At 47.7% G+C, this 57,671-nt stretch carries 54 protein-coding genes (1 of these 54 running past the window's edge); 26 read left to right on the forward strand and 28 right to left on the reverse strand.

Translation table 11 applies throughout. The features are described 5' to 3' along the window. Positions 1-68: 68 nt before the first annotated feature. The 5 genes from C3F13_15900 to C3F13_15920 form a co-directional block, all read right to left on the reverse strand. Positions 69-1,259 (reverse strand): 6-aminohexanoate hydrolase, encoded by a 1,191-nt coding sequence (locus tag C3F13_15900; GenBank protein PWB50616.1) that lies wholly within the window; start codon positions 1,257-1,259, stop codon positions 69-71. A 240-nt stretch (positions 1,260-1,499) separates the two neighbouring features. Further along, on the reverse strand, positions 1,500-1,715 hold the full coding sequence (locus C3F13_15905) for a hypothetical protein (protein PWB50436.1): 216 nt from the start codon (positions 1,713-1,715) through the stop codon (positions 1,500-1,502). After that, complete coding sequence (locus C3F13_15910) at positions 1,712-1,894, reverse strand: hypothetical protein (protein ID PWB50437.1); 183 nt, start codon at positions 1,892-1,894, stop codon at positions 1,712-1,714. The genes C3F13_15905 and C3F13_15910 overlap by 4 nt, the downstream gene beginning before the upstream one ends. Before the next feature lie 193 nt (positions 1,895-2,087). Beyond that, positions 2,088-2,861 (reverse strand): DUF4239 domain-containing protein, encoded by a 774-nt coding sequence (locus C3F13_15915; GenBank protein PWB50438.1) that lies wholly within the window; start codon positions 2,859-2,861, stop codon positions 2,088-2,090. Positions 2,862-3,175: 314 nt separating this feature from the next. Beyond that, positions 3,176-4,207, reverse strand: a complete 1,032-nt coding sequence (locus C3F13_15920; protein PWB50439.1) for a hypothetical protein — start codon at positions 4,205-4,207, stop codon at positions 3,176-3,178. 146 nt (positions 4,208-4,353) lie between these two features. Between C3F13_15920 and C3F13_15925 the strand changes: the two genes are divergently transcribed. The 7 genes from C3F13_15925 (at position 4,354) to C3F13_15955 (ending at position 11,969) form a co-directional block, all read left to right on the forward strand. After that, positions 4,354-4,698, forward strand: coding sequence for a hypothetical protein (locus tag C3F13_15925; protein ID PWB50440.1), 345 nt, complete (start codon positions 4,354-4,356; stop codon positions 4,696-4,698). 723 nt (positions 4,699-5,421) lie between these two features. Continuing rightward, the gene (locus C3F13_15930; GenBank protein ID PWB50441.1) at positions 5,422-5,805 is read left to right on the forward strand and encodes a cupin; all 384 of its coding nucleotides are present in this window, start codon (positions 5,422-5,424) and stop codon (positions 5,803-5,805) included. A gap of 964 nt (positions 5,806-6,769) precedes the next feature. Further along, positions 6,770-9,451: a helix-turn-helix transcriptional regulator gene (locus tag C3F13_15935; GenBank protein PWB50442.1), complete on the forward strand. Its 2,682-nt coding sequence runs from the start codon at positions 6,770-6,772 to the stop codon at positions 9,449-9,451. A gap of 187 nt (positions 9,452-9,638) precedes the next feature. Beyond that, on the forward strand, positions 9,639-9,896 hold the full coding sequence (locus tag C3F13_15940) for a hypothetical protein (GenBank protein ID PWB50617.1): 258 nt from the start codon (positions 9,639-9,641) through the stop codon (positions 9,894-9,896). Positions 9,897-9,901: 5 nt separating this feature from the next. Continuing rightward, on the forward strand, positions 9,902-10,903 hold the full coding sequence (locus C3F13_15945; GenBank protein PWB50443.1) for an NAD(P)-dependent alcohol dehydrogenase: 1,002 nt from the start codon (positions 9,902-9,904) through the stop codon (positions 10,901-10,903). Beyond that, positions 10,896-11,258, forward strand: coding sequence for a hypothetical protein (locus tag C3F13_15950; protein PWB50444.1), 363 nt, complete (start codon positions 10,896-10,898; stop codon positions 11,256-11,258). Before C3F13_15945 ends, C3F13_15950 begins: the two co-directional genes overlap by 8 nt. A 120-nt stretch (positions 11,259-11,378) precedes the next feature. Further along, positions 11,379-11,969, forward strand: a complete 591-nt coding sequence (locus C3F13_15955) for a hypothetical protein (protein ID PWB50618.1) — start codon at positions 11,379-11,381, stop codon at positions 11,967-11,969. 558 nt (positions 11,970-12,527) lie between these two features. On the opposite strand, the gene C3F13_15960 is transcribed toward C3F13_15955, so the two are convergent. The 3 genes from C3F13_15960 to C3F13_15970 all read right to left on the reverse strand — a co-directional run bounded on the left by C3F13_15960 (position 12,528) and on the right by C3F13_15970 (position 15,509). After that, a complete protein-coding gene (locus C3F13_15960) occupies positions 12,528-12,719 on the reverse strand; it encodes a hypothetical protein (GenBank protein ID PWB50445.1) in 192 nt (63 codons plus the stop codon). 124 nt (positions 12,720-12,843) lie between these two features. Continuing rightward, positions 12,844-13,143: a hypothetical protein gene (locus C3F13_15965; protein PWB50446.1), complete on the reverse strand. Its 300-nt coding sequence runs from the start codon at positions 13,141-13,143 to the stop codon at positions 12,844-12,846. 1,115 nt (positions 13,144-14,258) lie between these two features. Beyond that, a complete protein-coding gene (locus C3F13_15970; protein ID PWB50447.1) occupies positions 14,259-15,509 on the reverse strand; it encodes a hypothetical protein in 1,251 nt (416 codons plus the stop codon). 206 nt (positions 15,510-15,715) lie between these two features. Between C3F13_15970 and C3F13_15975 the strand changes: the two genes are divergently transcribed. Genes C3F13_15975 through C3F13_15985 form a run of 3 tightly spaced genes read left to right on the forward strand, consistent with a single transcriptional unit; the run spans position 15,716 to position 16,461 of the window. Next, positions 15,716-15,940, forward strand: coding sequence for a transcriptional regulator (locus C3F13_15975; protein PWB50448.1), 225 nt, complete (start codon positions 15,716-15,718; stop codon positions 15,938-15,940). Then, a complete protein-coding gene (locus C3F13_15980) occupies positions 15,930-16,157 on the forward strand; it encodes a hypothetical protein (GenBank protein PWB50449.1) in 228 nt (75 codons plus the stop codon). Before C3F13_15975 ends, C3F13_15980 begins: the two co-directional genes overlap by 11 nt. Before the next feature lie 55 nt (positions 16,158-16,212). Beyond that, positions 16,213-16,461 (forward strand): hypothetical protein, encoded by a 249-nt coding sequence (locus C3F13_15985; protein PWB50450.1) that lies wholly within the window; start codon positions 16,213-16,215, stop codon positions 16,459-16,461. An 853-nt stretch (positions 16,462-17,314) separates the two neighbouring features. Here the strand turns inward: C3F13_15985 and C3F13_15990 are convergent. From C3F13_15990 to C3F13_16055, 14 genes are all read right to left on the reverse strand, one after another. Continuing rightward, complete coding sequence (locus C3F13_15990; protein ID PWB50451.1) at positions 17,315-17,851, reverse strand: hypothetical protein; 537 nt, start codon at positions 17,849-17,851, stop codon at positions 17,315-17,317. Positions 17,852-18,048: 197 nt separating this feature from the next. Beyond that, positions 18,049-18,228: a hypothetical protein gene (locus C3F13_15995; GenBank protein ID PWB50452.1), complete on the reverse strand. Its 180-nt coding sequence runs from the start codon at positions 18,226-18,228 to the stop codon at positions 18,049-18,051. 1,663 nt (positions 18,229-19,891) lie between these two features. Further along, the gene (locus tag C3F13_16000; GenBank protein PWB50453.1) at positions 19,892-20,455 is read right to left on the reverse strand and encodes a hypothetical protein; all 564 of its coding nucleotides are present in this window, start codon (positions 20,453-20,455) and stop codon (positions 19,892-19,894) included. 60 nt (positions 20,456-20,515) lie between these two features. Continuing rightward, positions 20,516-20,731 (reverse strand): hypothetical protein, encoded by a 216-nt coding sequence (locus C3F13_16005; protein ID PWB50454.1) that lies wholly within the window; start codon positions 20,729-20,731, stop codon positions 20,516-20,518. A 616-nt stretch (positions 20,732-21,347) separates the two neighbouring features. Further along, positions 21,348-21,569: a hypothetical protein gene (locus tag C3F13_16010; protein PWB50455.1), complete on the reverse strand. Its 222-nt coding sequence runs from the start codon at positions 21,567-21,569 to the stop codon at positions 21,348-21,350. Further along, positions 21,566-21,799, reverse strand: coding sequence for a hypothetical protein (locus C3F13_16015; GenBank protein PWB50456.1), 234 nt, complete (start codon positions 21,797-21,799; stop codon positions 21,566-21,568). The genes C3F13_16010 and C3F13_16015 overlap by 4 nt, the downstream gene beginning before the upstream one ends. Positions 21,800-22,912: 1,113 nt before the next feature. Then, entirely contained in the window at positions 22,913-23,830 is a 918-nt protein-coding gene (locus C3F13_16020; GenBank protein PWB50457.1) for an aldo/keto reductase, read from the reverse strand. A gap of 2 nt (positions 23,831-23,832) precedes the next feature. Next, positions 23,833-25,077: a hypothetical protein gene (locus C3F13_16025; protein ID PWB50458.1), complete on the reverse strand. Its 1,245-nt coding sequence runs from the start codon at positions 25,075-25,077 to the stop codon at positions 23,833-23,835. A 52-nt stretch (positions 25,078-25,129) separates the two neighbouring features. Beyond that, positions 25,130-26,056, reverse strand: coding sequence for a hypothetical protein (locus tag C3F13_16030; protein PWB50459.1), 927 nt, complete (start codon positions 26,054-26,056; stop codon positions 25,130-25,132). Positions 26,057-26,078: 22 nt separating this feature from the next. Next, positions 26,079-27,095, reverse strand: coding sequence for a hypothetical protein (locus C3F13_16035; GenBank protein PWB50460.1), 1,017 nt, complete (start codon positions 27,093-27,095; stop codon positions 26,079-26,081). A 1-nt stretch (position 27,096) separates the two neighbouring features. Continuing rightward, the gene (locus C3F13_16040; protein PWB50461.1) at positions 27,097-28,461 is read right to left on the reverse strand and encodes a hypothetical protein; all 1,365 of its coding nucleotides are present in this window, start codon (positions 28,459-28,461) and stop codon (positions 27,097-27,099) included. Between the two features lie 12 nt (positions 28,462-28,473). Then, positions 28,474-29,289, reverse strand: a complete 816-nt coding sequence (locus C3F13_16045; protein PWB50619.1) for a sugar ABC transporter permease — start codon at positions 29,287-29,289, stop codon at positions 28,474-28,476. 102 nt (positions 29,290-29,391) lie between these two features. Further along, on the reverse strand, positions 29,392-30,285 hold the full coding sequence (locus C3F13_16050) for a sugar ABC transporter permease (protein PWB50462.1): 894 nt from the start codon (positions 30,283-30,285) through the stop codon (positions 29,392-29,394). A 113-nt stretch (positions 30,286-30,398) separates the two neighbouring features. Beyond that, complete coding sequence (locus C3F13_16055) at positions 30,399-31,862, reverse strand: hypothetical protein (protein PWB50463.1); 1,464 nt, start codon at positions 31,860-31,862, stop codon at positions 30,399-30,401. A gap of 416 nt (positions 31,863-32,278) precedes the next feature. Here C3F13_16055 and C3F13_16060 point away from each other — a divergent pair, with 416 nt between their 5' ends. The 4 genes from C3F13_16060 to C3F13_16075 all read left to right on the forward strand — a co-directional run bounded on the left by C3F13_16060 (position 32,279) and on the right by C3F13_16075 (position 34,342). Then, positions 32,279-33,016 carry a hypothetical protein gene (locus C3F13_16060; protein PWB50464.1) on the forward strand — a complete coding sequence of 246 codons (738 nt, stop codon included), beginning with the start codon at positions 32,279-32,281 and terminating at the stop codon, positions 33,014-33,016. A 194-nt stretch (positions 33,017-33,210) separates the two neighbouring features. Then, complete coding sequence (locus C3F13_16065) at positions 33,211-33,399, forward strand: hypothetical protein (protein PWB50465.1); 189 nt, start codon at positions 33,211-33,213, stop codon at positions 33,397-33,399. Positions 33,400-33,402: 3 nt separating this feature from the next. Continuing rightward, positions 33,403-33,564, forward strand: coding sequence for a hypothetical protein (locus tag C3F13_16070; protein ID PWB50466.1), 162 nt, complete (start codon positions 33,403-33,405; stop codon positions 33,562-33,564). 577 nt (positions 33,565-34,141) lie between these two features. Continuing rightward, entirely contained in the window at positions 34,142-34,342 is a 201-nt protein-coding gene (locus tag C3F13_16075) for a DNA-binding protein (GenBank protein ID PWB50467.1), read from the forward strand. Between the two features lie 76 nt (positions 34,343-34,418). Here the strand turns inward: C3F13_16075 and C3F13_16080 are convergent, their stop codons facing one another. Next, positions 34,419-35,960: a hypothetical protein gene (locus C3F13_16080; protein ID PWB50468.1), complete on the reverse strand. Its 1,542-nt coding sequence runs from the start codon at positions 35,958-35,960 to the stop codon at positions 34,419-34,421. 41 nt (positions 35,961-36,001) lie between these two features. After that, positions 36,002-37,495 (reverse strand): hypothetical protein, encoded by a 1,494-nt coding sequence (locus C3F13_16085; protein PWB50469.1) that lies wholly within the window; start codon positions 37,493-37,495, stop codon positions 36,002-36,004. A 258-nt stretch (positions 37,496-37,753) separates the two neighbouring features. On the opposite strand from C3F13_16085, the gene C3F13_16090 reads away from it, so the two are divergent. The 12 genes from C3F13_16090 (at position 37,754) to C3F13_16145 (ending at position 53,122) form a co-directional block, all read left to right on the forward strand. Further along, on the forward strand, positions 37,754-38,998 hold the full coding sequence (locus tag C3F13_16090) for a hypothetical protein (GenBank protein ID PWB50470.1): 1,245 nt from the start codon (positions 37,754-37,756) through the stop codon (positions 38,996-38,998). Continuing rightward, positions 38,995-39,633 carry a DNA-binding response regulator gene (locus tag C3F13_16095; GenBank protein PWB50471.1) on the forward strand — a complete coding sequence of 213 codons (639 nt, stop codon included), beginning with the start codon at positions 38,995-38,997 and terminating at the stop codon, positions 39,631-39,633. The genes C3F13_16090 and C3F13_16095 overlap by 4 nt, the downstream gene beginning before the upstream one ends. Before the next feature lie 379 nt (positions 39,634-40,012). Then, a complete protein-coding gene (locus tag C3F13_16100) occupies positions 40,013-41,731 on the forward strand; it encodes a hypothetical protein (GenBank protein ID PWB50472.1) in 1,719 nt (572 codons plus the stop codon). A gap of 210 nt (positions 41,732-41,941) precedes the next feature. Further along, entirely contained in the window at positions 41,942-42,862 is a 921-nt protein-coding gene (locus tag C3F13_16105) for an ABC transporter permease (GenBank protein ID PWB50473.1), read from the forward strand. Next, entirely contained in the window at positions 42,825-43,778 is a 954-nt protein-coding gene (locus tag C3F13_16110) for a peptide ABC transporter permease (protein ID PWB50474.1), read from the forward strand. The genes C3F13_16105 and C3F13_16110 overlap by 38 nt, the downstream gene beginning before the upstream one ends. A 14-nt stretch (positions 43,779-43,792) precedes the next feature. After that, positions 43,793-44,797, forward strand: a complete 1,005-nt coding sequence (locus C3F13_16115; GenBank protein PWB50475.1) for a peptide ABC transporter ATP-binding protein — start codon at positions 43,793-43,795, stop codon at positions 44,795-44,797. After that, positions 44,781-45,824, forward strand: coding sequence for a peptide ABC transporter substrate-binding protein (locus tag C3F13_16120; protein PWB50476.1), 1,044 nt, complete (start codon positions 44,781-44,783; stop codon positions 45,822-45,824). Before C3F13_16115 ends, C3F13_16120 begins: the two co-directional genes overlap by 17 nt. A 190-nt stretch (positions 45,825-46,014) precedes the next feature. After that, positions 46,015-47,292: a hypothetical protein gene (locus C3F13_16125; protein PWB50477.1), complete on the forward strand. Its 1,278-nt coding sequence runs from the start codon at positions 46,015-46,017 to the stop codon at positions 47,290-47,292. Between the two features lie 21 nt (positions 47,293-47,313). Then, positions 47,314-48,672, forward strand: coding sequence for a pyridine nucleotide-disulfide oxidoreductase (locus tag C3F13_16130; GenBank protein ID PWB50478.1), 1,359 nt, complete (start codon positions 47,314-47,316; stop codon positions 48,670-48,672). A gap of 64 nt (positions 48,673-48,736) precedes the next feature. Further along, a complete protein-coding gene (locus C3F13_16135; GenBank protein ID PWB50479.1) occupies positions 48,737-49,846 on the forward strand; it encodes an alanine--glyoxylate aminotransferase in 1,110 nt (369 codons plus the stop codon). A gap of 263 nt (positions 49,847-50,109) precedes the next feature. Further along, a complete protein-coding gene (locus C3F13_16140; protein PWB50480.1) occupies positions 50,110-52,422 on the forward strand; it encodes a hypothetical protein in 2,313 nt (770 codons plus the stop codon). A 40-nt stretch (positions 52,423-52,462) separates the two neighbouring features. Beyond that, the gene (locus tag C3F13_16145; protein PWB50481.1) at positions 52,463-53,122 is read left to right on the forward strand and encodes a DNA-binding response regulator; all 660 of its coding nucleotides are present in this window, start codon (positions 52,463-52,465) and stop codon (positions 53,120-53,122) included. A 100-nt stretch (positions 53,123-53,222) separates the two neighbouring features. Here the strand turns inward: C3F13_16145 and C3F13_16150 are convergent, their stop codons facing one another. From C3F13_16150 to C3F13_16165, 4 genes are all read right to left on the reverse strand, one after another. Beyond that, positions 53,223-54,809, reverse strand: a complete 1,587-nt coding sequence (locus C3F13_16150) for an AMP-dependent synthetase (GenBank protein PWB50482.1) — start codon at positions 54,807-54,809, stop codon at positions 53,223-53,225. Between the two features lie 4 nt (positions 54,810-54,813). Beyond that, positions 54,814-55,809, reverse strand: a complete 996-nt coding sequence (locus C3F13_16155) for an electron transfer flavoprotein subunit alpha (GenBank protein PWB50483.1) — start codon at positions 55,807-55,809, stop codon at positions 54,814-54,816. Continuing rightward, the gene (locus tag C3F13_16160) at positions 55,806-56,606 is read right to left on the reverse strand and encodes an electron transfer flavoprotein subunit beta (GenBank protein PWB50484.1); all 801 of its coding nucleotides are present in this window, start codon (positions 56,604-56,606) and stop codon (positions 55,806-55,808) included. The genes C3F13_16155 and C3F13_16160 overlap by 4 nt, the downstream gene beginning before the upstream one ends. Before the next feature lie 81 nt (positions 56,607-56,687). Further along, on the reverse strand, positions 56,688-57,671 hold the 3' portion of the coding sequence (locus tag C3F13_16165; GenBank protein PWB50485.1) for an acyl-CoA dehydrogenase. It continues 153 nt past the right edge of the window; only the last 984 of its 1,137 coding nucleotides appear in the window; its start codon lies off the right edge, out of view; its stop codon occupies positions 56,688-56,690.

The raw sequence follows: 57,671 nt of genomic DNA on the forward strand, positions 1-57,671 counted from the left end.
GGCCGCAATGGAGCGCAGCGGAATTGCCGTCCGGTGAAGCGCCATGTTCGCCCATGTTTATGGGCTTGTTACTTTTTTATCAAATACTCGGCCACAGCTTGATAGGCGGGTAACGAGGTTGGGTCAATCTGCGCATTCTTCGCCGTGGGAAAAGACGCAAAACGCACAATAACCATTTGCGCAGTGGGATCGACGTAAATGGTTTGTCCATGAACACCACGTGCAGCAAAAGCACCATGCGTATTATGGAACACCCACCACATGCTACGGTAACTTCCGCCCTTAATCGCATTGTAGCCGGCCTTGGCAAAGGCTTTCTTATCGCCACCGGCGCGGATGTTCTCAACAACCTCATTCGGGAATAATCGTTGCTCATTGATCTTGCCGCCGTCTAGCATTAGAAGCCCAAGGCGTCCCAAATCTCGCATGCCAGCACTTAGTCCGCCGCCCGCAAAAGGTGTTCCTTTGGCGTCCACGGTCATATATCCATCCTGCTCCGCGCCCATTTTGGTCCAGATACGTTCCGACAGCAGGTGCGCAAGATCCTTGCCTGTGACTCTCGATATAATCCAACCAAGTGCGTCCGTGTTTATGGTCCTGTACCCGAAGGCCTCACCGTGGACGCCGTCCTGCTTGACGGTTTGTAGATATTCAAAATAGCCGTTTGGGCCCTTATAGCCCTTTGGTTTCGGTAACGGGCTCGCGGCCTTTGAATAAACCCAGATATCTGCCTTTGAATCGGAGTAGTTCTCACTGTGGTTAAGCGCCGTGGTCATGTCCATGACTTGGCGCACTATTGCGCTGCCGAATGCGCTGTTCTTAAGTTCCGGGATGATTGAGGAGACTTTCGCTGTATCGTCAAGCAGCCCCTCAACAACGAGGATCTCCGCCAGAAGTCCCGTCAGGGACTTCGTCATCGACATCGCAGCGTGCTTGCCCTTCTCGTGGAGACAACCAAAGTACTTTTCGTAAACAACCCGACCCCTGTGAATGATGAGCATGCCATCGGTGTAGTTGGCCGAAAGCGACTCCTTCCATGTCATCGGTTTGTCACCACCAAGTGGCGTGAAGCGCACGGTATCAATGCCTTCATCGATTGCGTACACCAACGGTACCGGTGAGCCGATACCACGATTCACTTCCTTTGTGGGCATCAGTTCCCGAATGTGGCATACCGTCCAACGCAATTTCGGGAAGCTAAAAAAATCGGATTCCGGCTGCATGATCAGGTTTTCAGGAGGCGGGGGGAAGCCCGTCATCCAACCCATCTTCCCTGGGTCTGAATTCTCAGCGCTCAACGGGGTAGCCGATTGCGTTGCGGAATGCTTGTGACCGCCAAACAAGGCCAGCATACCTAAAAACGTTACGAGTGCACTGCGTACTGAGTCCGGCATGGCTATTCCTCCGTGCGGGCTATAGGAGTACCTAGTCGGCAAAGGGCAAACTAGAGCATAACACGCCATCTTGTGGGATATTAACTTATGCAAAGTACTATTATTTTATCTGATATTCGCCAGGATGGTATCCAGTATCTCATCATGGCAAGACTGCTCCAACCCCGGTGTCTTGAGTTCTTCGACCAATTCCCGGAGTATGTTTTGTTGAGTCAGTTCCAGCCCACTCATAGGTAATTTCTCAGAACCGGGATCCAGGGTTGCTATGCCCTGGTAATAATCCTGGCGGAGTAAGGGATCTGATACCTCAGCGCAAATCATCTCGTATCAAGATGCTCATGACCCAGGTAACGTTGTAGTGAAGACACTGGCATACCAGAAGCCAACATCTGGCTGGCAAAGGTGTGCCAGAGACGTTGGGCTGTCACGTGTTCACCACAATGGCGAGAATAATGTACAACCCGATTTATTGGGTCTTGTTTAAGGTGCTCTTGATATATACAATAGAACCGTCAAAATGCTGATTTTTTACCATGCTAGGCAGCCCTGGTTGCAAATGGTATGAAGGAGGAAGAGCAAATCCAACCCTGTCCTGGGGTGAACATTCATCCCTTATGTGGGTGATGGATCACCTTCATTCACATCCCCAGCCAATAGAATAAATTTCGTTCTTTGGTATGGTTTTTGGAGCCCTTATTTCATCATTTCTGCCAAATTGGCCAGCATCTGGTTCTCTCGAACGAGACGAACAAAGCCAGAACTTGGGTATTCCACGTCTAGAATCACGTAAATAGTAAGCACGGTGATGGCTGCAAAGGCAATCATGTAGATGTATCGTGGATGTTCGACGGCACTAGCACTATAGCCTGCAATCCCGGCACAAGTCAGTGCCAACACTGACAACACAACCCATATAATGACTGGCGGGTGCGTCTGTATGGCAATCGACCGTGTTGTTACAATATCGATCATTTCATTAAGTGCAGGTAGCAGTAACAAGCGTGCAGCCTGGTACTCAGCTTCCCTACTTCCAACAACTGCCTGGTTCCAGATCTCGTCTTGCAGCGCCATAGTCCGGGTGATCTCTTCAGTCGCAGCCGGGATATCCTTAATGACTTTGTTGAATGCCACACGAGAAGCTAGGTACTCCCGGAAACTCTCTCGCAGGCCTGGCTGAACTTCTGGCGGTAACAGGTCCAATCGAAGATAAGCCGTGCCGATGGCATTGGACTCCTGGACAATCAACTGGCGCCTTGCATCGAGCCGCGAGAAAGCTCCATTAAAGGTAAAAGCAAGCATAAGTCCCAGTAGGGCAAAGATTGCCCCGGTGAGAGCTCCACTCCCCTCTGTCGCCACACCCGTTTCAACAGATCGCCATCGACCTAGCCGGTAGGCAAGGTAGGCAACAAGCAACATACCAAGGAAGAGAACTACACATCCGATCACAGAAATGAGCGTATAATTCATCTGTGCAACCTCATTAAGTCAACAGCTTCTAGTGCAGTGGTAACGAATGCGTCGATGGGGCAACAATGTATACCAGGCATACTCGTGTCCGCTGTCCACTGGCCGAATATATGTCCTGGATTCCATGTTTCCATAATTTTACTCTCATTCCCTCCAATCAGATGATCTTGATTGACGAGACTTACTCAAGTATAGATAGATTTCATCATTTTCGATCATTGTTCAACGACCAATCTCACCAATCCGGTTGTATGAGATAGTTTTTCCCGATCCACTTAAATGCTAAATACGGCTGGAGCATGTGAAGATGCATTTTATCCAGACAAACTATGCTCATAGATCTCTCGATATGGATACCTTTCTGGGAGCTTCATCACCACGGTCCTCGCGGTTCTGATGATCTTCCCCGCCAGGAAGATGTACTTCAAACGGAAGGTCTTGATCTGCTGCCGGTATTCCACTGCCGTTATGCAGTCAAGCTTGAACAGCTCATGTTTACGAGCATAAAATTGAGCCGCCGGAAAGATAGCCAAGTCAGATGCAGAAATAACTTTTTGTTGTGGATTAAATACCGATTTTCCGGATTTGATCTGTTCGTAAAGGTGAAGGGTAGAGATAGACGGCTCAACTCCTAGCTCTTTTTGTAGACGAGAACAGCATATTTCGAATTGGGATAAGGCTTTGCTGCGCTGGTTGTTCAGTGCAAAAATACGCATCAGTTGTTGGTGAGCTTCTTCTTGCCATGGTTCGAGCTCAATTTGATGCTGAATGTAGGATATGGCTGCCTGGTAATCACCTTGCTCTTCGTAATGAGCAATTAGATAACGCAGACCATGCAACACCTGCTCATGGAACTGCCCCCGTTTTTGCAATATCCACTCCTCAAATAGCGAACTGCCAATATTGGGGAAGCCTTCTAGGAAAGGACCACGATATAGGCCGATAGCATATTCCAAGGATTGGATCAGAGAAGACGGGGATGAGTTTGATTTGAAAACGTCTGCCGACAATCTCTGGTTAAATTCCTCAATATCCAGCCAGTGATCGCATTGAACATTAAATTGAATCGTTTCTCGAGATATTTTTAGAAATGGAGGGTGGGCAGAATCATCTTGAATTGCCCTGCGTGAGCTGGAAAGGGCAGACCGCAGATTGGTTAGAGCAGAATCCTGCGAATACTCCGGCCATAATAATCCCGCCAAAGCGTCTCGGCTATGAGGGAAAAAAGCTTCGCACGCCAGGAATACCAGCAAGGCTTTCGCTTTATTCGTTGCAAAAGAAAGAACAATCCCATCCTTAAGATAGGCCTGAAACCCTCCTAACAGGAAAAGATTAAGGTCAGCCATCCCCCCTTTATCCTAGCACTTCCCTATATTTATTAGATTATAGCCAAATTTCTTCCAGCTTTACAATCCATTTAACGATATTTTCACGGTTTTTATACACCCGCTTGCTATAATAATTTTAAATAGTTCGCCATAGGAGGATAACAATGAAAAAATGGGTTGTCTTTATCATCGTTTTTGTATTGCTAGTAAGTGTTGTGACCAATGTCTCAGCGGATCCAGGAAACGGGACGAATGCCTATACCATGCCAGCCAAGTGCGGTGGCGGCGAGATAACAGTCCAAATCTTGAACGACAGTTCACAGGCAAGCTTTCGTGTAGGTATCAAGGGTAGCGTCGGCATATTGAAAGCGATCTACATCATGATTGGCCCAAATTGGATTCCTATCTACAGCGTTCCTGGTACCGGGGTGTATGAACGTACAACAACTTGTGTGTGGGAAGAGGGCGGTTACACGTTTAAATCCGAGGTGCTTATTCCACACGACTAAAGGAAACACACCCAAAATAGAGCTCACTCAGCAAGAGTTGCGTGAGCTCAGATAATTTTCTTTTTTCAACCTGATTATTTACTCTTTATTAGCCTTCTCTTTTATGAGGAGTGGGGCGGATTCGAATCCGGGTTTCCTTGCGGTAACACACCCCTTGCGGGTGCTTACGATGAGGTAACCGAAGCATCGTGTAGCAGAGAGGAACCCGTACCCCTGTGCCCGCCTGTACAATCTTGGAGCGGAAGCGATGGTATGGAGTCACCGTCACCTGCCTTTAAGCGGTGCTGCATGCGGTGGACTCGATTCCCTGTAACCTTGTTGTTCGATATGTGTTAATTTGTTAATTGCTAAATGTTGATAGCTCCTTTTCAGGAGAGAGGGTGGAGATGCACTCGGCAGCCGATAAGTCCCCATGATACTATTCACTGCACACATCACCGGACGTAATTAACCTTGTAATAGAACTCTAAAAATGCAGAAGCCGTGCAGCCATAAGGTTCTGTTCATCCATGCCAATCTTGCTTTTTACTAGCTTACCTATCGTTTTATTTGCTCATCTACTCTTGTTAAGATGTTTTGGGAAATGGGGAGGGTGACCTTGATTTCTGTCACTGTTTCTCCCCCATCTTCTTGCTGTCAAATACTCACATATATTTAGTAGACAATTAATATCCGGTTTATATAATTATCATATTATCAAAGGATATCCACGTTGGAGGTCAATTGGTGACAAACAAAAAAGTGCACGTATTTCGATCAGGCGAAGGAAACATAAATACCACCCAAACCGTCGGGATGCAACGAGAGGAGCTGATTAAGTCAACAAATTCATGGGTTGGCTTCGTGAAAACTGAACCAAAATTCACCTCAGGCTGGCATCATCATGGTAACTATGATACTTATGTATACGTTATTTCAGGTGAGCTTAAGCTGGAATTCGGTGAAGCTGGAGAGGAAAGCTGTGTGGCAAAAGCAGGGGAAGTGGCTCATATTCCCAAAGACACGATTCATCGTGAATCAAATCCAAGTAATGAGGAACAAGTTTTGTTCGGTGTACGCCTTGGTGAGGGCCTGCCTGTATTTAATGTCGATGGCCCAACCAGATAATTATATTGATGTAAGGCATATGTAATGGACAAGAGCGAAACGATAAAAGGTTGCATTAATAGGCATTACATCATCGGAGTTAGCCATACGATAGAACGTCGGCATCCACAATTCTCAAGGCCAATACCAGATAAAGCACTTTACAGATGAACATAGATCTAAGATTGCGGTCTTTCCCAAGCTGACTGGATATGAGTCAATTGTCAGCGACGGAGTGGAGCCTATCACTGAGTACCCTTTGAGTGGATGAGGTTCGAACTCAGGTCCCAATCTGAGATAACCACACACCTAGGTTCACGTTCTAGTTATTTAACGTTCAAACCTTCCAAGGGGAACTTTCTACCGCATTCAGCTGAGAGGGTGGGATCCCGCTCAGCGGAGCGTAAAGTCAAATAAACCTTCCGGCTCTCGATTTGGATAAGAACCAATTTCAAAGAAAAGTATCTCCCACTTGGTTGTAGTCCATGCCTAAAACTACTTATTAAAATATTTTGGGTTTTGACTTTAAGCCCCATCTTCATTTTCCGTACTCTTCTACTCTTGTCAAGATGTTGTGGGACGTCGGGAGGGCGATTTTGACTTCCGTCACTGTATGTCCCATATCTTCCCCTATGTCACAAGTGTTCATTTCTGTACCTAGTTCAATGATTCAATAGCACTGCCCGGCGTCAGCGCGCAATCCATCCAATAGCTTCAATAGAATAACAAAATATGGATTCACATTCATCCAGAGGATGCGTTTTGATCCTACATCACAGCCGGGCCAGCTGCCATGACTCGCATAACCCCGTCTTTATACCCGCCGGAAGCCAGGGTGGCCAATATCACCGCACCCACTTTTACCAAATCCTGGCGAATGATGTCCGGTGTAAAAGGGGGTTCGCCCGTCACACTGATGTTGATAATGAGGGATTTCGAGGCCATTTTTCTCAGTCAACTCCTTGGAATCGCCTATAATTGATCTATGTCCGCTCAGATCTTAGCCACCAAACTTTATATCCCCCCACCTCGGTCTAAAATTGTCCTGCGACCGCGCCTGATCGAGCGGCTGAACGAGGGCTTACAGTGCAAGCTGACCCTAATCTCTGCCCCTGCCGGCTTTGGTAAAACCACGCTAATCAGCGAATGGCTTGCCGGTAGCAAGCGACCAGTTGCCTGGCTATCGCTGGATGAGGGTGATAGCGATCCCACTCGTTTTTTAACGTACCTCGTGGCTGCGTTGCAGACGATTGCGGCGAATATTGGGAAAGGGGTGTTGGTAATTCTCCAGTCCCCTCAGCCACCATCAACCGAATCTATTCTGACGATCCTGCTCAACGAAATTACCACCATTTCTGACAATTTCATCCTAGTGCTGGATGATTACCATGTGATAGATTCCCAACAAGTAGATTTCGCCCTTGCCTTCCTGGTAGAGCATCTACCCCCACAGATGCACTTGGTCATTACCGGCCGTGAGGATCCACATCTCCCCCTGGCCCGGTTGCGCGCCCGAGGTCAATTGACGGAGCTGCGTGCCGCCGAATTGCGTTTTACCCCCTCTGAAGCCGCCGAATTTCTCAACCAGGTAATGGGTCTGAACCTCGCGGTGGAAGACATCGCTACGCTCGAAACTCGCACCGAGGGTTGGATCGCAGGTCTTCAGTTGGCCGCACTCTCCATCCAAGGACAGGGAGATTTGGATGCTGCAGATTTCATCAAATCGTTCACCGGCAGCAATCGTTTCGTACTGGATTATTTGATTGAAGAAGTCCTGGAACGGCAGCCCGAAAATATCCAAACATTCCTGCTGCACACGTCTATCCTAGACCGTATGTGCGGTCCGCTGTGTGACGCTGTTTTAATATCTTCCTCTGCTTCAGGGCAGGAAACCCTGGAATATCTCGAACGCACTAACCTGTTCATCGTGCCGCTGGATAGCGAGCGGCGCTGGTACCGCTATCACCATCTCTTTGGCGATTTGCTGCGCCAGCGCCTGGGAAAACCCAAAGAATTCGCCGAATTCCACCTGCGCGCCAGCCAGTGGCATGAAGAAAACGGCGACCTGGGCGCGGCGTTCTTCTATGCTATTGCAGCCGAGGATTATGGCCGGGCCGCGAGGTTGGCTGAAGCGGCTTGGCAGGGAATGGAGGAAAGTTTTCAGACGGCCGGTTGGCGAGGTTGGGTGAAGAAGCTGCCAGAAGAGATCATTCGCTCCCGACCTGTGCTGTGCGTCCAGCTTGGCTGGGCTTTTTCGCTTGCCGGGGAGCCGGAAACCAGCGAAATTCACCTGCAAAACGCCGAGCAGGCCCTGGCTGGCGCAGTGGACAAGGCGGAACTCAAGCCCTTCCTGGGCAGTATTGCCCTGGTCCGCGCGTATAACGCCCAAACGCAGGGTAATTTCACCACAGCGATGAAATATGCCGAACAGGCCATCCAATTGATTCCCGAGAATGATTCCTACCGCCGCTCCCAGGCAGCTATGGCGTTGGAGTGCTGCCACTGGGCCAGTGGCAACCTGGAGTCGGCCATCCGAGCGATTGTTGATTGGATGGAAAGCATGACCCAGCTGGGCAATCACCTTTTCGTGGTCGCTAGCGCCTTTGGTGTAGCCGACCTGCTGGTAAGCATGGGGCGCCTAAGCGAGGCTGAGCGCACCTATCTGGATGCTTTGCAGCTTGCCGCCCGACACGGCCCAGAGGCCGAGCAAATTACTGCCCACCATCATCTCGGCTTGTCCATGATCTACCATCAGCGGGAAGAAGACACTCTTGCTGCTCATCACTTGAAACGAGCCGCCGAATTGGGTTTGCATACCACCCTAGCGGATTGGCATTACCGCTGGGCTGTGGCCCAGGCTCAATTGAAAGATGCAGCAGGCGATCTGGAATCCGCCCTCGTCATGCTCGACGAGGCCAAACGGGTCTATATCCAAACTGTTGTGCCTGACCTACACCCCATTGCGGCCATGAAAGCGCGCATCTATCTCAAACAGGGACAGCACGATAAGGCCCGGGCGTGGGCAGCAGAACGCGGGCTTTCGCTGGCAGATGAAGTCAGCTACTTGCATGAGTTCGAGCACCTCACCCTGGCCCGGCTGGAAATCGCCAACCCACTGGTCAACTCCCTGCTCTCACGCCTGTTGCAAGCTGCTGAAGAGCAAAAGCGGTGGGGCAGCACGCTCGACATCCTGATGGCGCAGGTGTTGGCCCACGAAGCGCAGGGTAATCGCCCCCAGGCTCTCGCCGGACTGGAACGCGCCCTGGCGTTGGCCGAGCCGGAAGGCTATGTCCGCCTCTTTGTGGACAATGGCGAGCCAATGCGATTGCTGCTGTTGGATTTCCGAACCCGGATTGAAAAACAACCAGGTGGCCGAAGCCATCCACTCCGGGATTATGTAGAAGTACTCTTATTTGCCTTTGAGAAACCAGCAGAGAAGCAATCTATAGCCAGCCGTAGATATTCCGGACTCTTAGAGCCTTTGAGCGAGCGCGAACTGGAAGTGCTCAAACTGCTCCGAAGCGAATTAAGCGGTCCAGAAATTGCCCGACAACTGATCGTGTCGCTCAACACGCTCCACACCCACACCAATAACATTTACAATAAGCTGGGGGTCAACAATCGCCGGGCAGCCGTCCGCCGCGCAGAGGAACTCGATTTGTTATAGCGGATACACAATCATCACTCTGCCCTGGCAGGTGGTTCGAGCCACCTGCCAGGGCTTTTTATTTCAATCACAACCTCCAAATAAATAAATCACCACATCAATCAACACATATAGTGATGACGCCTCACCAAATTGAGCAGTATCCTTTGGGCAGATAAACAACGAAAGGAAAAACACCCTACACATGATGAGTGACAAACAAACATACGACGAAAAACATAACCAACCACAGCGCTACGAGATCCGCCTCAAGGGACACCTGGATGACCGGTGGGCTGAATGGTTTGAGGGCCTGACCATCACGCTGGAAGAGAACGGCGACACGTTTTTAACCGGTCCGGTGGTCGATCAGGCCGCGTTRCATGGCTTGCTCAAAAAAGTGCGTGATTTGGGGATCCCGCTGCTTTCAGTAAATCTCGTTCAATCTCAACCCAAAAAGGAGTAGAAAAAATGAAAGCGATTGTATACACAAAGTACGGCTCGGCCGATGTCCTGCATCTCCAGGAGGTGGAAAAGCCCACCCCAAAAGACAATGAAGTGCTGATCAAAGTTCATGCCTCAACTGTCACTGCTGGAGACTGCAACGCACGCGGTTTTGTCTTTGTCCCGCCTGGCTTTGGTTTCCTGTCACGCGTAATGTTTGGCCTTCGGAAACCCAAGCAACCTATCCTCGGAACGGAATTGTCGGGCGAAATTGTCCAAGTTGGCAAGGATGTCAAACTGTTCAAGCAGGGTGATCAGATCTTTGGTATAAGTGAAAAATTTGGCGCATACGCCGAATACGCCTGCATGGCTGAAGACGCCAGCCTGGTCATGAAACCAGCTAATTTGACTTGCTCAGAAGCCGCTGCAATTCCATTTGGTGCCAACACCGCACTCTATTTTTTGAGAGATATGGCAAAACTTCAATCCGGGCAGAAGGTTCTGATTATTGGTGCTTCGGGTTGTACCGGTGTTTATGCTGTCCAGCTCGCCAAATACTATGGAGCTGAAGTTATTGGCGTGTGCAGTACGAGGAACCTGGAAATGGTACTTTCACTTGGGGCAGACCATGCAATCGATTACACGAAAGAAGATTTCACCCAGAACGGCGAGATATATGATGTTATTTTTGATATGGTCCCAGGCAAGTCTTCGTTTTCACGCTACAAATCGTCCCTTAAACCCAACGGGCTATATCTAGCCGGGGCAGGTGGTTTGGAGTCATTGGCTCAAATGGCCTGGACTACGCTGACCGGCGGCAAGAAAGTGATCGCTGGGATGGCGCCCGACCGTGTAGAAGACTTGGTTTTCCTCAAAGAGCTGCTTGAGACCGGGAAACTCAAACCGGTGATTGACCGGCGCTATCCCTTGGAGCAGACCGCCGAGGCGCACCGCTACGCAGATACGGGACGTAAACGCGGCAGTGTGGTCATTACGATCGCGAAACAGGAGGGCTCATCTCATGGATAAAAAAATTATCCTATCCGCAACCTGGGTGGTCGTCACGCTAATTTATCTGTATGGTGATGTCTTGCGCATCTACTATGGAGGCGACAAGGCAAAAATGTTGGCTGGCATGAATTTAAACCAGTTCGTTTGGCTGGGAATCGCGGTTTTGATGTTGACGCCCATCCTGATGGTTTTCCTGACCCTAGTATTGCCGCAACCTGCGAGTCGCTGGGCGAATATCATCGTGGCCGCCTTCTTTTTCCTGTTCAACCTGGTTGGCTTGCCCACCTATCCACCGTTATTTGACAAATTCCTGCTGGCGGTCAGCATGGGATTCAATGTGGTCACGATCTGGTATGCGTGGAATTGGAGCTAACATCTTGGAGTTTGCTAAGCAGTATGGCTGACTACCCTACGCAGGGATCGATTCTTCAAAATCTAGAACAACAGAAGGATGGAAAGAATGAAAAGGATCTTTATAATCACAATTATTTTGATGGCGATAACAGCCTGCACAGGATTACAGTCGCAGGAACCTGAACTTACCGCGACGGACATTCCTCAGGTGAATATGCCCAATCCTGCCTCGGTCTATTGCGAGCAGAATGGGAATAAACTTGAGATTCAAACGGCTTCCGATGGTAGCCAAAGTGGAATATGTATTTTTCCAGATGGCAGCACCTGTGAAGAGTGGGCTTACTTCCGGGGAGAGTGTGGTCCCGCAGCACAAGTTAGCCCAAATCCTCCTACGACTGTTGAGGCAACCTCAGAAGCAGGTGGCGGCGGTCCAGTAGAAAACGCCTCAGGCGGTTATATTCCACCCGGTACTACGGAAGAGTTAGCCGATTGGTGGGGCGTCATCAAGGGTAATGCACCAGGTGCAGAGTTTGATGACTGCTTCGAGCGGCAAGATCTCGGGCAGATCATCTATTTTGGCATCGATTCTAGAGACCCAGCAATTGAATCCCAGATTGTAGCGCTGCGCGACAGCGGGAAGATCGTCCATCTTTATGGCACCCTAGTAAGCAATGTGCCTGATTGTAACGGTTCTCAGGTCCAGGTGGATCGCATCGAAGTTGAAGAGTAACGATCGACACATCCTGAGTAATCAGCCATCCCGTTGGCTGATTACTCTCGATCTACTATAAGGGTTGACTATGAACCTGCTGGTTAAGATATTGGTGATGTTTGGAAGCTGTGCTTCCATCGGTTTTGGAATATGGCACTTTTTTGTTCCCAAATCATGAAATTGGTACTCATATATTGATAGCAATTCAACAGAGTTGGTCGCCGCTGTAGATAGAGCAAGGTTTTTTCTGTAATTTTTTATTACGCCTTTATAAGTAATCTATAAGTACTGAAGAATAACCCAAAAACCAACCGTGGAAAATCAAATAAGATGATGCTGCCCATTATTCCGCAAGCACTAATATATATACTCTTATGACTCATTCTCTTTTTGGGAGTTTTTATTCTTGTAAATTGTTCTAAAAAGATCGTAGATCGAAATACATCAATGGACGGGACATTTGTCCCTCTCCACGCGGGACACATGCCCATCGACTATTACCAAAAAATAAAATACAATCTTTTTAAACGACAACAGATAGAATAATAAGAAAACCCCTCTCCAATAGGAGAAGGGCTAGTTTAGTTTACAAGCTGCGGAGAGGGTGGGTATGCACTCAGCGGAGCGTAAAGTCAACCGAGCCTTTCGGCTCTCGATCTGTTGAAAAACGGATGTGGAAGTGCTAAGATTTACCCTGTTGTGCACCTTCCACACGAGATCGCTTAGAAGCTGCTTAAAGATCTCACTTCTTACAAGCTTACCTATCATTGTATATGCTCCTCGGCGATTGTCAAGGTATTGTGGGACATCGGGAGCAGGATTTCGACACTGGTGCTTAACTATCTGGAGTCTACCAGTATGTCACTAATGTTCATTTCCATTACTTTACGCTCTATCCAATAACGCCTTTCGTTGTCCAGGCGCAATCCGTCCAGGATCGAAAAAGCGGCTCGTAATCCGAACTCTGCAGAAAACCAAATATCCGGAAGTGATAATTCTTCTCGACTACCACACGTGCGCCTAGGTTGCCCTTCGGCACCCGGATTGTGACGATATCGACCGCATCCTGGACTTCGTTGAGCGGCTTCTGTGGCAGGTCTGGGTCACGGTAGCAAGCCAGTCGGAAGAGCAGGTCATCGGCATACTTCCAGGTCCTGACGACAATCCCTTCTAGAACGACATCATTGATCATTGCAACCTCCATTGATGAGTGGTTAATATAAATTAGCCGGAACAATTCTCCAGCAGGAGTATCCCGGCCAACGTGTGAGCGGTATTCGAATACACCAATCAGAACGTGAGTATGACGCCTGAGCCCGGGGGGGTCGTGTTTCATTGCTCAGGCTATGGTAATCATACAAGATTACGGCTTCATAGTCGATTCGGAGATGGCTCGTCAATGGCGGGACACATGTCCCAATATTCCAAATACTTGTAATATTCCGAAATTTGTCTGTTCTAGCTTTATTTAGCCGATGAATGTTTTGTTTTATCTCAACTCTTCGATAGAAAAAAAATGAACAATATTTTCAGAAGCAGGATGAAATCCAACCCAATCGATTAGCAGTTGATGGCTGACATCACAAAAGCCATATCGCTTAGAATCACTGCTAATACTATCAGGACTCGAGCCCACGGGCTATTCAATACGATGGAGAAAATACCGGGGTAAAAAGGAAAAAATAGCGTCTATTAAGTCTAAAATGTGCCAAAATCACCGTATAACTCGCTGCTCTCCTTGCATGCTATTTCAGAATAACTGTACCCGAATTGGACACGCAGTGTACCCATTACGCATCCATTCATCGTTGGGATACCTGACCCCGATTGAGTTCGAGCTCGCCTATCGGCTCGCTCTCACTCAACCAATTTAGGGTACCCCCTAAGAATCCCTAAAAAAGTGTCCAGATAAATGGATCCATTAAACAATACCCCCGTGTAAATACTAAAACAGTTGTTTACTGCCATTTTTACCGGTATAAGTAAATCTTCCTGCAATATTGACATTTTTTGACATTTTCAATAGTGGAACAAGCCTCCTCATAACAATGTACGAATTATCGCTTTCCTACAACAAGAATGAGTCAATTGCTAGAAAGTATATAGTACTAAAACATTGATATCGAGTATCTATAAGGATCAAACATCATGGATATTTACATAAATCGATAATATCTGAATGATGATTGCGCCTGTCTCCGTACTGACACCCGGAAGAATGTAAAGCATACTGTTAGATAAAGTTCAAAAGTGAACACCTTTAAAGTTGAAAAGTGAACCATTGCTCCTTAACAACTGAATTAAAGTTCAAAAGTGAACTCGCAAACCTTGCAATGGATAGACCACAGAATGCACCATTTTCTGCTGCCACCAAAGCCGACATTCAAAAGTTTGATGATCAAGATCCGGCACCAGGTGAAGCTCGACATCTTCGCGCAGTGGTACTTTAGGTACTTCAATACTTTTGTTGAATACCGAAATTCGTCGATATCCATCCACGATGCGTGTATCACGCAAGCAAAATACATCTTTGAGTGAGGTGTATGGTTTGGGTAGTACAAAGGGGCGAAACAGGCTATTACCGAGTTGTTTGGCTTTGGCAAAACGGATGGCGGGGATTTCACCTGTGGTTGAATGCACCTGGTGGTTATTATAGCGGTCGATTTCTTCCTTCAAGACGCTACGGACCTCCTCCAGGCTAGTCAGCTTCTCCAGAGCACAGGTTCGGACAATGCGATCCTGTAACCAACGGTAAGGTCTTTCTACCTTGCCTTTGGCTTGAGGAGATAGGGCATAAGTGACCTGGACACCCATGATGCGCATCACCTGGCGCCATTGGGGATCGACATCATCAGTTTCCAGGACATGATTGCGCCAAAAGCTATCTCGATTCTGGATAAAGCGAAAGACACGCAGGTTATCCACATAGTAACTCAAAGGAACCCCGTAGGTCTGCATCAGGCGCTGAGCTGCTTGAATATGGCTCCAGGAAGTCTCTTGCGGGAAGAAATCCGCGAACAAGAGCTTGCGACTGTAGTCGTCAATGGAGGTGATCAAAGTCCATTTCTCCTGAGCATAAGGTGACCACAGGTGCAAGGAGGCATCGTGCTGAACCAGAGCCCCAATCGCCGTGGTTATCACTTCACGATCGTGAATCTTTACCTTGTGCCGGGGCTTATAACAATTCAAGCGTTTGGCTCGTTCGATGATAGTCGGTACCGATATCCTGATGTCCTTTTTGCGAAGTCGATCGCGTAGAGCTGAGTAGTTGTACTCGTCGATGGGCAAACGGGGATCCTCAATCAGGTCTTTATCGCGGCGCAATTCCTGCTCGATCTCCATTTCGACCTGCTCTGACAGCTTAGGAGAACCGGTACGAAGGTAAGCAATGGAGAAGGTCTCTGGGTTAAGACGATATGCCTTCAACAGGGTAAAAAAACGGGTTTTACTCACTCCAATAATTTCTTCTATCTCCATGCGTGTCATCAGGCCTTCACAAAAGCGCTTGAATAATAATCGGATCTGTTCGTCGGTGAATCGTTTGTGTAACTGGGTCATCGCATCCTCTTTTTGGTGAGAAATCTACCATGACCAGTTCACTTTTCAGCTTTAAATACTCAGTTGAAGCGCTTTACCATGAGTTCACTTTTCAGCCTTAAACAGTTCACTTTTGAAGTTTAAATGACACAAATGTAAAGCATACTTGACAAATAATAGAATTTCTGTATAATGATGTAAAGTGTACTTTACATAGGAGAGAATGAATGGGAGAAGATGTATTTACCCGTATTCGCGATTTTCGTGTGCACCGTGGGCTGACACAGGATGAGCTGGCACAAGCCGTGGGTGTATCCCGACAGAGCATCATCTCGATTGAGCGCGGCCGTTACACTCCTAGCCTGTTCTTAGCGCTACGCTTTGCTCAATTCTTCCAGTGTTCAACCGATGAACTTTTCAAGCTTAATCAGGAGGATCACTATGTTAAATAACCTGTTTTCCAATTGGTTTGGGATGGACGAACGCTTCATCATGCACCGCTATATCTCCACCCGCTGGTCGGTGATTGTGGGAGTGGTTTTAATGGCTGCCTGGGTGAATTATGAATTCATAGCCAATGATACGCTGCGAATCGACCTGCTGGTTTTCCTGGGAGCAATGCTTGTCACCAAGATGGCAGTCATGATCTACTACCGGCTGACGCACTGATTAGCAAGCTGCGGTATTTTGTACCTATTGGCATCACCCCGCCTAGGAGGAAGGTATGGTCCAAAAAAGAAAAAACTACCTACCACAGGAATATATCCATATTGGGATGGCATTTTTCTTGTTGGGAATAGTCCTATCCATGGTAGCAGAAGACAGGATGATTGGGACTGTCTTTGCGAAGATGATCTCAGATCAAATATTATTAGCTGGCATCCAAGGCGCTTCAGCTGGCTTCTCGATCCCCATTTTTTGCGTCTCGATCTATTTCAACCTGCGCGGCTTGTTGATGCTTCGACGTCATTAATATATATTTGCTTTACAGAAGCAGCGGTAATTCGCTCTGATGAATTTGGACTATCCATATCGTCGTATAGAAAACCATCATGCAACCAGACGGAAAGTCAACCTAGCAAGAGCAGCTTGGGTAATTGCAGCGCAAACTGCGGGAATTGGAGCATCAGAAGAAATAGGAGCGCATTATACACCAGCAGGAACACCAGGCTCGTGAGAAACAGCAGGAATGTAAATGGCTACTACCATAAAAAATCAATTGCTTAATCTTATAAATGCCCAGAATGACAATTAACTTTACGATGGGTATTAACCAGTCCGCTAGAATGGTTTGAAACTACCTTATACAGGCGTGTAAATCAAAAGTTCAGCAAAGTATCCTTGTGGTAATTGAACACGCCTCGATGGTTAACTTTATGATTAATCACTATGGAGGCACTTATATGAAAATCCGACCGTTCATTTTCATCATATTGGTTGGAATCCTGCTGATCACCTCTTGTGCTGCTTTTGATCGGGAGGTATCTACTCCCTTTGTATCTTCTACGGTAGCTGCTTCACCAACACCTGGAATTACACCGTTGCCAACCACAACGTCCATCCCGTCTACATCTGGGTGTGAGTACTTGTGCTACAGTCTTCTTTTTGATAGTCCACACCTGCATTCGAATGATCTGTTTGATAAATTTCTGTGACATCGTGGCCCTCCTTTTCTTGCTGCCCAACATCTGGCATTTCAGCGATATGGCCGATTGTGCAAGATTGAATCCGTTATAATTCTCCCTTCGTCTAAGGCTCTAAGCCGAAGACTAAATCCGCTGCAACCGGAGGTTGGGAGGCTCGCAATGTCTGAGCCCACATTCCACTCATTCCTTTGGCTTGACATAAAAGCGATGCATACAGCAAGATTTTCCTTGCATCATTGTCCCCTCTAAATCAAGAACAATCTGAGGGTTGACCAGCTTCGTGAAGAGCACATCAGAACACACGGCAGCATAGCCATAGTCGCCAACTCCGGCATTCAAGAAAACTTCAGCTAAAAGGCATTCTGTTACCTTGACTTCAAAAATCTCCTCAATGCTTTTCCCCACCTCCCAGGTCAAAACATCCAATAAGTCTTGGTTTTCAGGATTAGCAGGATCATAGATTTCCTTGAACAAGGATAAGTCATTCTTCCCTTTTGCTTTGACAATTTCTTCAGCAAATCCTTTGGTTTCTTGATAGGCTAATTCTTGAAGGGATTCGATTACTTTATCGCGACCAATCATTTTCTCCAAAATCTTGAGATATGGAATAAAGTGTGATGCATATTCGAGCTCGATCCTTTGCTTGTGAGTCATGGGGCAATGTATCGGCTGGTCGAACTTATGATGGATTACCTTGGAAATCTGTTTTTTTAACATGAAACTCTATGGATGTTTTTATAATCCGCCCAACAGTTTGGATCACCTGCCGCCGGTTCTGGCAAAGTGACAAAATCATCATAGCATGAAAACTGGCAGATGGCAGCCTCGTACCTCCGACGCAGGCGGTCAGATGCAGCCGGTGTTGGATTGCCAAAGAATGGCTAGCCGCCTCAGTAACAAGGCGATGAGAGTATTTATACTCCTGAGCTCCGCCTGGCAAACCATTGGCCGGCCGTCACACCAGAACCAAACCCTAATACAAAGAGCCCGATTTTGGCCACCAATGAGATATCTCCCCAAAACACCACTGAGAAGCCGCCCGCAAAAATCAAGAACAGGATCGATAGGATAATCAGATAGTTATTAGATTTCATCACAAGACCTCCCTTACGAATTGTGAAATTGCGGCAAGACCAAAATTCAAGCCGGGCTGCTTAACCGGTGGATATTGCGCTATATCACGGAATATTTATCTATATATAGTACTCATAGATATCTTATGCAGTTCAGGGTGTGTGTACTAATCGTGACCTGATCTATGCATCTACCAATAAAAGCTCTCTGAACAGGTCCACGATCGGGTTCGGTTGAAGGATTTCGCCCACTGGAGTGAGGAATACTATCTATACTGGATCAATAATACATCTTGTTCCACAACAAACTCCACCCGAGCGAAATGGGAGGCTAAGGTATCGAACAATTACTGACGCATCTCGCTGCCGAGATAAAAGGTTCCGTAGCAACTCAAAACCAATGCACTGAACCTGTCACAGTGAAACCCTTAGTGCACTGCTTTTTCTATACCTTGAAGTGCATAGCTATCCGCTTGAATTGGCATTTTAGTCAGTTCAGGGTTGAAGGTCGAAATATCTACCGACAGTGCTTTTAAAGACTGCGGATGAACGAGTGGTATACCATGACTGCTCCCGTTATGTACAAGGTAGATGAGGAGAATGAAAATTCAAGTCCCAGCTTGAAACCATGTTGACTGATAACAAGGTTTATATTTCTCAGTCACACTTTGGGAGGCTGTTTTTGTTCTAAACTATTCTAAGCAGGTATTAGAATAAATCTGTTGATGTTAGGGACATTTGTCCCTAATGGCACGGGACATCTGCCCATCGACTTTTACCAAAAAATAAAATACAATCTTTTTAAACAACAACAGATAGAATAATAAGAAAAACCCCTCTCCAATTGGAGAAGGGCGAGTTAAGGTTACAACCTGCGGAGAGGGTGGTTATCCTTTCAGCAGCTTATAAGTTCCCCCTTTGCCGGACTTAATAAATCTAATGTCAATATTGTCAAAGTGCAAGAGCTGACCGAAATAATCAGTTCGCGTCAAGCATCCTCACTTCTTAACCGCTTATCTAGCATTCTATATCCTCCTTAGCACCTGTCAAGGTCTTGTGGTGCATCTTAAGCAGGATTTCAACACCGGTGCTTATTTGTCCAACATTTGCCTCTATGTCACAGTCATTCTCTTGTGACTGCAAACGTTCTCTGGAAGCCTCCATTGATGAGTGGTTAAAATAAATTGGCCGGAATAATTCTTCACCTGGAGTATCCCGGCTAACGTGTGTGCATCGTTTGATTACATTTTACAGATTTTGAGTAGGGTGCCTGAGCCCAGTAGAGACGTGTTTCGTCGCTCAGGATTTGATTATCTGAAAATCTATGACTTCCGATTTGGTGGACAAGTGTCCCGTCGAGAACAGGAAATATGTCGCAAGTATTCGCATTTCGATCGCCCTGAATTCACGCGTCGGTTCAACTAGAGATATTACAGCCCAAAATCACCATACTACTTGCTGCATTCGTTTCACTCGTTGCACACTGCTACAGCCTAACTGTACCTGATCTGAACCCGTTGTATTACGTAAGGAATGGCGAGCTGCAACCCTTTCTGTAGGGGGAAACTTGATTGATTTATCATTCCAGCACTTCGACGACCTGGTAGAGATCCACACTGACATGATCAAGCGATATTTTTCTATAGTGGATCTCAGGTTTATTTATCCAAGTGCAAGAGTTTATTCACTTTATGCCTTTGACATAAAAAACGGATTTAGTGAAATGAAGCCCATCTTCTTGCTTGCATGACTGAAGGTCTTTAAAAATGGCTTCTTTCATTCTCGTAAATTGATTGGCATCAATAAGCTCAATCCTGTCGAGCAGCGATTTCCAACCCAAACGCTGCATTTGCCTCCACCATTCTTCTTCGTCTGTCGACACAAATGTCATTGACTCCCCGCGAACCTCTATTTCTCTAAAGCCAGCTTGGCGTAAGATGATCTCATATCCCGCCGGCTTTTCATAAGCCATGCCAATTGGATGCTGTTCTATGTATTCACTGTCATGCAAGATCGCGGGATAGTGTCGAATCATTGCCTCTTCCATAAAGCGCAAATCCTCTTGCTCTTCCCAAGAACAGCAGACAAACTTACCCCCGTCTCGCAACACGCGACATATCTCCCTGGACTTCGTGTCTGACTGAGTGAACTCCCCTTGGGTAAAATTGAAGCAATCATACCAACCCATAAAGCCGCTTATCGCCAGGTCAAATGAGCCGGTTTGGAAACCTAGGTTCCAGGCATTCATGAATAACGCCGAAGCATTCTTCAGAATTTGCCGCTCTATCCTAGAGCAAACTTCGGGCGTTCAGTTTGGGCAAATGTCTATGCCGACAACATGACCACTTGAACCCGCTCTTTCTGCAGCTGGTAAAAGGGAAGACCCAGTACCGCAACCCAAATCCAACACCTTAGCTCCTAAGGGGATGGTCGCACACTCCACTAACCTGCCACCAAAGTAATCCCAATAGTCTGGACCGTCTAGATCTGACACGCCTACTGGTCTGCTCCAAATTCTCGCCATCTTCCTATCCTTTCCCGATACTTATGCGATCTAGTAATTCTGGGCACAACCCATTCAGTCTTAGAGCTTGCATCTGCAGCCACCCAATTAGTGCATAACACGCCACCCTGTGGAATATTTAGCTATATACAAACCTAATAAATATTATACATCGAGGTTGGCAGGCGTCCCCCGAAAAAAGACTCCTGGACCGGGTCATCAATCGGCTGCAGTTGAAGAATTATGTCTACCGGACTGAGAAATCGTAACTGTATTGGATCAAACAATACATATTGTTTCACAACAAACGCCTCCTAAGCGGAATGGGGATTCAACGGAAGAATAATTCCTCACCCATTTCGCTGCTTAAAAGGTGCTGCATCAACTCAATACCCATGCACTCAGTGGGTTGAAGTGAGACTCTGAGAGCATAGATTTTTTATACGAGAGGTGCTTGACTTACCGCTCGATTTAACATTCCAATCATTTCAGGCGAGAAGGCCTATTCACCTGCTGATGGTACTTTCAAAGGTTAAGGTCGAACGATGGGCAATCCTTTGGTTATTCGGGACATTTGTCCCTATTACCTCGGGACATCTGCCTATCGACTTTAGTCATCAGATAATATACAATGGTTTTATAGACAAAAAACCTTCTCCAAATGGAGAAGGGCCTGTCTACCGTCTGCGGAGAGGGTGGGTATCCTCTCAGCGGAGCGTAAAGTCAACTGAGCCTTCCGGCTCTCGATCTGTTGAAATACGGTTGTCAAAGAACTAGGTTTTACCCTGTGGTATAGCTTCCATACAAGATCTCTTAGGAACTGCTTAGAGATCTCACTTCTTACTAGCTTATCTATCATTGTATATGCTCCTCGGCGATTGTCAAGTGATTGTGGGACATCGGTAGGGCGATTTTGACTTCTGTCACTGTATGTCCCATATCTTCCCCCATGTCATAAATGATCACTACTATACTTCGTTCACTCGTCCAAAAGCACCACTTGGTGTCAATGTGTAAACCATCCAAGATCGAAAACAGGAGCCCATAATCCGGGCGGGTCCTTACCCACAACACGCACCCGGCAGTCATATCGAGGTCCTATCCTGGCTATTAAGGTCTTCCGCTCGACAATCTTTCAAGTCCTAACGATAATCCTCTCGATAACGACATCATTGATATTGGTAGCCTCCATTGATGAGTGGTTAAAATAAATTGGCCGGAACTATCCTCCAGCAGGAGCATCCCGGCCAACGTGTGTGTGGCGTTTGATTACGCCTTACAAATTATGCGTGTAGTGCCTGGACCCCGTAGAGATCGTGTTTCGTTGCTCAGGCTATGATAATCATACAAGATTACGCTTTAAGTTCAATAGGCAGATGTCCCGTTGCGGTAGGGACAATTGTCCCGCATATTCGCATTTTGATCACCCCAATTTCCTTACACGCCGGTGACCCAAGGACAATGTTTCCATATTTATTGTTAAAATCAGGTCAAATCCAAACGGTAAAAAGACAACGGATTGGTAATCATAAATCTACCATACATCATGAGTTACCGTGTAACTGAGGTCGGAGAGGCTACTGATCTAGGTGGCCCATTTCTTGGACTATATTAGTGGATCTGGTGGGATTCGATCCCGCGACTTCTTCAGTGCGATGGATAAAAATGCAGGGGAAAACGTAAAAATAGCCGTCTTTTACATCTAATATCGCCCAAAATCACTATACCGTTTCAGCATATTAGTACCCGAATTGTACCCGCGCTGAACCCCGATATGCATCGGTATGAAGCAAGGAAAGTTGAGCCGCAGCCCTGTCCTGAGGGGAAAAATAAATTATTTGCACTTATTTGCTTGATAAGTAAATTTGGAGCAGCACGAACGCTCTACCAATCGCTTAGAAGGACGTTACTGAAAAAACGCTTCTCCCTTCCTGTGTCTGCTATTTTTCCACCAGTCCATTGGACAGTGACGATGCAAGTACATTGGATGTGGTTACATAGGTCCAGTCAACACTTTGACGTGAGACAAAAGCGTCCAATAAATTTTCTTCCAATTGACCCATACCGCGGGCTGCCAATGGTAAAAAATGCTGATGCACTGGATTTATTGTTCCACTTTACGTCGGAACCGCGTGTTTGCTGGTGAGAGAGGAGACAGCAGTTATGCAGTTGTCTCCTGCTCGATTCGCTAGTCTGGCTTTCTCAGCAGTCTTCAACCGCAGCGATCAAATCGATAAGCTGTTCCACACGCTTGACGCCAACGATAAGTGAAACGACCGTCGGTTGTTCCAGTAAGGCTTTCAAAGCATGTTGCATCAGGGAGCGGCCCCTGACCTGGGCTTCTGCTTCAATATGCTCGAGCAAGTCGAAATTGGCCTCAGTTAGGTGTAGAGTCCACTCGGGTTTCTCAACCTGACGGGAATCCCTTGGAATTAACTGGCCGCGCCGGTATTTTCCACTAAGCACACCGCCTTGCAGCACCTGGTATGGAATTACTCCGATATGCTCGCCCTGGCACAGTGGCAGGAGCTCGTTTTCTACCTCGCGCTTAAGCAGGCTATAAGCCGGCTGGACCACGACCGGTCGACACCAGCTGTTCTCGTCGCATACCTTGAGTAGATCAGAAAGCTGCCTGTCTGAAAAGTTGGAAACCCCCCAGGCACGAGTCTTACCGGTTTTCACCAAATTGCTAAAAGCCTCAACGGATTCGATCAGCGAGGTAGACGGATCTGGCCTGTGCATGTAATAGAGGTCAACATAATCACATTTCAACCGGGAAAGCGAGCGCTCGATCTCTCGCTGGATGTGTACCTTGCTCAACCCCTGGTCATCGTCCGACGGGCCGATCTTCATCCCGACCTTGGTCGCCAAGACAACTTTGTGCCGCTTGCCAATCAGCGCCTTCCCCAGGATCTCCTCAGCCACCCCGCCCGGGGAACCGACGAAGCGGGTGTAACCCTCGTATATGTTGGCTGTGTCAATAAAGTTAATACCATGTTCCAGAGCATAATGAGTCAGGCGGATGGCCTCGGCCTCGCCAACCGGGATACCAAAGGTCATCGTCCCCAGGCACAGTGTGGAAACCTGGAAGGGTGTGTTTGGGATCGCCCGCAGTTCCATAATTAATTAACTTTCATTGATGCAATACCAGCCTTTACAGATGCGACCAGATAATCGAGGGTTTCGTCTGGCATTCCAATCCACCATGGGAAGCTAAACGAGTTATCCCACCAACCTTCCAAGGTTGGGCAGTCGTACTCGCCTGCACCCAACTTTTGGAAAAGGGGGTAACGATAGAGTGGGTAATACTGAACAATAGCGCGGATGCCCGCCTCACTGGTCAGGAAGTCCAACAAATCGTTCCGGGTCGTACCGAATGTCGATCCGTTAAAGTGCATCACGAATTGATGGAAGACGTGGCGGTAACCAGATGGAATTGCAGCAACCGATAGCTCGGGGATATCCGCAATTGCTTTTCGCAAGCGGGCAGCCTGGGCGATCAGGACATCGTTCGACTCATCCAGGGTCTTCAAGAGTTCGCTGCCGAGAGCGCATTGGGCTTCACCAATGCTGAAGTTGTTGGGCCAAATCGTTTCCATATCCAGGTCGACATTGGACATCGCCGGGACCCAGTAGCGTTCGCGTTCTCCCTGGAAACCGCGTACACCGTTATGGCGAAGACCGGGAACTAGGGCTGCGTCCGCATCAGACTTGACTGTCAGCACCCCGCCCTCCCCCAGGGTAGTGATATTCTTTGCTCCATGAAAACTGAAGCAGCCAAAATCGCCAAATGTGCCTACCTTTTGGTAGTTGATAGACGCACCGGGGGCTTGGGCACAATCCTCGACTACACGCAGGTTGTGTTTGTTGGCGATCTCCATAATTACCGGCATATCAACTGGCATACCTAGCAGGTGCACCACCACGAGTGTTGTGGTGCGCGGGGTAATTTTCCGTTCAATGTCAGAGGGATCGATCACCCAAGCGGCAGGATCGATATCCGCCCAGACAATCTTGGCGCCAGTTGTTCCGAATGGGATGGCGGTGGCGCAAAAGGTATAAGCTGGGATAATCACTTCGTCGCCGGGACCCAGCCCGCACAAGGTGGCAGCCAGGTGCAGGGCATTGGTGCAGTTGTCCACTGCAAAGGCGTGCCTGGCGCCCGTGTAGGCCTTAAAATCCGCTTCGAACTTGCGCAGGTATTCGCCCTGGGTCTGGACCTCGGCCGTGCGCATCACGTTGACTACCGCGTTGATCTCTGCATCGGTGTAGAGCCTCATCCGGGCGGGAAAATTTACCTTGTAGCCGGACATCGAGCCGCGTCCGGAGGCATCCCCGGTTTTTGAAACAATGTTCTGATTGGTCATTGGCAAACTCCTTGTATAAAACAAAAAAAATCGAAGTAATGATGGCAATCGGTCAGACTTGCATTGGTTTTAAAGCAGTATTACACATCTCAACCGCCCGATGGGCTTTTTCTATCAACCAGGCAGGAGCTTCTCCATCATGGTCAAGCAGGATGTTCTCACATGTGCCCCGCTGGCGCAGGGCCACATCGAGCAGATGGAATAGAGTGGATGATTCCGGACGGTCGTGGAGACACTCAAACACCAGGTCCATCATCCGGTCAACGCCGGCCTGGATCGAATTAGCCTTTTCCTCCTGGCCGGAGCGGATTGCCCGGTAGAGGCCGACAAAAGTCTCCGGAGCGAGGTGGATTACACTAACAATGAACCCCGAAGCCCCACGGCGCAGAGACTCGGTAATGAGCTTTTCCTTTCCTTGCAACAGGGCAAAGTCTGGCCTACCGTGCAGGGCTTCCAGCAACAGCTCGAAGCGCGGCAGATCAGCGCTTGAATCCTTGAGGCCAAGGATATTACTGTGGTTCGCCAACTTGAGCAAAAGAGTATTAGTGATTTGCGAGTTAGTGAATTCAGGGATGTCATAGATCACAACCGGGATGGGGCTGGCATCTGCAAATTTTAAGAAAATGCTTTCAATTTCATCCTGGTCATAGCGGAAATAACCCGGCACGGTGGCGACTGCAGCTCGTGCGCCAGCGTCCGCCATCATCCGGGCGGACTCGATCATTTCTGGGAGTCCGAGTGCCGTGCAACCCCCAAGCAGGAGAATATCCTTGCCAATGCAGTCCACAGCAGCACGGCAGAGCCTGACACGGTCTTCGAGGCTGAACCAAGGGCCACGCCCGGTGCTGCCTCCAACGAAGATGCCCTTGCATCCAGCCAATAGCATTTCCTTACAGACGGCCTTAAATCCTTCCAGGTCAATCTCGCCACTGCGTTGGCAGGGAGTGACTATCGGGACAATGGGACCTAAATCTTTCATATGCTCCTTGTGCAACTCTTCTTCAGCATGAAAAATACTCAATTGGCACGGAAACTACCCGAACCATTGTCGGAGAGAACATCCCAATAATCCAGGGAAGATCCCTTCGTGGATTGTTTGTGTAATAGGAAATAATTACCTTCCCGTTCAGAATTGCGGTCCCAGCATAGGCAGTATCGCCGGTGCTAGGCAGGTCGGCCAGCCAGGTCAACCCAGCGCCATCGAGACGGTAGAGGGAAGTACGTTTCCGGGCAAAGATGGATCCCTGCCCATTGAGCCAATCTCCGGTGTACGGCTGTGAGCGACCGACTGCATAACACTTCCCTGCAAAGGAAAACAGAGTCGGGCCATCCAGGCGGGAGACTTTGCTGTACACTTGTGTCCAGCGTGTATAGGGAGGCTCGGCGACCGAGAGGAGGGTCCCTGCCCGCCTTGACCCAGATAAGCCGCCAGCTTCGATACGCGTGACTGCCTGCAAGTGCCCATCTGGCAGAAAATCGATGGCACTCTCGTCTGCTCCACCGCCATCGCGGAGCGTTGAAACTGGTTGCCAGTCCAGACCGTTGATGGAGCACAGCAGCTGTGCGGCGCCCTTTTGGAGGTGATGAGCAGGAGCAAACCAGGTTCTTCCATCGACAGTCTTGGGTTTCCCTAACAGCCAACCGGCTGGCCCAACTACTGTGAACGATGACCAGGATTCACCATCAGCACTGTCAAAGTGTACCGTCCGATATGGCTGTGGATCAAATGAACGATTGAGAAGGGCATAGATAGTCAGGCGATCATGGATCACAGCCAATTTCGGGTCGCGGATATCTTCTCCGCCTCCGTCAAGACGAGAAACTTGCTCCCAATTCCGGGCATTTGATGAGCACATCAGAACGATCCGGCTGCGACGGCTGGCAAAGTGGGATGGAGAAGAGACGAACGCCAGCCAAAACATATCACGCCACACAACCAGGTCAGTGAAAGCGTTGTGCAAGCCGTTGTCAAAAACAGTCCAGGAGTCAAGTGGGGAGACCGGGGAAGTCGAGTGCATCTTATTCCTTCGGCAGAGTGCGTTGTTCCTCTAGTTTTACCCGTAGCTCTGCATGGCGGATGCGGTTCAATGGGTAGAACCAAGCCAGCACGATCCCGGCTACCAAGCAGACCGCCGGAATGGGGCCGATTAGAAGCTGCAACCCAAGGATGACGCTGCGGGGTTCGGACTTGGCATTGGCGACATATCCAGTCCATTCTAGCATCAGCATTACCAGTGGTATGGAGATCGACACAGCGACTTTTCGGAAAGTGGTCACCAAGCTGTAGAACATGCCCTCGTGACGCTGGCCAGTCTGCAGCTCATCCCACTCGACAGTGTCTGGAATCATCGACCAGGTCAGCAGCTGGACTGCGCCCAGGCCGATGCCCGCTAGTCCAGCCATCACCCCCATGGCGGGAAGCCCCCAACTTGGATCCATGAATCCCATCACGATCATCACCGCAGCTAGGTAGACCATTGCGCCGATGTAGGCTCTTCGCTTATCCCAGTGGCTAGACGCCCATGACCAAAATGGCAGCGAGATCAGAGCGCCAACGAAAAGCAAACCAAAGATCAGGTCGCCGCTGCTGGCCAGGTTCATACGGTATCTCAGGTAATAGAGCAGAATGGTCTGCAAAACGTCGAAGGCAGTCCAGGAGAGAAGGAAGATACCTAGCACGTACAGGAAGGGCTGGTTACTGATCGCCGCCTTTAGGGATTCTTTGATCGATGGCTGTTTTTGTTCCTGGAACTCAGCGCGCTCGTGTGTACCGAAGAAGACCATGACCATCGGTAGGATGCTCAAGATAGCAACCCCGACTCCCACGCGCATTACTATCGCCGCACTTTGCGAGTCCATCGTCCCAATAATGGCAAGTGGAACAACGTAAGCGATCATCGCTCCGATGATCGAGAAGACCATGCGGTAGGTGGTCAGTTTGGTGCGCTCGTCGTAGTCCGAGGTAAGCTCGGGAGTCAAGGCAAAGTAGGGCATGTATAGGATGGTGGCGGCGGTGTCGTAGAGAACGAAAGCGAACGCATAATAGACCGCTAAGGCAATCTGGGAGTTGATAGGCGGTATCCACCACATCAGCATATAGACCAACGCAAATGGAATCATGCCGAAAAGAATGAAAGGGCGCCGCCGTCCCCAGCGGGTGCGCGTTCGGTCCGAGAGATAGCCGATGATCGGGTCGTTCAGGTAATCTACCGAACGTCCGATGAACAGAGCTACAGCTGCCAGGGCTGGACGCAACCCGACCACATCGGTCAAGAAGATGGCAAACAGCAGACCGACCATCGTATCAGCCAGGTTGATACCTGCATCACCCACCCCGTACATGATCTTTACTCGTCGTGAAAGCTTTTCGCCATTCGTGGCCATCTTGTCCGCTCCTTATCCTTTTACAGCTCCAAAAGTGATGCCCTTAATGAAATACTGCTGGAAGGCGATAAAAAAGACGATCATGAACAACGCTCCAAAGCTACCGCCCGCCATGGTCAAACCGATATCTGTGAGCATCTTGCCGGATGCAGGAGTGCGTGAGATGATCGAGACCCCCACCGGAATGGTGTATTGAAATTTGTTTTGAGCGATAACCATCTGCCACATAAAATAGTTCCAGGCCTGGTTGAAGGTGAAGATAGCCAGGGCAGCCAGGACTGGTTTCAGCAGTGGGAGAACAATGCGGTAGAATACATCCCATTCGGAAGCGCCGTCAATGCGCGCTGCATCGATCAACTCATCGGGGATGGTACTGCAAAACTGCTTGATCAGGAAAATACCGAACGGCGAGGCGATCATCGGCATGGCCATTGCAAAATATGTTCCACCTGTTGTGGATGTGAGATGAAACGCCCTTACCAGCAGGAAAAGCGGGATGAGGATAACCTGGTTAGGTAGGAACATCGTGGAGAGAAGGATCACAAACAGGACATTTGACCCGGGGAACTTTTTCTTCCCAAAGCCATAACCAGTAAGCGCACTAACGATGAGAACCAGAACTACCGTCAGCAATGAAACCACCACGCTGTTGAACACCCAGCGCCAGATCGGCCAGGGACCACTAAAGAGTTGCGACCAGTTTTCAAGCGTCGGGTGGGACGGAAATAATTCCGGGGGTACAGCCATGGTTACAGTCTGTAGCTTGAATGAACCAGTGAACATCCAGTAGAGTGGTAGCAGGAATGTGACAGCCAGGATGATTAACATCAGGTAGCTCACCAGATGGGTGGTTTTTTCAATGGCCAAACGTACGGTGTCCTGTTTCACAATGGAAGTTGACATGCCGAATATTTACTCCGGGCAAAAAAATTATATATCCGTGCTCCGCCAGAAGCGGAGCTGGATGGCTGTGAAGAATAAGATGATGACCATCAATACAACACCTATCGCAGATGCTTTCCCATAATTACTGTTCAGGAAAGCTGTCTGGAAGATCAGGTAAACCAGTGATGTGCTAGTGTTATATGGCCCACCGCCAGTCACCATATAAATTACCTCCCAGAGTTGGAAGACCTGGATTGTCTGGGTGGCCAGGACGAACAGCAAGACTGGTCGAAGCAGTGGCAGCCGGATGAACCAGGCTTTTTGTAAATAATTAGCTCCGTCTACGGTTGCAGCATCCAGGATGTCCTGAGAGATGCCCGCCAGTCCGGCCTCGAACAGGATGATCGGTGCACCTATGGTGAATGTCAACACCACTGCGCAGACTGCCTGAAAGCTGTGGGGGGGCGTTGCCAGCCACAAGATTGGCTTCATCCCTACTAAACCCAGCAGATAGTTTAATACGCCATAAGTCGGATTGAAGATCCACAGGAAAACCACAGAGAGAACCACCCCTCCGGCTACACCTGGGATGTAGAACGCGCCGCGGAAGAATGCCTGCGCCTTACGCCCCAGTGGATCAATCAAAAAAGCGATGACAAGAGATATAAAGACGGTTGCCGGAACAATGACGAAAGCATAGCTGATGGTATTGACAAGCGCTCGTTTAAAGACCGGATCCTTACTCAATTGGACGTACTGGCTGAGACCAACAAATTGTCGAGCGCCGATATCAAATGATGCTTTATAGAATGACAGGCTGATTGCAAATAGGATCGGAGCCAGCATGAACATAAAAAATGCCAGGTAACCTGGAGCGATAAAAAGATAACCCGACCAGCCCCTACGGATTTCCCTGGTAAGCGCTTTGATTTTTGCCACGCGTTGGTTACTCCTGCATACCGTTCTGGCTTGAGCCAGGCTGCCGGAGGTGCTCCCGACAGCCTGGTCGTATTTTTGGGATCAGTGGTTAATCTTCGCGGTGGAGAGATCCGTTACTTGCACCCCGCAATGATACCATCCGCCCGCAGGACAAATTCATCTAAAATGGCTTGAATGTCGGCATTGTCTTGCCAAATTTGTTGGCGAGCTTCCGCCCATGCTTGACGGACATCTGTATATCCGCACGGAACCCCGTTGACAAAGTAAGGGTCATAGGACCCGAACTTACGTGCCGCAGCAAGGGGTTCAGCCACGGCTGGATCGTCACTCTGGAAGTTTGCATCAGTGCGGGCCGGTATTTTTCCCCACCCAACGGCAATCTGCGAGGCGATCTCAGGTTTCTGCATATAGTTGATCAGATCGTATATAGCCTGGAGTTTGGCAGCGTCAGACTGTTTAAAGACGCCCCACACATCCGGGTTGGACATGCCCGCCGGGCTAACGGGTGCGCTGGGTTTATTTGGAACCTGGACAAAGATATAGTCGAAGGGTTGGATGGTGCCGGCAGCGATCCCCTTTTTGGTTATGCTGTCATACCAGTTCCCTTGATCGAGCATAGCCACCTGCTGGTTCAGCCAATAGGGATCGGTTGTATCGTCGATCAGGCCGGCTGCACCTGGAACCATTAAGCCTTTTTCGTAAATACTATGCAGGAATGTAAAGGCTTCTAGGCAGGCCGGGCTATTTACGGTGTACTGTTGGGTGGTAGCATCATAATACTTACAGTCAGGCCAACCTGCCAGCCATTCGTTGGTTGCAGAGTCCATGGAAGTGCTGCCTGCGAAGAAGGCTGTACAGTAGATATTATTTGCCGGATCGTTGATCGCTTCGCAGGCCTTCATAAATTCATCCGTGGTCCAGGCATAATCCGGTCCCTGCGGCAGCAAGTCAGTCAGGCCAGCTTTCTCAAACAGGCTTTTGTTGACAATCATGTTCCAATAACCACCATCCGCCGGAATGCTCCACATCATGCTGCCACCGTAAGAACCAGCCAGGACAGCTGGATCATATGCCGCGACATCCTCACTGGTCAGGGCAGGGGTTAGATCCTCGAGCAGGGTTGCATCCTGGTATTTCTTGACGCGGAATTTCGTGTCGAAGTATACATCTGGAGGTGTGCCTGCTGCGACTGCCGTATCCACCACAAGCGTGCTGCCACTGGCATCATAGCCCTTCAGGGCGAAATCAATGGTAACGCCGGGGTGGTCAGCCTCGTATTGTTTGAATATATTGGCATACCAATCTGACCAGAGCGTGCCATCGGTCATGGTAGCCCCTTCAGAGCCAAAAGCCCAGTAGCTAATATTGATGGGTTCGGGCTGGGTTGCTGTAGGAGCAGTGGTGCTAACCGGTGCCATGGTTGGTGGTAACGTAGCCGCGGGAACAGAGGTTGCAATCGATGCCTGAGTCGGTGCCAGTGTAGCTGCAGGGGCCGTAGTCGCCGCTGGTTGACAAGCTGCGAGCAGTGTGCTCAGGATTGCTAATACAGCCACTAAAAGAAAAATAGATTTCTTCATATATCATTCTCCTTAGATATTCATAATGGAAAGAAATTTTAACAATAGTAAGCGGTGGGGTTGTCTCTTTACTAGAAGTTGCCTCCTTCCCGTACTGCAGGGTCTTTCGCACAAAAGGATCCAGTTATTTCTAAATTGCATTTGTTTGTCTAAATCTCTTATTGACGACGAATTCATGTTGACTTGGCATTCAAAACGCACTACAATTGATAATATAAACTGAAGAAGATAACAGATAGCAGATATCAGACATCTTATAAGTGATTATACAAATATGCTGCCAAATTGTCAACAGGGAAAAACTAACTCACTTTAACCCTTATACCGCTGATTGAAATACAATCGGGAACGATTGATCATAGACAAGCATATGTCAATCCTAGATTGTGTCAAATATAGCAAAACGGAGATTCGAGATGAAACAATCGCTGCGGGGTCCAGCTCTTTACAAGGCCGTTCGTGATTACATCAAGGAATACATCCTGGAGAACGATTTAAAACCGGGTGATCCGCTTCCCACCGAAGGTCAATTAGTAGAAGACCTAGGTGTCGGGCGAAGTTCAGTGCGCGAGGCTGTCAAATCGCTGCAATCTTTGGGTATTATCGAGGTGCGCCAGGGGAATGGTCTCTTCGTGCGGGAATTGAACTTTGATCCCATGCTGGAAACGTTTCTTTTTGGCATGCAGTATGACCCGCATACCCTGGCTGAATTGGTTCAGGTAAGGACATGGCTGGAAGCTGCTGTGATTGGCGATGCTGTCGAACATATCCAGGATGAGGATTTAGCGAAGCTGGAAGCCATTATTAAAAAGTGGGAAGAACGTGTCCATATTGGTGAAGAATATGCCGATCTAGATGAATCTTTCCATCAAACCATCTACAGCGTGATCGGCAACCAAACCTTGATGAAACTCTTTTCTGTCTTCTGGATTGTATTCGTTAACCTTGAAAAAGAAGTCACCCACGATCCAGATCCGCAGGAGGTGCTGAATTCACACCGTTCGATTCTAGCAGCGATCAAGATTCACGATCCTTCTCTGACTCGCCAATATCTTATCAGGCATTTTAACAGCATCAAGATTCGCACACAGAAATATCTTGAAAGCAATCCACTCAAAAGGAATGAGCTCCCGACTTATGAGGAATTGCATTAAAAAAGCTTTCCCGGGCAGACCCTGGGATAGATTGGAAAATAACATCCCCTTTGGCGTAGGCATCATGGTTTTTGATAAGCTGGTTCATTACCCTTGATATATCGGGCATTATGCAAATTGGCCTACTGCCTTTTCTTATCTAACCACCCATGATTTAACAGCAGTCGAGTCTGAGCTGATTCACCTGGAAGGGTATGCCGAATACACATTTGGTTAGGGATACTCGCCAAACCTACCTTTCGATTAATGTGGAGCTTTACGCTTCACAGGCGAATGGCCCCTACAGCCGACACATGACCACTCTCCTAAAATGTGACTTATTGATCATGGACGATTTCGACCCACAGCCCTTTCCTCCACCTGCCATCCAGGATCTGGACTAAACTATCTGCGAATCCTATGAGCGCGGCTCGATTTTGGTCACTTCCAATCGTGCCTTCCAAGTGTGTGCGGAAGTCTTCAACAATGACCTGCTTTCTTCCGCCGCCTTGTATCGCCTAACCCATCAAGATCATACCCTCATCATTCAAGACGAATATTTCCGCTAACAATCCAGGAAGAAGGAGGTGATATTAAAAGCGAAAGTGTAAACATTTCTTGAAGTGGTAAACACCCACCCGATTATCGCTGGTATACATGATCCAACTATGAGTGGTAAACATCGCCTGGCTATTGACAGTAATTAAATGGACCTGGCGGGATTAGAACCCGCGGCCTCTTCAGTGCAATGGATGAGGGAGGGGCTGTCCGCTACCTCTGATGCCAATTTTTTTTGGTTTTTACCCCTATAAATCCGGAAAAATGGGGGTAAAATGGTCCAAATGTTGATTTTTTGCCATGCCGATCACCTCTGGTTGCACACGGTTGCACACGGCATGAAGAAGGAAATGCAGGTTCTCCCTGTCCTGAAGCAAAAAATCTTGCTTGATCCAGCTAATGGATTACTTTGATTCAAGTCCCTAACCATCAGAATCAACTCCATCCTTAGGATCAACGAACAACCAGCATTCCTCACTGTTCTGGTGCAGGAAGATACCAATATTTAAATCAGCAAATAACATTCCGACAAAATCATATTAAGAGAAAAGGAGATCAAAATGTACAAGGATAAAGAGTTTCAGGATAATGTTATTAAAAGACAGCACACTATTAAAATCAAAAAACGTTACTGAAATATTAAACATCAGCCATTCGAAGGCATATCATCTTATGCAAATAGGTGAAATCCCAACTGTTCGGATAGGAAAATTTCTGCGTATCCGATCGGAGGATTTAATAAAATATATTGAAGCAAACACTTATACATTTAGCCAATATTTTGAATAGCAAAGTAGTATAACCTACAGACTTTCCATAGTGAATTGATAAGGGAGGAATGTTAATTTCCCTTTTTTTCTTATCGCTATTTGAACAGGAGATCTGAGCTGGGAATCTCAGGCATGGCGATTGGCTGCGAGTACAGGTAGGCGCCCGTCGGGTGGCTCAGGTCGCCCAGCAGTTCCGTCCGTATGGCAACCAACTTTGCCTTCTGGTCGGAGGACAGGGACTGGTTGACAGCGGTGAGGTTCACGGCTATGTTGTAGATGATCTCGCCATCGTATTCGCCGTATTGCTTCATCATGGCCATCACGATGGCCTTATCGGGGGTCTCGCCTGCCAAGAACTTGCGCAGCTGGATGGAGATCTGCTGGCGGATGTCCACGATCCCTTGCAGGGACGGCTTCTGGATATCCACCAGGCCGGTGATTAACTGCGCCTGGTCGGAGGTCAGCGTGGACAACATTTCGTCACCCAGTTTGCCGGTCATGTCAGTCGGGATGGCGTAGCTGGAATCGCTCATCGCCTTGATGTCCTTCAGGTAGAAAGAACCGAAATAGGTTCCATGACGTTCCGGGCAGAAGTAGACATCCGCATCCACCGAGCCAACATACCAACTGAACATATCAGCAGCATAGGTCATCACGGCCACTTTCACGTCCCGGTCCAGCGAGCCCAGGTCCGCAGGCTCCGTCACGGTAGGCCATGTAAGCATTCCCTTTCCTTTCATAGAATCCAGGTAAGCCAGCTGATCCGTAGTGAAGGAGTTGATCATGCTGCCATACATCTGGGCACGCTCATAGCTGATCGCGCCGTCCAGCTGATAGAGCTCGGCTGAGTAGGCCTTGACAGCATCTTCGCTTAAGCCGGTCGTCCCGGCAGGCAGCTTGCCGTCCAATAGGTTCTGAAAAGCCTGGATTAGCACAAAACGTTTATAGCCGTACTCATTAATTGAGTCCACCTGGTTTTTTGCCAGTGCCACAAGTTGAACGCGCTGTGTGGCAGTCAAGACATTGAGCATGTTCATGGCGGCACTGGTCAGGAAGTCACCGGCATGACCCATCTGGCTGGGATCATTATCGCGCAGGTACTGGAAGCCCCAGAAATCGGCCACTTTGCCGGGCGGGAAAAATGAGTCTGCACCCAGGTCACCCGTTAAGAAAGCGAGGGCGTCAAAGGAGATCGTCATCCCCTGGGCCTTATCCGAAATGGCTTGGTCAATGTTATAGGCAGGGCTATTGGCCACGGATTGATCGCTGCCTGGTTGATTTCCATTCCCATCAAGCTGCACTGCTGCATTCGCTGGACCATGTTTCGGTGAGCAAGCCAGTAGAGACTCCACCATCTCGCAGACACCTGTTTCAGTGCCTTTTTGGGAGGTGAATTCACAAGCATTCTGTTCGCTTTTTCCTTCGCAGGCATCGATTGCCTCTTGCGGTGGTGTGCCTCCGCCTGTGGACGGGATATCTCTTGTTGGAGATGCTGGGGTTTGCACCGCAGCAGTTGGCAGCTCTTGTGTTTGAGCAACAGACAGTTCAGTAGATTGGGCTAGTGGAGCGCTGCTCCCCGAGCAGGCAGACAGAAGCAAGGCTACAAGCAACATCAGCCACACGATTTTAGTTTTCATATTTTTTCTCCATTCTTTGATGATGATTTAGGTTGCAATAATTAATAAGAAATTTGCGTTTGGTTTATTCCTAATTTTCGGGTGTAGGTAACATGCAATTCGGCGCTAGCAAGTGTAATATCCCTGATAGCTTCCAGCAGCACGGCTCGATTGACCTGCGAAGCAGGTACAGATAATTGTGGTTGTGCGGAGAGGGCGTATACCGTATAGGTATAAACCTTCGATCCAAGACCTTTGGAACACGGCGGCGCGTATTCGTTCCTATCATTCACACTGTTGGTACCCAGCGTACCGACCCCGAAGCTGTTTTTTGTCAGCCTCGTAACGTCTGCCGGAATGTTGTACAGAACCCAATACCAATGAATGTCTTCGGGGCTGGCAACATGATGCATAATGATTGCATAACTCTGTGTCTTAGCAGAGGCACCACTCCAGGTTAGTGCCAAGGTCGTACTGGCACCATCGCAGGTGTATTCAACCGGCAATGTGCCTCCTTCGACCACTTCAGGACTGATCAATGTAAAACCGCTGCTATTGGATGAGGTCCCAGGATTGTTTGAAGACTGAGGACCATTCTCTGACATGTGGACGGTATACACAGCAGTCCTGGCGGTTATGAACAGTGTTTGATTGTCTTCACCGACAAAAGTTACATTGGTGGGGTTTTCCGGTGTTGGTATATCTTTCAGGTGAACACCGGAGGCATCATAGATCTGGACCTGGTTGGGTGTTGTAAGGTAAACATTACCATATTCATCCAATGTCATCCCATCCGACCCGGTGGACACAAACAAGCGTTTAGTAGATAAAGTACTGTCGCCATTGATGTCGTAGGCAAAGGTCTGCCCAGCTCCATAATCGGCCACGTAGAGCGTTTTTCCATCGTCCGTACCGACGATCCCGTTTGGCTTGACCATATCGCTGATCACGCGCATAACTTTGCTGTAGTCCGGCGAAAGGTAGTAGACATCCTCGCCTTCCTGCACGACCGGAGATTGGTACGCTGGGTCAGTGAAGTAAATTCCTCCCTGCGGGTCAATCCACAGGTCATTTGGCTCATTAAATCGGAGACCGTTGTACATATCGGTGAGGACAGTGATCTGGCCGTTTGGATTGATCGAGATTACCCGTCCATTGCCACCTTCACAGACTATCAAGTTACCGCTCCCATCGAATGCCAGCCCATTAGGGCCGTTCAGCCCATCAAGAAAAAAAGTTACATTGCCAACCAGAGACCATTTATAAATCATGCCAGCACCGATGTCGGAAAAATATACGTTGCCATTTTGATCGGTCGCAGGTCCTTCAGCGAATTGATAACTGCCAATCACAGGGACAAGATTTAAGTTTTGAGAAAAGTTAAATCCGGGCATTTTGCTCATTGGGGTGACGGTAACCAGCTCCTGCGTTTCGTCAGCGCTGGACTCTATGAGGGTCTCCATCAACGTCCTGGTGTCTGGCACTTTACCGCAGGCAACAATTCCAGCAACAAAGGGGATGGCAATGAGTATAAACACATACTTGGCATATTGCATGATTTCATCTCCGTTCCTCGAGTAACTTTATGATGACACATTGATTATGTCTGTCATGTCTTGATCTACGGACATTCCACTTGCGGTTATTCTTAGTTTATCCATACAGTAAGAAGAACAGGAGTGCCTGCAATCACTATTCCCAGATTGTAAGTATGTAAGTATTCATCAATACCCATGACAGTAATCATGGGTTTAATTACCTGATGATGACCCCAAGCATGCAGGATTTACCTGGCTATATGATAAGATTTAGACATGCAAAATGAAGTTCTAAATAGCAAACGCGTTTTTCAAACTGCAGCCTGGATGTGGCTTTTTTACCTGGTATCTTTAGCCATCGTGGATTCGTTGATATACCATTCCAGCAGACCCTTTACCCCAATTTTGATTTATCACCTGCTCAATGGCATCCCGGCGCTAATCTTTTTAGGGATGTCTTACTCAAAATTGCTGGAAAACCGGGCAGGGCCCGTTGTGCCTATGATGATCGTACTCATAACCGCAACTCCCATCCTGGTTAACTATTTATTTAATCTGCACCTCCCGCCAGCCCCACTTTCTAACCTTGAGGGAATGATAATAAGACAATTGCCAGTACTGTTCATAGGATTGGTTTTGGTGGCCTGGCATTACAGCCTGATAACCATGATCCTTTATATTCTTGGTACCAATCTATTCGAATTTGCTATAGTCTTTGGTTTTGGTCTTATGGACAGAGCACTTCTATCTGCTTTTTCTTTCCTCATCATTATCAGGACGGTTTGTTTTTTGGTAGTTGGCATTTTCATTAATCAACTGATCATTCATCTGCGCAAGCAGCAGGACTCTTTAATTGTTGCAAACAACCAGCTAACCCACTATGCCAGAACCGTTGAAAATTTAACCCTCAGCCGGGAGCGCAACCGTATGTCCCGGGAACTGCATGACACAGTCGTTCATACTTTGAGCGGGTTGTCGGTGCAGTTGGAAACCACTAAAGCCTATTGGGATATTGATCCCGATACTGCCAGGAATCTACTCGATCATTCGCTTGAGGAAACTCGCACTGGTCTGCAAGAAACCAGGCGCGCCATCAAGGCGTTGCGTGCCAGCCCATTAGAGGATCTTGGGCTTGTCAGGGCTATTCAAAATTTGATCGAATCTGCACAGGAACGAGATCACTTAGTCATGGATGTCTCCCTTCCTGATCCAGACATTTTCATCTCTCCGGATGTGGAGCAGTGTGTCTATCGCATCACCCAGGAAGCCGTGGAAAATGTCATTCACCATGCACATGCCCATAATATGACCATTCGCCTGGTAGCTGTGAAGAAAGATCTTGAACTCGTTATCAAAGACGATGGTATTGGGTTCGAACCTGTAACAGATTTATCGCCCGGCCATTTTGGTATTGTCGGGATGAAAGAGCGTGTTCAGTTGGTGGGTGGTCAACTGACAATTGATAGTTCCTCAAATGGCGGAACAACCATCCGGCTTTACATCAAAGGAGGTATCGGATGAGGGTAATTATTTGTGATGATCAAGCCATTGTGAGGGATGGATTGGAATTATTATTGAAACTCGAAAAAGATATGTCTGTGGTTGGTTTAGCTCAGGATGGTGCTGAAGCAATTGAGATGGTATCCAAATTTTCCCCCGATCTGGTGTTGATGGATTTAAAAATGCCAGGTATGAATGGTGTGGAATCTACCCGGAGAATCTGCACAGAATATCCATCGGTGAAGGTGCTGGTTTTAACCACATTCGATGATGATGAGTGGGTTTTCGATGCCATTCGAGCTGGAGCATCTGGTTATCTGCTGAAAGACACTCCCCGCGAAAAACTGATTGAAGCCATCCGCGGAACCATGATTGGGAAAACCTATGTGGATCCGATCGTGGCGGGAAAATTGCTAGATCAGGTTGCAAGCCAACAGGAACAACCTCAGACTTTGATCACCGATAAGCTCTCCGAGCGAGAAGTGGATGTTCTGCGATTGATCGCCCTTGGATTTTCCAATACGGAAATCGCAGACAGGTTGCATCTATCTGAGGGTACGGTGCGAAATCATGTCAGTTCAATCTTTTCTAAACTCGATGTTTCGGATCGTACGCAAGCAGCGATTATTGCGATAAAGCATGGGCTGGACAGATAAAATACTTACCTAGTCAACAAGGGTAGGCAGATTGAAGATCTAATCTCAGGGGGAGACAATAACCATTCACCCATTTTTAGTCATTTTGTGCAAGGATCAGTGAGAACATTCAATTCCTTATGATGATGTTCCAAGTTTAATGAAAGCCTCACTAATTCTAGTGATTCACTGGATACTCGAAATTACTAATTATTGCTAGTTGGTTTACTGCATCTTTGTGTTGTAAGAGAATAGCTGGTTGGATAAGATTAATCTATCCCTCATTAGATTTAGTCATAAGGTCTCTATCAATATAAGAACAAACTTTTCTCTGCATTGCTTTCTACCCAACCTTAGACGAGGAGGTGATCTATAAGGATTGTTTAAAACGATAGCAATAATGTATATCAATATTATGAATCCAAATAGAAGAGGAGAAATGATAATGAAACATGTCTATAAGATTAGTTTGATCTTGATTGTGTTGGTGATGGTATTATCTGCATGTGGCCCAGCAGCAACGTCCACTACAGTTCCACCAACTGAAATCCCCGCCTCACCTGTTCCGCCGACCACTGCACCCACCGCAGCAGTGCAACCTCCCACAGCAGTCCCACCAACCGCGGTTCCACCTACTGAAGTTCCACCTACTGAAGTCTCTGGCCCACAAGGGACTTTGCGCGTGGCCTTATCCGGTGAGCCAGCCTCCCTATATATCCCAAACACTCCAGATATGAATTCCGATACCGCTGCGTCTCAGCTCTACGATCCACTCGTGCAGTTGGACGACCAGGGAAATATCCAGCCTTCACTTGCTGAGAGTTGGGATATCTCTGCTGATGGGACAGAATACACCTTCCACCTACGAAAAGGAGTTACCTTCCATAATGGTGATCCTTTTACAGCTGATGATGTGGTCGCAACTTGGGAATATGGTAAGAATCCCGATACATCAAAATGGCCCGATCGGTTCGAGATTGCTAAGACTGTAGAAAAGATTGATGACTTTACAGTCAAAGTTACTACTGATGGTCCTAAACCACTCTTACTGATTACAATGTGGGATTTCTGGTCGATCATCCCCAAAGCATATATGGATAAAGTAGGCGTAGCTGGTTTCGAGCAGGCTCCAGTTGGTACCGGGCCCTTCGAATTCGTTGAATGGGTCAAGGGAGACCATATTACCTATAAGGCCAACCCCAACTATTGGCAAAGTGGTCTACCAAAGGCTGAAACACTTACCTTCCGCTTTATTCCAGATTCCGCCACGCGTGTGGCAGCTATTCAAACCGATGAAGTGGACATTGTCACTCGATTGACAGCTGAGGAATCCCAGAGCTTAAAGGATGTTTCAGGGGTCAAGACTCTTGAGTATCCCCTTACGCGTGAATATTACATTGCATTCAATAACCTGACGACGGGTATAGGCCAGCCGACCATGGATGCAAAGGTCCGCCAGGCCATGAACTATGCCGTGGATATCGACGGGATTTTGAAAGCCTTATTCCTCGGTTATGGGAAACGGTCGACAGGTTTCGTCGCCACTGGAGAGCTGGGTTATGGCAATGTCCAGCCATTCGCCTATGATCCAGAAAAAGCCAAGCAGCTTCTGAAAGAAGCAGGTTATGAAAATGGTTTCACAATCGACATGGCTTGCCCAGCTGGTGCTTACAGCTCCTTTGAGGAAGTTTGCCAGGCAATCGTAGGAAATTTGGGCGAAGTAGGTATAACCGTTAACTTAAATATCATGGAATCGGGTCAATATTGGGACCTGGAAGCTAAGAAGCAGTTACCACCACTCTTCGGAGATGCCTGGGCTGATACCAGTGGTGAAGCCTACAACCGCTTATATGGCGCATTGGGCGGTAATAACGCGGCTTACTCCTCCTGGTCCGATCCCAAGATCGACGAGCTCCTAAAGTCGATCTCGGAAGAGGTAGATACTGCCAAACGTAAGGCATTGTATGAGGAGCTTCAGGTTTACATGCAGGTAAACCCACCATTCATCTACCTGTATGAGCCCTATACTTTCGAGGCGACCAGGGATACGGTTCAAAACTACAGCCCACGCCACTCAGAGTTTGTTTACTTCACGAACACAACAGTTGCCGCTCCTTAATAGAATTATTGCACATAGTTTCCTCAAAGAAATGAAAGCGAGTTTCAATGATGAAAATATACATTTCTTGAGGGAATCGTATGAGAAAGTCAATGAACCTTGGGGAGGGTTAAAGAATAACCCTCCCCAAGTAATGATTATCAGGAACATTGTAGAAAGAACATAGCTGTAAAATATCTGTAGGCAGGCCTAGTAAGGAGGAAGATACAGATGTTGCGCTATTTTTTGAATAAACTAGCTCTTTCCATCCTTTTGCTCCTCGGCGTACTGGCTTTGGTATTTCTCATGCTTCGCGTCACTGGAGATCCTGCTGCTCTCATGATGCCACGCGAAGCCTCGCCGCAGGAGATCGAGGCCTTTCGTGAAAAAATGGGTTTCAACCGACCTCTCGGGGTACAGTTTGTTGACTTTATGTCAAAAGCGGTCGTCGGTAATTTTGGCAATTCCCTTCATTACAACACACCCGCCTTGCCCCTGGTGGTACAACGATTACCAGCCACAGTTGAATTGGCAGCTGTTGGGCTTCTCATGGCTCTTTTTATTGGCGTTCCATTAGGTCTTGTGGGAGGTTTTAACCCTGGAAGTTTGATCGACTCATTTGGCCGTTTGCTTGGTTTGTTGGGACAATGTATCCCCAATTTCTGGCTTGCACTTATCCTTATCCTTATCTTCGCTGTTCGCTATGGTTGGTTTCCTGCTTTTGGTCGGGATGAACCCAAATCGGTGATCCTGCCAGCGTTTGTGCTTGGGTTGGCTGTTATGAGTCAAATCCTCCGCATGACCCGTTCTACTGTTTTGGAAGTACGCAGCGAGGACTACATTCGAACTGCACGCAGCAAAGGACTTAATTCACGTACGATCTACTTCAAACATGTGCTTAGGAATGTCTCCATCCCTCTAGTGAGCCTGATTGGAGTACAGTTCTGTTATATGCTTAGCGGTTCTGTCTACATCGAAACGATTTTCGCTTGGCCTGGAATGGGGCGGTTGCTTCAAGAGTCAATCGGCTGGCGAGATTTTCCACTCGTTCAGGCATTAGCGGTATTCACTAGTGTGGTGGTGATTACTCTGAATCTCGCAACCGATCTGGCTTATGCATTGCTTGATCCAAGGATCCGTTATGGCAAGTAATGCCTTGACCCCTCAATCCGACAGCCTGCTCACCAGTCAAAACACATTGAAGGATAAGCTGGGCTATTTATTGCGCTTGCTCCGGCGAGACCGGAGCGGCATCATTGGTCTAATCATGTTCACCATAGTCCTTTTTGCTGCAGTCTTTTCCCGCAATATCTCCACCCAGGATCCTTTAAAACAGCAACTAAGCGCCGGTAGAATGGCTCCAGCATGGACTGTAGGCGGCTCCTGGAGTCATCCATTTGGCACAGACAGCCTCGGCAGGGACTTATATAGCCGAGTTGTTTATGGGGCACGTGTATCATTAACTGTCGCTTTCTTCGGCGTATTAATTGCCGCTACGCTTGGTATGGTCCTTGGTTTAATAGCAGGCTATTTCGGGGGAAAAACAGATACCATTATCATGACCCCAATCAATCTGATTCTATCATTACCTTACCTTCTTTTTGTTGTATTTATTGCTTCCATCCTGGGGCGGAGCCTGATCAATGTGATCCTGATTTTTGGAATCACAGATTCACCTATTTTCGCCCGCGTGACACGCGGTGAAGTATTACGCATCCGCGAAAGTGCATATGTAGAGTCAGCAGTCAGTGCCGGCGCGCGTTGGGGTCGGATCCTTTTTTCCCACATCTTGCCCAATCTTATCGGTCCGATCATTACCTTAGCCACATTTGAAATGTCTGCAATGATCTTCTATGAAGCCGGCCTTGGATTTTTAGGTTTGAGTGTACCTCCTACGGTGCCTAGTTGGGGCAACATGTTAGCTGAGGGACGCAAGTACCTGGCAAATTATCCCTGGTTAACCACTTTCCCCGGTTTAGCTATCATGTTCACCTCGATGGCGATGAACCTGCTTGGTGATTGGTTACGCGATGTCCTTGACCCCCGCTTACGACGGGCAAGGAAGTAAGGTATCGGACGACGATGTCATTGATTCTGGAGGTTAAGGATCTCATAACCAAATTCTATACTGTGGATGGTGTCGTTAATGCCATTAATGGGGTTAGTTTTAATTTATTTGAGGGCGAAACCCTGGCTGTCGTGGGTGAGAGTGGCAGTGGTAAGAGCGTTTCCATGTTGTCACTGCTTGGACTGATTCGTATGCCTCCAGGCCGGATTGAAGGTGGGGAAGCCCTATTCCATGGCTCGCATGGGACACGTGATTTGCTGAAACTCACTCAAAAGGAATTAAATGATGTGCGAGGAGGGCAAATCAGTTTTGTTTTTCAAGATGCACAAATGTCACTTAATCCCATCCTCAGGATCGGTGATCAGATCTCAGAGACACTCACCCAACACATGGGATTAAACAAGGAACAGGCGCATGCCCGATCGATTGAACTGCTAACCGAGGTTGGAATCCCAGACCCGCAATTACGTTATGGTAATTATCCATTTGAATTTTCTGGTGGGATGCGCCAACGAGTGATGATTGCCATTGCTATCGCCTGTAACCCGCAAATCGTCATTGCTGATGAACCAACGACAGCCCTGGATGTAACCATCCAAGCCCAAATGGTTAATATTTTCAAACGATTGCGCAAAAAACTGGGAATGGCAATTATATGGATCACTCATGACCTTGGAGTGGTAGCCGGGTTGGCTGAGCGGGTTCTCGTCTTCTACGGAGGGCGGGTCGTGGAGAGTGCTCTAGTAGACGACTTGTATGAGCACCCTGCCCATCCCTATACGATTGGGCTTCTTCAAGCACTGCCCCGGCTGGATACAAAGGAATCTCGCCGGCTAGTAAGTATTGAAGGCACCCCACCGGATTTGCTGATCCCACTTCGGAATTGTCCGTTTGCCTGGCGGTGCAAGTATGTATTTGAACGCTGTTGGAAAGAAATCCCACAACTATACCCGGTTGGTGAAAATCATATGACCGCCTGTTTCTACGACCTGGAGAAAGGCGATGTCCGTGATGCCTGAGGATGGGGTTCTGATCCGCGTCGTGAATTTAAAAAAATATTACCCGATTCACGAGGGGTTTTTCGCCAATGTTCGTCGTTGGATCAAAGCGGTTGATGATATCTCATTTGAAATTCATAAAGGCGAGACCTTGGGATTGGTCGGTGAAAGTGGTTGCGGTAAGACCACCACAGCACGGGCTATTCTTCAATTGCAACCACCAACAGCTGGAGAAGTATTCTTAGAAGACATTGAGTTAACCCAGCTTAGTTTTCAAAAAATGCGTCAGCTGCGTACTAGAATGCAAATTGTCTTCCAAGATCCGTATGCTTCATTAAATCCACGCCATTCGGTCGAACATATTATCGGAGAGCCATTGATCATCCATCATATGCTATCTGGAAAGGCTTTACACCAACGGGTGGCAGAATTACTTACCCTTGTGGGGTTGGACCCTGCATACGTGCGTCGTTTTCCGCATGAGTTTTCGGGAGGTCAAAGACAGCGTATCATGATCGCCCGTGCGCTTTCTGTGAACCCTGATTTCTTGGTTTGTGACGAGCCAATCTCAGCACTGGATGTATCTATTCAAGCCCAGGTGGTCAACCTGCTTCAATCCCTGCAGGAACAGCTTGGCGTGGCTTATTTATTTGTCGCTCATGATTTGAGTATGGTCAAGCATATCTCGCACCGTATTGTAGTCATGTATTTAGGTCATTGTATGGAATCGACTGACCGCAACACCTTATTTGATGATCCACTACACCCATACACCCAGTCCCTAACTTCAGCAGTGCCCATACCTAATCCAAAGCTCGAGCGCAAACGACAAAGGATCATCCTTAAAGGTGAACCGCCCAGCCCTGCAAATCCACCAACTGGTTGTGTTTTCCATCCCCGCTGCCTGCTCGCTGCAGAAATCTGCAAAACGGATATTCCTGAGTTTAAAGAAATCTATCCTGGCCATTATGTCGCCTGCCATCTGGCTGATGCTGCAGGTCACAGTAAAATCCCCGAGTCTGCCCTCATCGACCAAGATCAGGGATAGTGGAAGCCAGATGACTCCCGTAGGTTTAAACGGCAGATGGAAAAGCGTTTACACTCCTGGCAATCACCACAAACAATCTGCGTGTACTGCAGACATCTGGATAGTTGGCAATGACTCAGAAGATTATTGATGAAGGTATGCCTCAATACATATGCCAGGAGATATATACCTTGCTAAAAATTGAGGAAAAATGAAAACGATCTCTGAAAAAGTCAAATTGGTTGTAGCAGGCGGGGGGACTGCTGGTCATATCGCCGCCATACAAGCAGCCCGCCTGGGGGTAAAAACATCAGTCATTGAAGCTGGGACCATGTTAGGCGGAACGATGACTGCTGGTGGCGTTTATATGCCCAATCATTTCTTCAGTACGAAGGGACCTGTTGTTCAAGGGATTCCCTGGGAGTTATATACCAAAACAAAAGAGATCGAAGGGCTTCCGATTCCAGATTATCGAAAGAGAAGACCGGTGGAATCACCTGGATATTACAGTTATATTAATATCCCGGTTTATGCCGCACTAAGCGAAGAGGAAGCGCTCAAAGCGGGTGTGGTCCTGCATTACCACGAGTTTATTGCTGAAGTTAAGTCTGCAGGAAATCTATGGGAGATCACCTCTTTTGGACGGGGAATCAAACGCATCACCAAAGCTAATGAGATTATTGACTGCACCGGCGATTCCGATATCGTAAGAATCCTGGGACTCAAGGTACTCAAATCTCGAGATTGCCAACCGGGTGCACTTCAATACAAGATCGAGGGCATCGAACACGAGCAGATATGGAAAGGAGAGGTCCAAACCATATACGAGGAAGCCATGCAAAACGGGATCTTACAAAAAGGTGATTTTGCATATCCAAACATGGAAACTTTCAAATACTACCTTGACCATGGCGGTCATAATGCCACCCATATCTATGACGCCAACACATCCGATTGTGATGGTCAGACAAGGGCAAACATCGAGGGTAGAGTGCGTATGTTGCGGATGTTCAAGTTCGTCAAAAATTCAATCCCAGGTTGTGATAGAGCTGAAATCAAAATGATGGCGCCCTATGCAATTGCTCGTGAAACCTATCATACCCAGGGAGAATATGTCATTACGGGGGAGGATTTCCTCAAAGCAGTCAGTTTTGAGGATAAGGTATGTAATGCATTCAACTATATTGACATGCATAGTCAGGAAACAGGCTGTGAAGTCCAATTTCTCGAGACAGATGATCTCCTTCCAAAGGTTCCATTCCGAGCCTTGATCCCAAAAGACAGCCAGCGTATTACCGTGGCTGGTAGAAATATATCAGCAAACCGAGTTTCTTTTGCTGGAATCCGTGCCCAGTGTATTTGCATGGCCATGGGACAAGCCATGGGAGCAGCAGCTGCACTGGCTACTCAACGGGGGGTAGCCTCCAGGGATGTGCCCAGCCAGGATATTGTGGCTGTAACAGTTGAGCACGGAGCGGTTCCATTATGATTTTTTTGAGGATGAAAAGAGATGGCTTATATCAATGATGCAGCAAGGCAGGTGCCGGTTATTACCGAGACAGATGTACTGGTAGTAGGAAGCGGTCCGGGTGGATTGGCTGCGGCAATAAGCTCAGCCCGCGCTGGTGTTGATACCATGCTTGTGGAGCGATTCGGTTGCCTGGGTGGCAATCTCACCATTGTAGGAGTGGAAGGTATCGCATGGTACCGTAAAGAAGGAACCATTGATGTAGAAGGAATCGGTATTGAATTTGAGCAACGCGCCAAAGTTATAGGTGCAACCAGCCCAGAGCCCCAATCCAAGAGTGAGGCGATCAATGCAGAGATGTTCAAATATGTGGCAGATGTGATGGTTCAAGAGGCAGGCGTTATTCCCCTACTTCACAGCGTTGTGATTGATACCATCATAGAAGATAGCATAATCAAGGGTGTTATCATCCACAACAAATCTGGCAGACAAGCAATTTTGGCAAAGCGGGTGATTGATGCTACCGGGGATGCAGATTTGGCATTTTTCTCCGGTGCCCCTTACAAAAAAACTCCCAAAGAAGAAATGCTTTCTGTGACGGTGATGTTTTCAGTTTCGGGGGTGAACAGGAAGCGCTTTCTTGAATATGTAAAAGGAAATCCTACCACCTATAAGGATTGGGGCAAGAATTGGGATATGCAAACAGATGGAAAGGAAGATGACCTTTTCAGCCCTTATCTTGAACATCCATTTAATCAGGCGCGTGAGCTAGGAGTAATCCCAAAAGGTCTCACGAGCATCGGAGGTACTTGGAGTACCATCACTGACTATGGAGAAGCCACATATCTCAATATGATCCATATGACAAATTATGATGGCACGGATGTATGGGATCTGACCAAGGCAGAGATCGATGGAAGGTATCAAGCACTTCAGGCGATTAAAGCTTTACGACACTTTGCTCCTGGTTTCGAAGAAGCCGAATTGAGGAATTATGGTATGACCGTGGGGATTCGGGATACCCGCAAAATTATTGGCTGGTATGAGCTGACCGAGCATGATGTAAAAAACCAGGCCCGTTTTGAAGATTCAATCGGCATATTCCCTGAGTTCATCGATGGCTATGGCGTCCTGATCCTTCCCACCACGGGCCGATACTATCAGGTTCCCTTTGGGATTTTGGTACCAAAAAACGTGGAAAATTTACTAATTGCAGGACGTTGTGTGGCGGGCGATAAGATTTCACACGCCTCGGTACGCAATATGATGTGCTGCACGGTGACTGGCCAGGGTGCAGGTGTGGCAGCCGCGGTCTCGGTAAAGGATGGCGTAAAAACCAGCGAAGTTAAGATTAATCACCTTCAAAAGGCTCTTGAAAAGCAAGGGGTTCGAATTAAGTAGAACCCAAATAATACTAATACCCCAATATATTACTCATCGAAAGGAATTAAATACAAAGAATTCAATGAACACTTACACTGATCTAAACACCCCCGAACGCATTCTGCTTGGCCCGGGTCCGAGCATGGTTCCCCCGCGTGTTCTTCAAGCCATGGCGCATCCACTGGTTGGTCACCTCGACCCGCAATTTATTGTCCTTATGAAAGAGGTCCAAGAATTATTACGCTACGTCTTTCAAACAAAAAATCTCATGACCTTACCTGTATCAGGTACTGGAAGCGCTGGCATGGAAGCTGCGGTTGCCAACTTGATCGAACCGGGCGATTCCATCATGGTTGGTGTGAACGGTTACTTCGGTGAGCGAATATGTGAAATGGCGAGTCGTTATGGTGCTGTTGTTCATCGCCTGGATAAACCTTGGGGGGATGTATTTACACCACAGGAGATTGATACAGCATTGACTCAAAAGAAGGCCAAGGTTGTCGCACTTGTGCATGCAGAGACCTCAACAGGTGCATTGACCCCCCTGGAAGGTATGGCTGAGATTGTCCACAAGCATGGAGCATTATTATTAATCGACTGTGTCACTTCGCTAGGTGGGATTCCGATCAAGATTGATGACTGGGATATTGATATTGCTTACAGTGGCACCCAGAAGTGCTTAAGCTGCCCGCCCGGATTGGCACCTATCACCATCGGGCACCGCGCTCAGGAAGCCCTCCACCAGCGAAAAACAAAGGTAGCCAACTGGTACCTGGATATGACCATGCTCGAGCATTACTGGGGTGAAGAGCGTACCTACCATCACACCGCCCCTATCAGCATGAATTTTGGTCTTCGGGAAGCATTACGTCTGGTTCAAGAAGAGGGATTGGAGGCACGATTTTTACGCCACAGGACGAATAGCGAATTTCTTTGGAATGAATTGGAGCATCTCAACCTGAACTTGATTGTCCCACTTGATCACCGGCTGCCTTCTGTCACTACTGTGGCAGTACCAGATGGTGTTATCGATGCCGAGATCCGCAGGAGACTCCTGGAGGAATACAACATTGAAATTGCCGGTGGTTTAGGATCTTTCAAGGGCAAGGTTTGGCGCATTGGGCTGATGGGTTATTCATCACGCAAGGAAAATGTTGCTCTTCTGATATCAGCTTTGTCACGCGTGCTTTAATTAAAAATCGAAATCATCGCCAATTGAGTAGAGGATTAGACTATTGACATTTATACAAAGTGTGTCCGGATACAATAAGTTTAGACGCTTTATCTGGCTTGTCTGAATTTTCAACCTTGGTTGTTGAGTGATGTTTGGAATTGGCGTTTTATCTTCTTCATACCTGGTGCGATATAATGACCAGGTCTAATGTTCAATAATATATTAGCCTATTTGTACCAAGTCACCTGGGTGATCGGCAGCATTTTTCCATGGAGATGTAAATGATTAGGACGCGGTTACTCATCGGTTTTGTGTTGGTAGCCTTGCTTCCTGTGATTGGTTTGGGTATTGGTACGTACATCGTCAGTTACCAAAGCGGACGTCAGCAATCCATTGATCGGCTCGAATCGGTTGCGGCTCGCAAGGAGTTAGCCGTTCAGGTCTGGGTACAATCTCTGCAAGAGGAATTACAGATCGCGGCACGAAGCGATTATTCTCCAAAGTTGGTCGCAAATGCGATACGTTTATCCAATGAGGGCGAAGTACATGCCTGGTACAACGATATGGTCCGGAAATGGCTGCAGATATTCGTCAATCATTCCAATCAATTCAATGAGCTGTTTCTGGTTGATCGGAATGGTAAGGTCGTACTATCTACTGCACAAAATCGTGAACAAAGCAACTATACAAATTTTATCTTCGATTCTAAGGGACTAGCCGAATCTTATACACAGCTTCCATTTATTCGGAGTTCTATTAATGCAAGCCCTGACGAATTGTATTCTGATATTTCGTCCGTCTTTGTGTTGATTCCAGTGAATGGCGATGATGGCCAACTGTTGGGTGCGATTGGTGGCAAAGCTCGGATTGATAGTTTACAAGCAGTTTTAAATGAAAAAACAGGCTTAGGTTCAACAGGACAAGCATATCTTGTCAACTGGAACCATTCCTTATTGATCGGTACAAATTTAGATGAGAGCTCATTAAATGGAGCGATAGTAAATTCTATTCACGCCACAGGGATCGATTATGCCATCGATAATGCTGCTAATTTAGCTGGGATTTACAAGAACCCTCAGGGAACAAACGTGGTTGGTATTTACCGATGGCTTCCGGATTTGAATGTCGTTCTATCGGTTGAACAAGATTCCTCAGAGGCTTTTCAAGCTGTCTCAGCTGGTACAGTGATGAATCTCATCGTCGCAGTGATTGCACTGGTTTTTGCAATACTGGCTGCGATGTATATGACCCGAAATATTGCGAATCCTATCGTTAATCTAGCTCGTACCGCCACTCAGATCGCACAAGGTGACCTAAATAAGACAGCAGATATAGTCCGTGAAGATGAGGTGGGCGCATTAGCCCGCGCATTTAATATTATGACTGGCCAGCTTCGAGATTTGATCGGCTCTCTGGAACAACGCGTGGGTGAGCGAACCCGTGCTCTTCAGATTGCAAATGAATCATTGGAACGAAGAGCTTTACAGATGGAAACCAGCGCTCAAGTTGGTCGCGAGATCACTTCAATTCTGGATCTGGACACTCTCTTGAATCGTGTGGTTGAGTTGATTCAGGATGCTTTTAGGTATTACCATGTCCAGGTGTTTCTATTGGATAGGGAGTCTAACCAGTTAGTATTGCGTGCCAGCAGCATGCGCCACCCCGTTCAATTTTCACGTTTGGATGTAGGAAAAACAAGTATCAATGGTTTAGTTGCTGAAACAGGTGAAATCTCGATGGTGAACGACGTATCACAAAATCCAGATTTTTTGATTGATAGCGAATTGCCTGAAACTCATTCTGAACTAGTCATTCCCCTTCGCCAGGCGGAGCATGTCATCGGGACGCTCGATGTGCAGAGCTCGAGCGTCAATGCCTTCAGCAAGGAAGATATCCTGGTAGTCCAGGGCCTGGGAGATCAGATCGCTGTGGCGATTGAAAATGCTCATTTATATGATAGAAGTCGGGAATTAGCGGTTCTAGCTGAGCGTCATCGACTGTCGCGCGAACTTCACGATTCGGTGACCCAGTCGCTTTACAGCCTGGTTCTCTTTTCCGAAGGCTGGCGCCGTACACTTGATACCAAGGTTGGCCCACAGATCGAAGAATATTTTAATCGAATTGGCGAGATTGCCCAGCAATCCTTACGAGAAATGCGCCTTCTCATCTATGAATTACGGCCTCCTACTCTGGAGCAAGTAGGCCTGCTGGGTGCTCTCCAAAAACGTATCGATGCTGTTGAAAAACAGGTCGGGATAGAGGCGCGGGTGGTGATGGAGGATTTCATTGACCTACCCATTGAACTAGAGCAAGACCTGTATTGGATCGCCCAGGAAGCCCTAAATAATGCCTTAAAACATGGTCACGCAACCCGTGAGGCTGTGCGGATTTGTACTGAGAATTCACATGTCATCTTGGAAATTACTGATAATGGCGTTGGTTTTGATCCAGATGACATTGAGCACCGAGGTGGAATGGGATTAACCAGTATGGTCGAGCGGGCTAAAAACATCGGCGGTGAACTAACAATCAGCTCTCATTATAATGAAGGTACAATAGTAAGGACAAGTGTCCCATTTGTAATGACATCCTGAACTTTTTTTTGTGACTTGTTAGATTAATGGGAAGATAAGAATGACTGTTATCCGGATCTTGATCGCAGATGACCATCCAATTATTCGGGAGGCTCTCCGTACGCTGATTCGCACAGATCCTGGCATGGAATTGGTCGGAGAAGCTGTGAATGGCACGGATGCTGTTGAAAAGGCGAGGACTCTGAAACCGAATGTGATATTAATGGATTTAGTGATGCCGGAAAAAGATGGTATCCAGGCAATTAGTGAGATCAAGGAAAAAGATCCGTCTGTGTCCATCCTTGTCTTAACAAGTTTTTCAGAGGAGGATAAAGTATTTCCGGCTATTCGAGCTGGTGCATTAGGTTACTTACTAAAAGATTCTTCTCCTCAAGAACTGCTTCAGGCTATTTACAATGTCCATCAAGGCAAAGCCTCCCTGCATCCGAGTATTGCCCTGCAATTGATGCGAGAAATTAACCGGCCATCAGATCTGCCCCCTGCAAAGGATCCTTTGAGCGAGCGCGAGCTGGAAGTGCTTAAGCTGGTTGCCCAGGGATTGACCAATCACGAAATCGCAGAGCGCTTGTATATAAGTGAATGGACTGTTTCATCTCATGTCAGAAATATACTTGGAAAATTACATTTGGCTAATCGAACCCAAGCTGCTCTTTATGCACTGCGAGAGGGGCTTGCGGATCTAAAAAAGCCAAACCTATAAGTAACACCCACCATTATATATACTGGATGGCGCGTCTGATGCCAGGATAGGTAATAAATCATCCATTAGGCGCATGATCCAATCTGTACGAATCCCTTCTCTAATGCACAGACTTTTCGTGACCCTCCCAATACGGTTTTCGAATCTCCCTCTTTAGAACCTTTCCAGTGCCTCCTTTAGGTAACTCATCCCAAAACTCAACGGTCTTTGGAGCTTTATATCTCGCCAGATGCTCTTTCACAAATGCTATGATTTCATCTTCGGAGACCTTAGCGCCAGGCTTAAGCACTACGATCGCTTTGGCAACTTCACCCCATTTATCATCCGGAACACCAATCACAACCGTCTCAAAAACCGCAGGGTAATTCAAGATTACCTTCTCTACCTCGACAGAGGAAATATTCTCTCCGCCAGAGATAATGATATCTTTCTTGCGATCTACAATCGTTATATACCCTTCATCATCTACAACTGCCATATCCCCCGAATGGAACCAGCCATCCACAATTGCTTCTGACGTAGCTTGAGGATCTTTTAGATACTCCTTCATTACGATATTGCTCCTGAAAATGATCTCTCCCATGGTTTTTTCATTATGAGGGACATCTTGGCTCGATTCGTCGACTACACGCAATCTCACACCGACGATTGGTAAACCTGTCTTCACCTGTGTTTTCAGCCGTGTAGTTTCGTCTCCCTTTAGATGAGGCTTGGGACGCGCAATCACCCCAAAAGGAGAGGTTTCAGTCAGCCCGTATCCAACGATGGCTTTGCAACCGATTTCTTTTTCCAGGCTCTCGATTAATGAATAAGGAGATGGAGCACCACCAATGATAATTTCCTTCAAGCTGCTTAAATCCCGTTTCTTCAAGTCAGAGTGTGCCAGTAGCCCATTAAATATCGCCGGAACACCCAATATTTTAGTGATCCTCTCTTCTTCAATAAGCCTTAATACTTCCCCAAAGTCCATCTTGCGTAACATGACATGTTTACCACCTACTGCGGTTAGGAATTGTGGTGTACCCCATCCATTTACATGGAACAATGGCACGACATGTAATAAGGCGTCTTCATCGGTAACTTGAAACCCGTTTATAGCGCTTAGCGTGTGCAAATACAGGCTTCGGCTGGTGATTGCCACACCCTTGGGAGCTCCTACTGTACCCGAGGTATAAAATAGTTCAATCACCGCATTCTCATCTACTGCGTCCAGGTCGAATTCAGCTTGCGGAGATTGTTTTTCCAATACAGTCTCGTAATGGAGAGCCCAATCAACATCCCTTTCAGCTTCAATCACAATATAGTCTTTCACTTTCGGCAATCTTGGCCGCAGCTCTTCAACCATCGGAAGGAAGTCTTGATGAAAACATAAGACCTGCGCTTCAGCGTGATTAAGGATATATTCAATCTCGCTGCTATTTAGTCGGATATTGATAGGGTTAAGCACACCCTGGATTTGCGGAACACCATAATAGGCTTCAAGCAACTGGTGTGAATTATAGGCAATGAAAGAGATCACTGTGCCCTTACCGGATCCTAAACCGCTAAGGGCATTGGCTAACCGATTGATGCGTTGATCATATTCCGCATAGGTGAAACGCCTATCACCATCCACAATTCCAATCTTATTGCCATAAAGCTCCGCTGCTCTCTGCCTGAATTCCAAAGGTGTCAGTGGCACGAACATCAGCTCACCCCTTCTTCTTGTACTTTTTTAATTTATCGATAAGGATCGGCAGGAACTCTTGACAATCAGCCACGACACCAATATCCACCTTTTTAAAAACCGGTGATTTGGGATCGATATTAATGGCGAGCATGAATTTCGCCCCAGTCACGCCGACCATGTGCTGCTGTTCTCCGGATAAACCCACACCGATGTAGATCTCCGGCTTAACCATCTTCCCGCTCTGGCCGATCATGGTTTCGATTCCAGCCCAGCCAGCATCCACCACAGGCCTGGTCGAGCCAAGCCCTGCATCCAGCACATTTGCCAACTCCACAATCTGCTCCCAACCAACCTGGTCTCCTGCCCCTGCTCCACCAGCTACAACCGTACGGGCTGATTCCAGATCCACACCTGTTTGTTCTTGGCGTACGATTTCCAGAATCTCGAGACGTGAAGTAATTTCTTCTGGAGGCTCGATCGTAATGATTTTCCCAGTGCGGTTTTTATCTACCGATGGTATCTGGAAGACACCCTGCGCTACCGTCGCCATTTGAGGTTTTCGCTCAGGGCAGACAATCGACATGAACCCTCCATAAGCCGGGATCTTTTGAACCAGATGCATTTCTTGATCGAGTATCAGCTCTACGCAGTGAGCTGTCAGGCCAGTGCCCAGTTTAGCTGCCAGCAAGGGAGCTAACTCTCTCCCCATAAAGGTAGAGCCCAACAGCACGATTTCAGGGTTGTGTTTCTGGATTAGATCAACAAGGGTGGCAGTAAAAATCTGTGGGTGATAATCTCGAAAACAGGTATTATCACCTGCATATATACAATCCGCACCTGCAGCAATCAGCTGATCGCATAAACCAGTAACTTTTTCACCCAACAGCACAGCATCAAGATGAGTTCCAAGTCCATCAGCTAAAGCCTTAGCCTTACCGATCAATTGAAGCGAGACTGGAAGCAGCTGTCCATTGATTTGTTCTGCAATCACCCATACCGGACTGTACTCTCGATTCACTGCAGCACCCCCTTACGGACTAACACCTGGATTATACCTTCAGCTTTTTCATCCAAATTGCCTTCAATCATTTCACAAGCGCGTGTTTCTTCCAGATATTCCAGCTCAGTTACAATGGTTGGGGAACCTTTCTCTCCCACTTGCTCTGGTAGGAGTTCAAGATCATGGTAATTCAGTACACTAATCTGCTTATTACGTGCCTTAAGGATGCTCGAAAAACTAAGCGGCCTGGGAACGTTCAGCTCACGGGTGACGGTCACTACGGCCGGAAGCATCACTTTGACGATGCGATATCCACCTTCGATGGACGCTTTTACGATCATATGAGTGGAAGAACTCTCCAGTATTTCTTTGACCATCGTTACCACGGGCCAATCCAAAAACATGGCCAGCTCAGGTCCCACCCATTCTGTAGCCCCATCACTGCTCTCACGTCCGCAAAATACTAAATCGAAGGAGCCAAGTTTCTTAATCGCACACGCCAGTGTATATGCAGTAGCATAAGCATCTGCAGCCGCGAAAGCTGGATCAGAAAGCAAGTATCCATATTCTGCCCCATAGGCGAGGCACTCTATTACCACGTTTCCTGCTTCTGCAGGCCCCATACTTATAACGGAGATCTCTACACCGAGCTTCGCTTTTAATTGAAGAGCAGCTTCCAAAGCATGTTTATCCAGCGGATTGATCACTAAGGGGATATCGACCCTATTCAGCCTTTTAGTTTTAGGATCGATTCTTACTTTATCCGCCTTGTTCGGATCAGGTACAGCCTTTACACAAACTACAATTTTCAACATTTCGCTCTCAATACGGCAGTATGTTGCAGTTCAAGCACCCATGATTGCATTTTCTTGAGCTACTCAACCTGACAAATGAACCTAGGATAGAACCCATTTGGAGACAATCACCTTCATAATATCTGAGGTTCCCGCGGAGGGTCCCAGTACGTATGCATCGCGGAGATAGCGGGTGACCGGAAATTCCTCCATGCAGCCATAACCACCATGGATATCTACCGCATTTTTTGCGGCTCTCTGGGCCGCTTCGGTGGTGAAGTATTTGGCAACTGCCCACTCATTCCCCGTACGATCGCCCTTATCCTGCAGTGCAGCAGCCCGATAACCAAGCAGGCGACCTGCCTCAAGCTCAATTTTCATATCCGCTAACTTGAACTGTATCGCCTGTAAGTTGCTGATAGATTTCCCATATAAAATGCGGTTATTGGCAAATTTCGCCGCCTCATCCAGACAAGCTTGATGAAGACCAAGAGCACAACCCACCATACCCCCGCGACCCACATCGCTGATGGTTGCCATGGCAACGGTCATACCCTTTCCTTCTTTTCCCACCAGGTTTTCAGCCGGCACTACACAATCCGTTATCTCCAGCTCGCCCGTATTACAGCCACGCATACCCACTTTTCTCTCTTCATGGGTTGGCTTGAAGCCCGGAGTATCTTTTTCGATCAGGAAGGCTGAATAGGTGTCGGGGGTATCTTCTGAAATGGCCAACACAATTTGAACATCAGCTATATGCGAGTTGGTGATAAAACATTTCCTCCCATTGAGCACATAAGAGCCATTCACTTTTTTATATGAGGTGCCACAACTTTTCGGATCTGAACCACCCGATGGCTCCGTCACAGCAGTGGTAGCAAAGCTTTCTACGGTTGCCAGTTTAGGCAAGTATTTTTTCTTCTGATCTTCTGTGCCAAACTTGATCAGCCCTTCTATTCCTAATCCACCAACTTGCATCATCATTGCTGTTGCAACAGATACACGGGCAATTTCTTCCAGAGCAATTAATCTGGCCACATAACCCAAGCCCAATCCGCCGTATGCTTCGGGAATAGTAATGGCCAT

It is taken from the genome of Anaerolineales bacterium (assembly GCA_003105035.1).
Classification (GTDB): Bacteria; Chloroflexota; Anaerolineae; order Anaerolineales; family UBA4823; genus FEB-25.

Bases quoted from the DNA above. Each gene is read 5' to 3' on its own strand.
- C3F13_15900 (PWB50616.1), bottom strand. From the start codon at position 1,259: ATGACGGGCTTCCCCCCGCCTCCTGAAAACCTGATCATGCAGCCGGAA.
- C3F13_15905 (PWB50436.1), bottom strand. From the start codon at position 1,715: ATGATTTGCGCTGAGGTATCAGATCCCTTACTCCGCCAGGATTATTAC.
- C3F13_15915 (PWB50438.1), bottom strand. From the start codon at position 2,861: ATGAATTATACGCTCATTTCTGTGATCGGATGTGTAGTTCTCTTCCTT.
- C3F13_15920 (PWB50439.1), bottom strand. From the start codon at position 4,207: ATGGCTGACCTTAATCTTTTCCTGTTAGGAGGGTTTCAGGCCTATCTT.
- C3F13_15925 (PWB50440.1), top strand. From the start codon at position 4,354: ATGAAAAAATGGGTTGTCTTTATCATCGTTTTTGTATTGCTAGTAAGT.
- C3F13_15935 (PWB50442.1), top strand. From the start codon at position 6,770: ATGTCCGCTCAGATCTTAGCCACCAAACTTTATATCCCCCCACCTCGG.
- C3F13_15945 (PWB50443.1), top strand. From the start codon at position 9,902: ATGAAAGCGATTGTATACACAAAGTACGGCTCGGCCGATGTCCTGCAT.
- C3F13_15950 (PWB50444.1), top strand. From the start codon at position 10,896: ATGGATAAAAAAATTATCCTATCCGCAACCTGGGTGGTCGTCACGCTA.
- C3F13_15955 (PWB50618.1), top strand. From the start codon at position 11,379: ATGGCGATAACAGCCTGCACAGGATTACAGTCGCAGGAACCTGAACTT.
- C3F13_15960 (PWB50445.1), bottom strand. From the start codon at position 12,719: ATGATAGGTAAGCTTGTAAGAAGTGAGATCTTTAAGCAGCTTCTAAGC.
- C3F13_15965 (PWB50446.1), bottom strand. From the start codon at position 13,143: ATGATCAATGATGTCGTTCTAGAAGGGATTGTCGTCAGGACCTGGAAG.
- C3F13_15970 (PWB50447.1), bottom strand. From the start codon at position 15,509: ATGACCCAGTTACACAAACGATTCACCGACGAACAGATCCGATTATTA.
- C3F13_15975 (PWB50448.1), top strand. From the start codon at position 15,716: ATGGGAGAAGATGTATTTACCCGTATTCGCGATTTTCGTGTGCACCGT.
- C3F13_15980 (PWB50449.1), top strand. From the start codon at position 15,930: ATGTTAAATAACCTGTTTTCCAATTGGTTTGGGATGGACGAACGCTTC.
- C3F13_15985 (PWB50450.1), top strand. From the start codon at position 16,213: ATGGTCCAAAAAAGAAAAAACTACCTACCACAGGAATATATCCATATT.
- C3F13_15990 (PWB50451.1), bottom strand. From the start codon at position 17,851: ATGTTAAAAAAACAGATTTCCAAGGTAATCCATCATAAGTTCGACCAG.
- C3F13_15995 (PWB50452.1), bottom strand. From the start codon at position 18,228: ATGAAATCTAATAACTATCTGATTATCCTATCGATCCTGTTCTTGATT.
- C3F13_16000 (PWB50453.1), bottom strand. From the start codon at position 20,455: ATGAATGCCTGGAACCTAGGTTTCCAAACCGGCTCATTTGACCTGGCG.
- C3F13_16005 (PWB50454.1), bottom strand. From the start codon at position 20,731: ATGGCGAGAATTTGGAGCAGACCAGTAGGCGTGTCAGATCTAGACGGT.
- C3F13_16010 (PWB50455.1), bottom strand. From the start codon at position 21,569: ATGATAGATAAGCTAGTAAGAAGTGAGATCTCTAAGCAGTTCCTAAGA.
- C3F13_16015 (PWB50456.1), bottom strand. From the start codon at position 21,799: ATGACTGCCGGGTGCGTGTTGTGGGTAAGGACCCGCCCGGATTATGGG.
- C3F13_16020 (PWB50457.1), bottom strand. From the start codon at position 23,830: ATGGAACTGCGGGCGATCCCAAACACACCCTTCCAGGTTTCCACACTG.
- C3F13_16025 (PWB50458.1), bottom strand. From the start codon at position 25,077: ATGACCAATCAGAACATTGTTTCAAAAACCGGGGATGCCTCCGGACGC.
- C3F13_16030 (PWB50459.1), bottom strand. From the start codon at position 26,056: ATGAAAGATTTAGGTCCCATTGTCCCGATAGTCACTCCCTGCCAACGC.
- C3F13_16035 (PWB50460.1), bottom strand. From the start codon at position 27,095: ATGCACTCGACTTCCCCGGTCTCCCCACTTGACTCCTGGACTGTTTTT.
- C3F13_16040 (PWB50461.1), bottom strand. From the start codon at position 28,461: ATGGCCACGAATGGCGAAAAGCTTTCACGACGAGTAAAGATCATGTAC.
- C3F13_16045 (PWB50619.1), bottom strand. From the start codon at position 29,289: ATGTTAATCATCCTGGCTGTCACATTCCTGCTACCACTCTACTGGATG.
- C3F13_16055 (PWB50463.1), bottom strand. From the start codon at position 31,862: ATGAAGAAATCTATTTTTCTTTTAGTGGCTGTATTAGCAATCCTGAGC.
- C3F13_16060 (PWB50464.1), top strand. From the start codon at position 32,279: ATGAAACAATCGCTGCGGGGTCCAGCTCTTTACAAGGCCGTTCGTGAT.
- C3F13_16065 (PWB50465.1), top strand. From the start codon at position 33,211: ATGCCGAATACACATTTGGTTAGGGATACTCGCCAAACCTACCTTTCG.
- C3F13_16075 (PWB50467.1), top strand. From the start codon at position 34,142: ATGTTATTAAAAGACAGCACACTATTAAAATCAAAAAACGTTACTGAA.
- C3F13_16080 (PWB50468.1), bottom strand. From the start codon at position 35,960: ATGAAAACTAAAATCGTGTGGCTGATGTTGCTTGTAGCCTTGCTTCTG.
- C3F13_16085 (PWB50469.1), bottom strand. From the start codon at position 37,495: ATGCAATATGCCAAGTATGTGTTTATACTCATTGCCATCCCCTTTGTT.
- C3F13_16090 (PWB50470.1), top strand. From the start codon at position 37,754: ATGCAAAATGAAGTTCTAAATAGCAAACGCGTTTTTCAAACTGCAGCC.
- C3F13_16095 (PWB50471.1), top strand. From the start codon at position 38,995: ATGAGGGTAATTATTTGTGATGATCAAGCCATTGTGAGGGATGGATTG.
- C3F13_16100 (PWB50472.1), top strand. From the start codon at position 40,013: ATGTATATCAATATTATGAATCCAAATAGAAGAGGAGAAATGATAATG.
- C3F13_16105 (PWB50473.1), top strand. From the start codon at position 41,942: ATGTTGCGCTATTTTTTGAATAAACTAGCTCTTTCCATCCTTTTGCTC.
- C3F13_16110 (PWB50474.1), top strand. From the start codon at position 42,825: ATGCATTGCTTGATCCAAGGATCCGTTATGGCAAGTAATGCCTTGACC.
- C3F13_16115 (PWB50475.1), top strand. From the start codon at position 43,793: ATGTCATTGATTCTGGAGGTTAAGGATCTCATAACCAAATTCTATACT.
- C3F13_16120 (PWB50476.1), top strand. From the start codon at position 44,781: ATGTCCGTGATGCCTGAGGATGGGGTTCTGATCCGCGTCGTGAATTTA.
- C3F13_16125 (PWB50477.1), top strand. From the start codon at position 46,015: ATGAAAACGATCTCTGAAAAAGTCAAATTGGTTGTAGCAGGCGGGGGG.
- C3F13_16130 (PWB50478.1), top strand. From the start codon at position 47,314: ATGGCTTATATCAATGATGCAGCAAGGCAGGTGCCGGTTATTACCGAG.
- C3F13_16135 (PWB50479.1), top strand. From the start codon at position 48,737: ATGAACACTTACACTGATCTAAACACCCCCGAACGCATTCTGCTTGGC.
- C3F13_16140 (PWB50480.1), top strand. From the start codon at position 50,110: ATGATTAGGACGCGGTTACTCATCGGTTTTGTGTTGGTAGCCTTGCTT.
- C3F13_16145 (PWB50481.1), top strand. From the start codon at position 52,463: ATGACTGTTATCCGGATCTTGATCGCAGATGACCATCCAATTATTCGG.
- C3F13_16150 (PWB50482.1), bottom strand. From the start codon at position 54,809: ATGTTCGTGCCACTGACACCTTTGGAATTCAGGCAGAGAGCAGCGGAG.
- C3F13_16160 (PWB50484.1), bottom strand. From the start codon at position 56,606: ATGTTGAAAATTGTAGTTTGTGTAAAGGCTGTACCTGATCCGAACAAG.